Raw genomic sequence first — 57671 nt, 5'->3', positions numbered from 1 at the left:
TCGTCGATGTCCGCTACACCGCCAAGCCTGCCCGCAAGTCCGCCACGACCACCCGCGCCGAGGCGGCCGCCGATTCCCAGCGAACCGGAGCCGTGGCATGGATGCCGGATTCGACCACGTCCGAGGTGCGCTGAGATGCGCACATTGACCGAATCCGAACACGAGACCGGAATCGGGGTCACGCCCGAGACACCGACCGACACCGTGCTCGAGACCGGGATCAACGCCGGGGTCGACACCGGGATCCAGACCGGCGCGGTGCCCGCGGATCTAGCGGCCATCGACGCCCAGTTGGCGGGCATGGAGCCGATCAGCCTCGACGAGCTCAACGCTCAGGCTCGGCTGATGACGCGTGTGGACCGGAAGTACTTCGTGCCGCGGGAGCTGTTCCTGCAGCTGCTCACCGCCACCGAGGATGACTTCAAGGTCCTCGAGATCGCTGGGAAGCATCGTTTCGAGTACCGGACCGTGTACTTCGATACTCCCGAATTCCGGTTCTTCCGCGATCATGTGCAGGGCCGGCGCCAACGGTTCAAGGTCCGCACCCGCACGTATGTCGACTCCGGTACCAGCCACCTCGAAGTGAAGTCGAAGGGATACCGAGGGCAGACGGTCAAGCAGCGCATCGCCCACCCGTTCGATCGGCCCCTGGAGCTGACCGGAAGCGGACAGAACTTCGTCGATTCCGTCCTCGACACGAGGACCGAGGCCTCGGCCCGACCGCGGTACACCGCCGCGGATCTCACTCCGGTGCTCGAGACCGTCTACGATCGGGTGACACTCACTCACGATCACCAACGGCTGACCTGCGATCTCGATATCGAGGCCCGCAACGGCAGACGGTCCCATGGCGGGCCGCGCGATGTGCTCGTCGAGACGAAGAGCGCCGGCGGAGTGAGCATCTGGGACGATCTGCTCCAGCAGGCAGGCATCCGCGAACACAAGGTGAGCAAGTACTGCGTCGGTGCCTCGCTGCTCAACCCCGAGCTGCCGGCCAACCCGTGGAACAGGACGATCCGTCGCTACTTCCGGTGACGACGCCGTCCTGTCGCCTTACGCTCGCACGGGCTCGTTCTCCCGCCGGTCCTTCTTCCGCCCGCGGGCCAGGTCGATGATGCCGATGACTCCGGCGAAGACGATGACCAGGGCGATGAACCCGAAACCGGCGACGATGGCCGCGCCGTACCCGGCCAGCGGCTGGACGACGAAGAACACGGCGGTGACGATCGCGATGCCGATGGCCGTACCCACCCGCTGCCCGGTCTGCATCACGCCGCCGGAGCTGCCCGCGTAGTCGACGGGGACCTCGGCGAGCGTGAGCGTCTGATTCGGGCTGATCGCCATGCCCTGCCCGAGGCCGGTGATCCCGAGCGTGAGCAGCAGCCACCAGATGCTGACTCCCCAGGACTCGTGGGCCAGCACGAGGAGCGCCGAGGCGACGACCCCGGTGAGACCGATTCCGACCCCGAGGACGACCATCTTCCGTCCGAAGGTGAGCACGACACGGCCGGCGGCCTGTGCGGCGATGGCCGAGAGCAGCGCCGAAGGCAGACCGATGAGGCCGGCATGGAGGGCGGGGAACCCGAGACCGTTCTGCAGGTAGAGCGCCACGATGACCCAGATGCCGGGCATACCGACGAAATACATGGACGTCAGCGAGGCCCCATAGGCGAAGCTGCGTGTCCGGAACAGCTGCATGTCGACCATCGGTGATCCGCCTCGGCGGGCATACCGGTTCTCCCAGCGCACCCAGAAGACGACGATGAGCGCACCGACGGGCACGAGAGCGTAGATCCAGGCTCCTGCGCTGCGCTCGAGGAAGGGGAGCATGATGAGCAGAGTGCCGACGGCAAGCAGCACGAGGCCGACCGGGTCGAAGTCCGCGCGCTTGCGGGTGTGCGGTTCGGTCTCGGTGCCGGACCCGACCCACGCACTCTTCGGCAGCCAGAAGCGGCCGAGGATGATCGCGGCCAGAGCGATCGGGACGTTGATGAGGAACGCCGAACGCCAACCCCACTCCTCGCCGAGCACAGCGATGAGCCCACCGCCGAGGACGGGTCCGATGCCCACGGAGACGCCGACGATCGTGCCGAACATCCCGAAGGCGCGACCGCGCACCTTGCCGTGGAAGTACTGCTGGAGCATCCCCACACCCTGCGGGCTGAGCAGCCCGGAGCCCACGCCCATGACGACGCGGGCGATGTTGAGGATCAGCGGGTCGGGCGAGAGCCCGGCGATGAGGGATCCGAGCGCGAAGACGCTGACGCCGAGGACGAAGAGCCTGCCCCGGCCGAAGAGGTCACCGGCACGGCCCGCCGCGACGAGGAACACCCCGAAGGCCAGCGTGTAGCCGGAGAGCACCCATTGGATCGCCGAGTTCGAGGCGCCGATCGAGCGCTGCATATCGGGCAGGATGACGTTGACGATCGAGACGCTCAGCAGCGACATGAACATCGGGACGAGCATCACTGCAAGGATCTTGCGCTGCTCAGCTGTCATGACCGTCTCGGAAGTATTACCCATTCATATAGTTCTACGCCGCCCCACCGACAAGCACAATCGGTCTCCGTGGTGCGTTTGCTCACGCGCCACGGAGACCGATGTGTCCGACGGGGTCGGGCGGGCCTACTCCCCCTTGCCGATGGCTTCGGCGGCGCTCGGGTCAGACGAGCGGAGGAATTCCTCAATGCGCGCGGCTTCTTCGCCTTCGCCGATCGCACCGGCGGCACGGCCGAGCGCGTAGAGGGCGCGGAGGAATCCGCGGTTGACTTCGTGCGAGTACGGGATCGGGCCGGCGCCGCGCCATCCGGCGGCGCGCAGGGCGTCGAGTCCGCGGTGGTAACCGACGCGGGCGTAGGCATAGGCGTCGACGAGGCGACCCTCCTGGTGGGCTTCATCGGCGAGTTCGGCCCAGGCCAGGGAGGAGGCCGGCAGCGCTGCGGCGACGTCGATGGGTTCCTCACCGGCGTCGATGCGCTTCTTCGCGTCCACATCCGGGTGATCCTCAGGCAGGTAGGTCGGCTGCGGTCCGAGCTGGCTCGCGTCCAGGTTGCCGATGTGTGAGGGGTTTCCGATGGGCTGTGTCATGGCGTCTCCTTCTTCGTCAGGGTGTCATCGTCGGGGTTGTCAACGGCAATGCGCCGAGGCGGCTGTCCGCCCCAGCTGCACGTTCAGTCGGACTTCACTTCGGAGGGCAGAACCTTGTATGGGTTCGTGCTCAGGGCGCCGACGGCACCGGCATCGGCGAGAGTCTCGAGTTCCTTCTTGTCCTTGACTCCGGTCACCCATACGGCGAGGTCCGATTCGGTCCAGTCCGCCGCCGCGTCTGCTTTCACCGCCACTGCGGTGTAGCCGGCCGGGCCGAGGTCCTCGGGTGAGCTTCCGGAGTAGTCTCCGGTGAACATCGCATCGACACCGGCATCGGCGGCGGCACGGGCCACCTCGGCGTCATCGGTGCGCACAATCGTCGATTCCTCGAGCCCCGCCTCGGTGATGGTCTTCAAGGCCGGTTCGGCCACCTCGGCGGAATCGATGGCGGGCAGGAAGACGGTGTCGCCGCCGACCTCGCCGACGAGGTCATCCCAGGTGATGGTCTCGCCGGCCTGCGTGTCCTTGCGCGGAGGCGTGATCGAGGCATCACGGAATTCGTCGACGGTGATCTCGTCGAGGTCCTTCTTCAGGCCCATCTGCTCGGTCGCCGTCTCGGGGTTCGCGGCGACGATCGTCCCGTCGCCCAGCGCGGTCAGGGTCGGGGCGGGCAGGTAACCGAACTTCACGTTCTCGGTGAAGGCGATCTTCGAGTTCGCCGGGTACACCGCGGATCCGCCGTCGAGCGCGGCGACGGCCGGCGGGTTGAGGGAATCGACGGTGAGCTGGTCCTTCGAGCCGAAGACGTTGAAGAGGAACACGCCGAGAACGAGGAGGACGACGATTCCGCCGGCCCACAGGGGTGCGTAGAACTTCTTCGGCTCCGGCCGATCCGGCACGGGGGTGCGCTCATTGGATTCGGGATCGACGGCCGGCAGCGGGTCGGTGAGGCCACGGCCGTAGCGGTCCTTGTCGATTCCGCTGCGCTGCTTCCTGCTCGGCTTCTTCTTGCTCATCGGCTGCTGTCCTCCGTCGTGCCGGCCCCGGTGACCAGGCCCTTGAGGAATCCGGCACCCCAGCACAGGTGCATGGTCGGCAGGACGATGCCGAACCAGAACCGTTCCCTGCGGCCGCAGTCCTTCGCCGCCGAGGCGGTTGCCAGGATGCCGGCGATGTAGCCGAAGCTCGGCACGTGGATCAGGGAGGTGAAACGGCGGAGGAACTTCGGCCACTTCTTCGTCGTGCCGCTGAGCTGGAGCAGGGTTTCGATGACCGCCGCCCCCATGCCGAGCACGAGCACCGGCGGGGCGAAGTAGCGGATCGAGTTCTGCCCGCCGTAGCGGCGGATGAGTTCGGCCCGCCAGATTCCGGTCGCCCAGAACTGCTGAGCGATCTTCGACCAGGTTCCGCGCGGCCAGTAGGTCACCTGCATGTCCGGGTTGAACCAGATGCGGCCACCGGCGGTGCGGATGCGCAGGTTGAGTTCCCAGTCCTGGCCGCGTTTGATGCCCTCGTCGAAGCCTCCGAGGGTTTCGAAGACCTCACGTCGGTAGACGCCGAGGTACGCGGATTCGGCTTCCTGGGCTTCGTCGCCGGAATGGTACGCGGGCCCGCCGAGTCCGACCGGGGACATGTAGGCACGGGCCACGGCTTTCTGGAAGGCGGTCTTGCCGCGGGCAAGCATGAGTCCGCCGCAGTTCGCGGCTCTGGTCTCGCGCAGGGTGTCGATGGCCTGCTGTGTGTATTGGGGGTTGAGGCCGGAGTGCGCGTCAACGCGGATGATGACCTCGTGACGGGTCGCGGCGAAGGCGAGATTGAGCCCGATGGGCGTCGCGGCCCGCGGATTGTCGACCGTCTGGATGCGCGGATCGGCGGCGGCCATCTGCTCGATGATGGCGTTCGTGTCGTCGGTCGAGGGTCCGAGCGCGAGGACGACTTCCTTGTCCCCGTCGTAGTCCTGGGACAGGATCGTCGTGATCGCCTGCCGGATGTGCTCGGCCTCGTTGAGCACCGGCATGATGTAGGAGACGCCGGGCTTCTCAGGCAGCGGCGGCAGCCCGTCCGGGGTCAGGATCTCAAGTACTTTCGACACGCCTTCAATCTTCCCATATCCCCGCCCTTCCGGCCTTGAGGGGGCACACAGGCAGATCCCCTCGCCGAGGCGGCCCGATCACAGTCCGCGGGCGATGGTCACTACTCGCGATTGCCGATCACAGTCCGCGGGCGATGAGTTCCTTCATGATCTCGTTCGTGCCGCCGTAGATCTTCTGCACGCGCGAATCGGCGTAGAGGCGGGCGATCGGGTACTCGAGCATGTATCCGTACCCGCCGAAGATCTGCAGGCAGCGGTCGACGACGCGGTTCTGGGCGTCCGTGACCCAGTACTTTCCGGCCGAGGCCCGTTCGGTCGTCAGCGTTCCCTCGATGTGTTCGCTGGTGAGATGGTCAGCAAAGGTGCGCACGGACAGCGCTTCCGTCGCACATTCGGCGAGGACGAACTTCGTGTTCTGGAAGTCGAGGATGGACCGACCGAAGGCCTCGCGGTCCTTCGCGTAGGCGACCGCCTCGCGGACGGCGAACTCCGCGGTCGCCGCACCGCCGACGGCGATGGCCAGGCGCTCCTGCGGCAGCTGCTGCATGAGTTGGAGGAAGCCGCGACCCTCCGTCCCGCCGAGGACGTTCTCGGACGGGACTCGCATGTCCTCGAAGAACAGCTCGCGGGTGTCCTGCCCGTGCAGGCCGACCTTGTCGAGTACGCGGCCACGGGAGAACCCGGGCAGGTCGGCCACCTCGGCGACGATGAGCGAGAGCCCCTTCGCCCCGGGCTCATCGCTTGTGCGCGCCACGATGATGACGAGGTCGGCGTGGGTGCCGTTGGTGATGAACGTCTTCGCCCCGTTGATGACGTAGTCGTCGCCGTCGCGCACGGCCCGGGTCTTCACGCTCTGCAGGTCGGAGCCGGTGCCTGGTTCGGTCATCGCGATGGCCGAGACGAGCTCGCCCGTGGCCATGCGCGGCAGCCACCTCTGCTTCTGCTCCTCGGTGCCGAAGGCGTTGATGTAGTGGGCGTTGATCGTCGAGTGGACGCTGTTGCCCCACGCGGTGTCGCCGACGAATCCCTGCTCCTGGAGGAGGACGGCTTCATGAGCGAAGGTGCCGCCTCCGCCGCCGTACTCCTCGGGAATCGACACGCACAGCAGACCGGCGTCTCCGGCGCGGTTCCACAATTCGCGATCGACCTGCTTCTGCTCGGCGAAGCGGGCTTCGTTCGGCACGATCTCCTTTGCGATGAATCCGCGCGCCAGATCACGCAGATCGTCCGTTTCCTGGTTCTCCCACGCGCCGCGGTATCCGTCGAGAATCATTGCTTCGTCTCCTGTCTGTGGTGTGCCATCGTCTCTTCGAGTGGCCGTTGTGGCCGAGTGGTCGTGATTGCCGAGGGGCCGCTTTCGCTGGGGCAGCTGCGCTGCCGAGGTGCCGATATTGCCGAGGTGGCCTCATTGCCGGCGCTTGGGCGAATCCGAGCTGCCGGGGCCTCAGCCCAGTGCGACCGTCTCGATCGGCAGATCATGTTCGTCGGCGAACGCCATCCAATGCGCGGTGGACTCGGCGACGAAGGCCCGCTCGAGCTCCTCATGATCGGATCCGAGCAGCGATGCCAGGGCCTTCGCGAAATGCGGTTCGAGGCAGGCCACCGCGACATGTCCGTCGGCCGTGGCATACGTCCGATACACGGGCAGTCCCCCGCCGAGGATGGCCCCCGGTGAGCTCAATCCGTGCCGTGCCGGTCCGGCCGCCCATCCGGCCGCCTCGTCGAGGACGACGCGTTCGACGATTCCGCCGGCGTCCTGACCGGAGGCGCGTTTGGCTTCGAGCCGCCGCAGTCCGGCAAGCGCCCGCAGCGCGGCGTGCTCGCCGCCGAGGACATCGGCGACCGGCACGGTGGGCATGGTTCCGGGGACGAGGGTGGAATGCGCGGCCTGATAGGTGAGGTCGTGTCCGGGCACATCGGCGCGGTCGCCGGCGAACCCGACGATCTCAACGTGGACGAGCCCATGCTTGTCCACGAGCTGAGGCAGTCCGAGCGCGGCTGCGGCCCGTGGCCGCATGGAGGTGAGCAGGATGTCGGCGCCGGCCACGAGCGTCTCGAGTTCCTTGACTCCCGCCGCCTCCTTGAGATCGATGGTGCGGATCTCCTGCCCTGCGGTCAGTTGACCGTAGTACTCGGGGACCGTCTGATCGAGGGGGTCACCGCTCGGAGGCTCGACCTTGATGACGTCGGCACCGAGAGCGCTCAGCCGCGCGGCGGCAAGCGGCCCCGGCAGATTGATCGCGAGCGAGATCACCGTGATCCCGGTGAGTGGATCGTGGTCAGTCATCCAGAGCCCTTCAGTCGAATCCGTTCCGCGCTTTTGAATGAATGTATAGGATATTGAAAGAACGTTCAATACTTTTACGGCAGATCGAGGCTGGAAGAGGTCTGCGAGAATGGACGCCGACGACAGGGGTGAAGACATGAGGGTGCCGCCGCATCCGGGCAGCAGAGACGCCGACGCCGATTCCGAATTCCCCGATTCGGCGACCCCCGCAGCTGCGGCTCCCCCACAAGCGGCAGCGGCTCCCACGCAAGCCGACCCCGCGGCAGCGGACCTGACCAGCCGCGCCCGCATCCGCAATGCCGCTCTGCATCAGTTCGCGAGCTTCGGCTTCACCGGGACCCCCTTGCGCGCCATCGCCGCCGAGGCGGGTGTGGCGATCGGGCTGATCTCCCACCACTTCGGGTCCAAAGACGGGCTGCGTGAAGCAGTGGAGAGTTGGATCGTCGACCTGTTCGAGTCCGCGATCGCCGGCGCCGATGCCGCCGCGCACGATTCCGTGGCGGACGCGACCGTCCGTGATGCAGCGGTGGCGCGCATGCTGGAGCAGTATCCGCTGATCGTCAGCTATCTGCGTCGCGAGCTCCTCGAAGATCCCGAGTCCCGCACTCTCATCACTCGCCTCTCCCGGCTCTCACGTCAGAGCGTCGATTCCATGCGCTCGAGTGGGCTCGCCTCGACGGATCGCGATCGCGTCGAGCAGGTCGTCACCGTCATGGTCCGCCAGATGGGCCGCCTCTTCCTCCAGCCTTTCGTCGATCAGATCGTCGACTCGTTCCCCGCGGACGAACGCCCGCAGACGAAGCCGGAACTGACCATCGACGTCCACGTCCCCCACGACTGAGCAACTCGCGCCCCACCAGGACCTCCACGGCACGATCGCCCGGTGCGCCTTCCTGCGAAACCGAGCTGCCGCCTCGGCGAGGGTTGTGCCGTACCGCACATTCCCGTAGATTCATAACATAGGACATCAGACGTCCTATGTGTCAGTCGGGACTCGACGCTCTCACCGGTCCCCTACGAACTTCACGTGAGGAGGGAGCATGGACGCTCCGGGACTCGGCGGCCTCAACTGGGCCGTGATCATCATCTACCTCTTGGCCACCCTCGGCATCGGGGTCTGGTTCACCCGGCGAGCCAGCGGAGGAACAGAGGAGTTCTTCAAGGCCAGCGGACGGATCCCGGCATGGGCGGCAGGTTTCTCGATCTATGCGACGACGCTGTCGGCGATCACCTATATGTCCACGCCCGAGCAGGCCTTTCTCGCCGACTGGTCCTATGCGGCCGGCAATATCGCGATCTTCGCGATCGTCCCGCTGCTGGTGATCTTCTACATCCCCTTCTTCCGCAAGCTCGATGTCACCACCGCCTATGAGTATCTCGAGGAGCGCTTCGGTCCAAGCATCCGCGTGATCGGTTCGGTTCTCTTCGTCCTCTTCCACATCGGCCGCGTCGCCATCGTCATCTACCTGCCGACCTTGGCCATCAGCTCGGTCACCGACATCAACCCAGCGCTGGTCGCCGGAGCCGTCGGCGTGCTCTCGGTCGTCTACACCTTCCTCGGCGGCATCGAAGGCGTCATCTGGTCCGACGTCGTCCAAGGCATCATCCTCCTCGTCGGCGCTGCCGTCATCCTCGTCTTCGGCATCATGGCCCTCGACGGGGGCCTGGCCACCGTGGTCACTGACGCCGCCGCCAACGACAAGTTCATCTCCGCAGACAACTGGAAGTTCGGCGGGGCCGCCGCGGCGATCCCGATCGTCTTCCTCGGCTCAGTCTTCAACAACCTGCATCAGTACACGGCAAGCCAGGACGTCGTCCAGCGTTACCAGACCACGGATTCGCCGAAGTCGACAGCACGTTCGCTCATCGTCAACGGCTTCCTCGCCCTGCTGACGATCCCCCTGTTCTACGGGATCGGCACCGTTCTCTTCAGCTTCTACAAGCATTCGCAGGCCCTGCCCGAGGGGTTCAACACCTCGGCGCTCGTGCCGTACTTCGCGGTCACCGCGCTGCCGGCAGGAGTCTCCGGACTGCTCATCGCCGCGATCTTCGCCGCCGCACAGTCGACGATCTCCTCGAGCCTCAATTCGATCTCCGCATGCGTGACCGTGGACATCCGCGACCGCTTCTTCCCGCCCAAGACCGGCCAGGCCCGCACCGGCGTCGGCTTCTCCCGCGCCGTCATCGTCATCGTCGGCGTCCTGTCCGTGTCCGTCGCGCTCTACCTCTCGGCAACCGATCAGGCCCAGACCTGGGATCTCTTCCTGTCCATCACCGGGCTCTTCGGCGTCCCGCTCGCCGGCGTCTTCGCACTCGGCATCTTCACCAAACGCGCGAACACCTCCGGTGTGCTCGCCGGGCTCGTCGTCGGTGCAGGACTGGCCTGGTTCGTCCAGGAACGGGCCGGACTGACCCCGTTCGCGGTCTCCACGGTCGCCTTCATCGGCGCCATGATCTTCGGCTACCTCATCTCGCTGCTCACCGGCACCTTCGGCCCCCGCAGCGGCCACGATGTGCTGCCGCTGACGATCTACGCCAAGCGCGCCGCCTACACCCGCAGGGTCCCCACCAACCCCGCCGAGGCGGTCGCCGCCTCCGCGGCCACCGCGAACTCGGCCCCGTCGATCGGATCGCATCCGACCGATTCGAGGGCCGCCTCGACGGCAGTCAAAACGAACGACAAGCAAGGACACGACCATGACTGACTTCCACGGAATCATCCCCCCGCTGCTGACCCCGCGCACCGCGGGCGGCGACATCGACCGGGCGGGACTCGCCGCCCTCGTCGATCACCTCATCTCAGGCGGCGTGCACGGCATCTTCGTACTCGGATCCTCGGGCGAGGTCCCCTACCTCTCCAATGCCGAACGTGACCTCGTGCTCGAAACCGCACTCGAGGCCGCGGCCGGGCGGGTGCCCGTGCTCGTGGGCATCAGCGAACAGACGACGGTCCGTGTGCTCGAGGAAGCCGACCGACTGCTGGCCATCGGCGGGGACGCCGCCGTCGTGACGACTCCGTTCTACGCGCTGTCCGACGCGGCCGAAGTCGAGCGCCATCTGCGGTCAATCGCCGCCCATGTCAGCGTGCCGGTCTTCGCCTACGACGTGCCCGTGCGCACGCATATGAAGATGCCGCTCGACGTCCTCGTCCGTCTCGCCGAGGAAGGCGTCATCGCCGGAGTCAAGGACTCCTCCGGTGACGACGTGGGCTTCCGTCGCCTGCTGCTGGCAACGAAGCACCTGCCGGACTTTGCCGTGTTCACCGGACACGAGGTCGTCACCGACGGGGCCATGCTCGGCGGTGCGGCGGGAATCGTCCCCGGCCTCGGCAACGTCGACCCCGCCGGCTACGTGCGCATCTTCGACGCGGCGAAGTCCGGCGACTGGTCGACCGTGGTCGCCGAGCAGGATCGTGTGGCCCGACTCTTCGACATCACCGGCGCGGCGACCCCGGGGCGGGTGTCGGCCGGCGCAGCGGGTCTCGGCGGGTTCAAAACCGCGCTGCAGCTCATGGGCGTCATCTCCTCGAACACGATGGCCGAGCCGATGGAGTCGCTCAATGCCGCAGAGGCTGAGAAGGTCCGCATGCTCGTCAGCGCCGCAGGGCTGCTGTGACACTGCCCGCCACCGTCGCCGTCGACATCGGAGGCACGAAGATCCGTGCCGGCTCCGTCATCGGCGGCGTGCTCAGGCATGTGCGCGGCGTGCCGACGCCCGCAGCCGAGGGGGCGGCGGCGGTGCTCGACACCGTCTCCGAGGTGGTCGCCGCCGTCATCGCGGAAGCGCAGGCTTCCCGTGCGGCCGACTCGGCCGCCGGCAGCGGACTGGCCGATGCGGGCTCGGTCGGTGGCGATTCGGCCCGTGTGGCACGTTCTTCGGTCGACCTCGACTGGCGGACCGGCGTTGCCTCGGCCGGGGTGATCAACCCTGCGACCGGTGTTGTGGTCTCGGCGACGGAGTCGTTGGCCGGCTGGGCCGGCACCGAGCTGACCGCCGAGCTCGAATCCCGCACCGGACAGCCGGTGCGGGCCGTCAACGATGTCCACGCCCATGCCCTCGGTGAGGCTGCTGCCGGCGCCTCCCGCGGCATGAGCAGTTCGCTGCTCGTTGCGGCAGGGACCGGCATCGGCGGCGGGGCCATCATCAGCGGGAGTCTGCTCACCGGTCGGAATTCGGCAGCCGGACATATCGGGCATGTGCCATCTTCGGCCGCGGCCGGGCTGCTCTGCCCGTGCGGCGGGACCGGGCACCTCGAAGCGATCGCTTCGGGCCCGGCGATCCTCGCCACCTATCAGCGACTCCTGCGAGGCGACGACTCACCGGCCTCATCGGCCTCGGCGGCAGTTGCGGCCTCCGGATCTTCCTCCCCCGCTTCCGCATCTTCCTTCCGTGCTTCCACATCTTTGTCGTCTGCTTCCGGAACTTCCTCCCCTGCTTCCGCAACTCTGCCCCCTGCTTCCTCTCACGCCTCGGCCGTGAGGCCTTCACCGTCCGTCCCTGCCAGCACTCGCGAATTGGCGGCGGCCGCCTCGGCGGGAGATACACTTGCCGTGCGTGCCTTCGACACGGGCGCACGAGCCTTGGGCGCGGCGCTCGGCGGGATCGTCAATGTCCTCTCCCCCGAGGTCGTCGTCATCGGCGGCGGTCTGGCCGATATGGACGACACGTGGTGGGCACCCCTGTGCGAGGCCATGACCGTCGAACTCATCCCCGCCACCGCCGAGGTCGAGCTGCGGAAGGCAGAGTTGGGGCAGGATGCCGCCCTCATCGGTGCGGCCGGGCTGTGGGGTGCTGGACCGATGCCGCGGCACACCGAACGAGTCCCACGGAGCGACGAGAAGGAAGAGACTCACTGATGCTCTCGAAGATCGAGATCCTCGATGCGCTGCGCGGACGACTCATCGTGTCCGTGCAGGCCTATCCGGGTGAGCCGATGCGGAATCCGATCACGATGGCGCAGATCGCGGCCTCAGCGGTGGCCGGCGGTGCGGCGGCCGTACGCGTGCAGGGTCTCGGCGACATTCAGGCCTCCCGCTCAGCCGTCGAGGTGCCCGTCATCGGACTGTGGAAGGACGGCAGGGACGGGGTCGTCATCACCCCGACGTTCCAGCACGCCTATGCCGTGGCGCTGGCCGGTTCCCACATCGTCGCCATCGACGGAACCCGGCGGGAGCGGCCGGACGGGCTGAGCCTGGTCGAGACCGTCTCACGTCTCCACGAACAGACGAACGCCCTGGTCATGGCCGATTGCGGCAGTCTCGACGATGCTTGCGCCGCGGCTGAGGCCGGAGCCGACATCGTCGGCACCACCTTGGCAGGGTACTCGGGCGAGCGCGTACCGAGCGACGGCCCCGACCTCGAACTCATCAGCGAGATCCGTTCCGCCGAGCTGCCTGCGATGCTCGTCGCCGAAGGCCGGATCCACACCCCCGCCCATGCGGCGGCCGCGCATGAAGCCGGCGCCGATGCGGTCGTCGTGGGAACCGCGATCACTCACCCCACCACGATCACCTCATGGTTCGCCGAGGCGCTCGAAAGCTGAGCGGAAAGGGCTGAGCGTAGAAGGCTGAGCGGAGAATTCTGACCGGGGTCAGGGCTCTCACAGGCTCTGCCGAGCGGTCGAAGGCCGGCCCTGTTCAGAGATTCTGCCAGGCAGGCTTGCTCTCGTACGCGTGGCGATAGTAGTCGCCGAGCTGCAGCCGCGAGGCCGCGGCGTCGTCGAGCATCACCGTAACGTGCTGATGCATCTGCAGTACGGTCGCCGGCCACATCGCCGAGATCGGCCCCTCGACCATCTGATGCACGGCCTCGGCCTTGTTCCCGCCGGTGGCGATGAGCATGAGGTGCTTGGCCTCCATGATCGTCCCCATCCCCTGCGTCAGGCACAGCTTCGGCACCTGCTCGACATCGCCGTCGAAGAACCGCGCATTGTCGACCCGCGTCTGATTCGTCAGTGACTTCACCCGCGTCCGCGAAGCCAGTGAGGATCCGGGTTCGTTGAACGCGACGTGGCCGTCGGTGCCGATGCCCAGGATCTGCAGGTCGATTCCGCCAGCCTCGGCGATCATCCGTTCATAATCCGCCGAGGCGGCCGCCAAGTCATCTGCGGTTCCGTCGGGACCGTGGACTGCCCCCTCGGCGAAGTCGACGCGGGTTGCGATCTCCGTATCGATGACATTGCGGTAGCGCTCCGGGTGGTCAGCGGCGATGCCGACGTATTCGTCGAGCATGAACGCCTGGGCGTGGGCGAAGGACAGGCCCTCACTGTCGTGGCGCCGAGCCAGCTCATCGTAGATGCGCAGCGGACTCGATCCGGTCGCGAGCCCGAGGACCGGCGCGGTCTGCTCGCGCAGCAGACACTCGATCGCGTCCGCGGCCAGCCCGGCCAGCGTGTGCTCATCAGCGATGACAACTTCCATGAGGTCTCCTTCGGTTTCGGCATCCGCTGCGATGTCGTGAGTCTGCTTCGACGTCTTCGCCCGAGTACAGTTCTATGTCCTCAGTCAATCACTTCTTCTCGAGGGCGCGCATGATCGGCTCGTAGTGGGCAGTGATCGCGGCGCGGAAGGCCTCGGCGTCCCCGGATTCCGCCGCGGAAAGCATGAGTCCGTGCGCTTCCGCCGTCTGCTTCAGATCAGCGGCCACCGCAACGTTGAGCTTCGGCAGCACTGCGGTGTGGACGTCCCAGAACGCTGCGACGAGTTGGCCGACGAGCGAGTTGCTCAGCTGAGCGAGCAGCCCTGTGTGGAAGGCGCGATCCTGGTGCGGGAAAGTCTTGCCTGCGTCGGCCAGCGCGGTCATCTCATCGACCAGGGCCCGCAGATCCGGATTCGAAGTTCCCCGCATGGCGTTGACGATCTGCTCGGACATTCCATGGTCGAGGGCCTTGCGGACCTCGACGACATCGCGCAGCGCGTCGAGGTCGTCACCGGGGCTGAGCACTCCGCGGAAGACGAGGGCTTCGACCAGTGCCTCGAGGGTCATCTCGCCGACGTAGGTGCCGTGCCCGTGGCGGACGTCGACGATGTCGAGGGTGGAGAGTTTGCGGATGGCTTCGCGCACGTTCGATCGAGAGACACCGAGGCGGGAACACAGCTCGCCTTCGGTGGGCAGGAGGTCCCCGGGGCTCAGTCCGTCTGAGAGGATGAGATCCTTGATCCTGTCGGAGGTCGTCACCTTCCGATCGCCCGCTGTCGCCTCCGTCATGAGCACCTTCTGCCGTTGGTTCTTTGCCGAGCCTCCAGTATACGTCTGACATCAGATGTGTTGGCGGTCTGTTTCACATTCGATACGGGCGATCCCATTGTCGATCCGCCTCCGCCCGGCCGCGTCGGCAGACCGACTCATGGTGTCCTTGCCGCCCGGCCGCGCCGGCAGACCGACACCTGGTGTCCTTGCCGCCCGGCAGGTCGACACCTGGTGTCCTTGCCGCCCGGCAGGTCGACACCTGGTGTCCTTGCCGCCCGGCAGACCGACACCTGGTGCCCTTGCCGGCAGCCTTGCCGAGTCCGCTGCCTGCTCTGTCATCTGCGCATTGCCCTGTCATATACGTCGTGCCTTGTCATATACGTGGCCAGAGATGACAACTAGGGTGGTAGACATCAGCGGTCGCCGTGCGGCCGACAATCACGACGCAAGGAGCACTCATGACTGGAGCGGCGGTTTTCATCACCGTAGTCATCGTCATCGTCGTCATCGCCATTCTGCTGTTCGGGAAGCTGCGAACAAGCATGTTCTTCACGGTGAAGACGCAGGAGAACGTCGTCGTCGAGCGGTTCGGCAAGTTCAAGAAGGTCGCGAGGCCGGGACTGAACACGAAGGTGCCGTTCATCGAAACGACGAGCAAGCCGATCTCGCTGCGGGTCCAACAGCTCGAGGTCAACATCGAGTCGAAGACGAAGGACAACGTCTTCGTCACCGTTCCGGTCGCGGTCCAGTACGTCGTCGAAGAGGACAATGTCGCCGACGCCTACTACCGCCTGGCGAACTCCGAGGAGCAGATCCGCTCGTATGTCTTCGACACGGTCCGCTCGGCACTGTCGGGACTGACCCTGGACACCGCGTTCGAGTCGAAGGACGACATCGCTGAGAACGTCGAGCGCCGTCTGTCCGAGTCGATGAAGCGCTACGGCTTCAAGATCGTGAGCACTCTGGTCACGGACATCACCCCGGATCCGCGGGTGCGCGAATCGATGAACTCGATCAACGCCGCCCAGCGCGACAAGGTCGCAGCGCAGTCCCTGGCCGAGGCCGACAAGATCAAGCGCGTGACTCAGGCACAGGCCGAATCGGAGGCGATGCGTCTGCACGGTGAGGGTGTGGCCGCTCAGCGCAAGGCGATTGCCAACGGCATCGCCGAGCAGTACGCGCTGCTGCAGGAGGTCGGCATCGACCGCACCGCCGAGCAGCTGCTGATGATGACCCAGTACTTCGACACGATGCAGAACGTCGCACAGGAGGGCCGGTCGAACGTGCTGTTCATGCCTTCGAACCCGGGCGGCCTGGGTGAGATGGGCCAGGAGATCAGGACCGCCCTGTTCACCGCCAACGCCGCCCAGGACGGTTCGCACCTGCCGGCGCCGACCAACCGCAACGACTCGGACAATCGCTCACACCGCAGCTCCGAAGCAGACTCCGGGCGCAGCCACGATGGCGGCGCAGGAGGCAACTCCGGCGGCCATTCCGGGCAGGGTTCCGGACCGTCCACGGACCAGGGCTCGGCTCAGGGCCAGGGCTACGGTCCAGGCGCCGGGCAAGGCTACGGGCAGGATTCCGGACAGGGCTACGGTCAAGGTGGAGTTCCTCCGCAGCCGAACACACCCCCGAACTCACCGGTCCAGGCCGCCGCTCAGCAGTGGCTGAACCGCAAACGCGGTCAGAACCCTCAGCAGTAGAACCAAGCCGGCCCCACCTCGGCGCACGGTGCATTCCCACCAAGGAGATCAGTTCCTTCAGAATGGGCGGATGAAAACGCTTTTCATCCGCCCATTTCAGTCTCAGAAAACCCTTAACCGGCGCACCACTTTGTCCGACCACACGCCCAACAACAGATTTAAAAGCGTTCCGCACCCAGTCCAACATTCTGGCTTCCGGCGTTTTGACACCGCCAACGCGGCACGCGCCCGCCCCAGGTCGGGGAAACCTTCAAGACAAGGACTTGAGCGCAATCAGCGGCCCATTATTCGTAGACAGTGACATAGTCTCGATCGGCATCAAACGACAGGGCCGCGACCCACCGCCGCTGGTTTTCGTAGTCAACGACGCTCAAGTTCATTCCCATTCCAACGGCTGGAATTTCAAACAGGCCATTCTCGAATTCTCGGCTACCTGCGCCAAATGTATGGGCGATAGGACTTGGTCGCGAACTAATGCTTGAAATTGAACTAACGACCACAGCCGCCACATCAAAACGCGAAACTTTGAACTGGACGTAGCAATTGTCACCATAACGTACCGCCCAAGGAGCATTCACTTCAACAGACGCCGCTGGTTCTAGATCACCACGAAAGTTACGCCCCTCGGCAATTACGCCATGCACGTCATCTTCGAAAGTCGTTTGAATGGCCGCCATCACGGCGTTTTCGCCGAGGAAGAAGTCTTCATAAATTTTCGCGACAGCAGAGATGTTTGACGAGCCTTCGTTATGAGCATTCGCGAGGGCCTTCACTTGGTAGACTCCAAATTTCACTTCACCATCCGGAATAACAACTCCCGAATATTGTCTACTGACTCGCTCCAGAGACTTGCGATCAACTTCGTTCAATCGAATTCGCCAACGATTTCGCCAAGATCCCGCTCTTTCAATCGACTGCTGCGCAATGCCCAGTGTCCGCGGGACCAAAACAGGAAACGAATACTTGAACAGAAATAATTCAATTTGTCGAAGAAATTTTGGGCGATTACTCGACTCATGCGCAACCATAGCAAGAAGCAACGGCAAATCTGCCTTATTTTCGAAAGCACATTTTGCTAAATACCCAATATAATAATCGTCAATTTTGAGCTGACTCAACGAACCGGCACGCCCGCCACCAGTACCACGGCTCAGAGTTATAGCCTTGAACACAGCAAACAGAATGGCGACACATACAGCCGTCCAAAACCCTTGTACCAGCGATTTCGCCTCTGGGACAACACTGTCAAGATTCGGACGCCCCCAGTCCAGAGCCCCCACGACTACAGCCAAGGAGATGGATATTCCAAGCAAATAAACACCCTGGACAACAAACCCTGAATGTCTGGAGTATGCCGAAAACAGTGAAAGAAAATTCGTGGTTGCGATGTGGCCAAAGTAAAACACCCACAGCGCAAGGCTGACGTCAGTCTCTAGTTCGTGGGCCACTGCAACTAGGAATACGGCGGCAAGACCAAAAGGCACCAGGCGCCACACAAGAACTTTTAGAGGAGCTTCGACCACCCAATGCTTCGCTCTATCAGAGCTGTCGAAGTAGTTGTCTGGCCAGGACATCCTGGCTACCAGGAACACGACCTTGAGCGCTACTGCCGCACTGGCACCCACAACTACTGGCAGAATCACGGAACTCCCTTCATTCATGTTCCCGCAAACTAAGGAATCTACGCGAAATAGTGCGGGCTGGCGTCAGGCCCCTCTAAAAACCCGTCACCAACCCGCACAGGCAGAGTTGAACCACCAGACGTCAGCGGGTGGCCATGGCTTCGAGCGCGGACTTCTCGACCGCCTCGGCGACGGCCGGAGCGACACGGGAATCGAGCGCACCGGGCACGATGTAGCCGGGCTCGAGGTCATCGCCGACGAGATCGGCGATCGCACGAGCGGCGACGAGCTTCATATCGTCGGTGATCTCATTGGCATCGGCGTCGAGCGCACCGCGGAAGATTCCGGGGAACGCGAGGACGTTGTTGATCTGGTTCGGGAAGTCGCTGCGCCCAGTGGCCACAACGGTGGCGTACTTGGCAGCGACGTCGGGGGCCACCTCGGGGTTGGGGTTCGACAGGGCGAAGATGATCGCGTCGTCGGCCATGTTCTCCAGATGCGCCTCGTCGATGGTGCCGCCGGAGACGCCGATGAAGGCATCGGCACCGTCGAGGGCTTCGCCGATCCCGCCGGAGATTCCGCGCGGATTCGTCGACTTGGCGAGGAACTGCTTGGTCTCGGACAGGTCGGAGCGGCCGGAATCGACGACTCCCTTGGAATCGAGGACGACGATGTCTTTCACGCCTGCGTCGGCAAGGATCTTCACCACGGCCACACCGGCAGCACCGGCGCCGGAGACGACCACGCGGACGGACTCGAAGGACTTCTTCACCACGCGCAGAGCGTTCGTCAGAGCGGCGAGGACGACGACGGCGGTGCCGTGCTGGTCATCGTGCATGACGGGGATGTCGAGGGCTTCCTTGACCCTGTCCTCGATCTCGAAGCAGCGCGGGGCGGAGATGTCCTCGAGGTTGATCGCACCGAAGGTCGGGGCCATGCGGATGATGGTTTCGACGATCTCGTCGGTGTCGTTGGTGTCGAGCACGATCGGGATCGCGTTGAGGCCGGAGAAGCTCTTGAACAGGGCGCACTTGCCCTCCATCACCGGCAGCGAGGCGGCCGGACCGATGTCACCGAGCCCGAGCACGGCCGAACCGTCGGAGATGACCGCGACGAGGCGGCCCGTCCAGGTGTGGGTGCGCGCGAGCTGCGGCTCGTCCTTGATCGCGGTGCAGACCTTGGCCACGCCCGGCGTGTAGGCGATCGAGAGATCGCGCTGGGTCTGCAGCGGGCTGGTCAGCTCGGCGGACAGCTTGCCGCCTTCGTGCGCGGCGAAGATCTCCTGATCAGTGATGGGAGTCGGCGCGTTCTGGCCCGAAGCGGTGGAGTTTTCGGCGGTGGTCGTCATGATTGATCCTCGTGGTTGATTCGGCGACAGGGCGTATTCGTCGTTGCCGGCAGTGATCGTCTGACCGCGGGCAGTGCGGCGCAGCGTCGGCGGAACTCGGATGAGTTCAGATGAATCCGTGCGGACTCGCTTGAGCCACGGTGAGTTCGGATGAGCCGGAAGTGGGCTTGCCGAGGCGGTCGGACGAAGAACTGGTCACCAGTGAAGGATGGTGCGGTGACGTCGGCGCGTCCTGTGGTGCAGACCCTAGGTGAAGGGCGCCGCAGGTGCGCGCTGTGCGGATACGGCTCGCATGGGGGCGAGTGTCGACCTCATGGGTCGCATCCGGCAACCCGATCAGCATAACCGATGAGGTGACCCATTTCACCTGAAATCCCTCCCCTCACCGAGGTTGCCCTCCGTTTCGGTGGCATGTTCTCTAGACCTTTAGGCCGAGGTCCGGGGGCGATGGCGGCGGTGCCGAGCGGGCCGGGCGGACGGCTGGCAGAGACTGCGGCTGCGTCGATCACAGCTTCAATGTCATGTCAGTGCCGGATGCGAAAATGATCGGACAACGGAATCACTGGCCATTGGGAATCGAGAAACATTCGAACAATTTCTCACTTTTCTATTGTGAACAGTTGTTTGATCGTTTATCATAGTAATAACAGCTTTTCAATTCAGCTCCACTTCTCCGACAATGAGGTCTGAGGCAGGTGAAATCGCAATGAAGGGCACCACAGGCTCGGCTCCGTCGAGCACTGACGAGGCAGCGGCATCCGGCTCCTCGCCGCGTTATGCCATCCGGTTCGAATCGAACATGTCCCACTTCGCCGAGGCGGCCGTGGCCTCCGATCGCGCCCGTTTCGAAGTCCTCGAATCGGCTTCGGCAACGGTGCTCGAGCAGGTCCTTCTCAACTTGGAGTTCGCCGTGCCCGAAGGTTCGGAGCCGTTCCGATGCGCAACGATCGCCGGAACCTTGGAACGTCGCCGTCATGAGACGCAGACCGAAGGCGATGTGGCGGGTCGCCGTCAACGGGACGCTCTCAGGAAAACAGCCGCCTGCACCAAGGCTGAAGTCGAGCTCTATGACGCCGAGTTCGCCCGCTCCCAGCGGAAAGCTGCCGAGAAGGCCGCAGAGGAGGAGCTGCCCGACTTCCCCGAGTTCGACCCCAAGGCGTGGTTCGCGCAGTGGGTCTACGACAACGTGCTGTCGGAGGACCTCGTCGAGATCTCGACGGTCCTCGGTACGAACAGTGCGCGCACGTACCGTCAGCTGTCGGGTGCGATGACGATCTTCTACGGTCTTCCCCGATTCGCTGACCGCGTCCGCAAAGGCGAATTCACCCAAGCACACGTCGAGGTGGTCACCCAGCTGTGCGTGACGGTCTCCTTCGAATTCCTTCCCAAGCTCGACGAGTACCTCGCCACCAAGCGCGCGGACATCACCTGCGAGACCCTCCGCCGGGCCCTGGCGAAGATGATCAGCCTGCTCGTTCCTCCCGTCGCCATGACCGAGATTGCGGCGAAGCGACGCCGCGTCGACGTCGAGGGGTTCAAAGACGGCTCGGCCTGCCTCACCGTCAACGGCCCTTCGGCTGAGATCTTCGCCTGCTACAACCGCATCCAGGCCATGGCTCTGACCATCCACGGGAAGAACAGGTCAGCTCTCAATCTGCCCGTCGGCATGGCGATCAGCGATGAGCGGTCCATCGACCAGCTCCAGTACGACCTGTTCGTCCGCCCCGTACCTGAGCTGAGCGTCAAGGTCGTGTCCATCGACCCGGTCACCGGTTTTCAGGTGACCAAAGAGGCTTCTCTGCTCGACGCCGATGGCGAGATGATTCCCGGCATCGACACCGAGGACGGCCTCGCCGACTTCGCCAAGTCCGTAGCCGATGAGGCTGCGGACGACGATGCTTCCCCGTCCGACCGTGCCACCGGATCCGCGTTCCGCGCCGCCGCACCCACGCGAAACAGCAGCGGCAGCGGCGACAGCGACAGTGACAGTGACAGTGACAGCGTCGCCAGCCCCACCCGCGGCAGCAACGGCGACAGCGACAGCGTCAACGAGCTCGGCCCGGCCGAGTACTGGGTGAAGGTGCGCATGCCCACCAACCAACAGTGGCTGGCCAGTCAGGCCGCCACGGTCGCGACCGTACCGTTCCTCTCACTGACCGGAGACTCGGAGCTGCCCGGCACCTTCGCTGATGGCTCACCCATGCCCGCCGAGGTGGCACGCATGATCGCTGGACGGTCGAAGTCCATCCAACGGATCCTCACTGACCCCGCCACCGGCACCCCGCTCGATGCAAAGGCAACGAGCTACCAGGTTCCCAACGACCTGCGCAGGACGCTGGTCGAACAATGGACGGTCTGCACCGTCCCTGGTTGCTCGCGCCGGGCCGAGAAGGCGGAGATCGACCACGTCATCCCGTTCTTCCACCTCAATCCCAGCAAGGGAGGGCTCACTCGGTTCGGCAACCTTCATCCTCTGTGCAAGAAGCACCATGCGTTGAAGACCGCCGGTCGCTACGGCGTGACTATGCCCAAATCCGGAGAGGTCGACTACAAGTTCCGGCACGGAGTCTCGGCCAAGGTGACTGCTCCCGACCAGCCGATCAACATTGCCCAAGCTCTCGAACTCGAAGCCTTGGCACAGGTCCGCCTCAGGCGGTGGAGTCTGCCCAAGAGCATGGTTCCGCCCGCACCACAGGTGCTCGAACTCATGCCAGGAGAGTCGACGATTCGCCAGCGCGACGAGGCGAAGCGTCTCAAAGAGGAGCGAGAGGCACGGCAGCAACGTCTGACACGGGCCTACAAAAACGGTCAGGCTGCACGGCGGCGGCTGATGCTCGAACGTTGCCTCAACTGGGAGAGTGCTGTCTTCCAACCTTGCCTCCCCGCCGGTTCCGACCCTGCGGCGAGGAAGCAGCTGACCGGGAATGCCCGGTATGCCCGAATCATCAAATGCCGCCGTCTTTCAGGAATCGACGACGAGGATGTCGACTTCGACCCCAACAAACCCGATGACACCAACAAACCTAGTGCCCCCAACGGACCCAGTGATACCAACGGGTCCCATGAGCCCAGTGACCCCACCGCCGTCGCCTCACGGCCCAAGCGCACGACGAAATCCAAAGTCTCCGGGGCGAACGACCCGTGGGACCACCGCTATGTCCCCACGAAGGTCAACTGGGACCACGACCTCGAGGCCGATCCCCCACCGTTCTGACCGTGTCCGCTCGTCTGACTGTGCCCGCTCGTCTGGCCCTGTCCGCTCGTCTGGCCGTGTTTGCTCGCCTAACCCGGTCCATTCGCCTGGCCCGGCCCATTCGCCTAGCTGCGCACGCGCGGTCGGGGACGAAGCACCGCTGAAATATCTGGCGCATCTTCTTCGCGGAGGCACCACAAATTTGAGATTGGGCTAGAAGAACTCCCGCCAGCGGATATGTTGAGAAGTATCAGCATCCCCGAAAACGTTTCGATGTGTTGCCTTATGAAGCAGGAGTGAAGATGAGTGTGCTCTATCTGGTCCGACACGGACAGGCCTCGTTCGGTACCGACGACTACGATCGGCTGTCCGATCTCGGCAAGGAGCAGAGCCGCGTCACCGGCCGGTTCCTCGCGGCTCAAGGTGTAGCTCCCGACAGGCTCATCCACGGTGAGATGCTGCGGCAGCGGCAGACGGCCGAAGGGCTTCTCGAGGGACTGGGCATGACGATCGATACCCGTGTCGATGCCGGCTGGAATGAATACAGTGCGTGGGAGATCACCGGGGTTCTGCCCGAGACCGACCCGCGGGCGAAATACGACTCAAAAGTCTTTCAAGCTGAACTCGAACGCGGCTGTGCCCGCTGGGCCTCCGGTGAGCATGACGAGGACTATTCGGAGACTTACACTCAGTTCACCTCACGAGTCGATCGGGCCCTCGACGATGCTGTCGCCGCAATGGGTTCGGGCGAGTCGACGGTCGTCGTCTCCAGTGCCGGCGCCATCGCGTGGACGGCCGCTCGACTGCTCGGTGCCGGCTTCGACCAGTGGATGGCGTTCAACCGGGTGACCATCAACACCGGCATCACGAAGATCATCACCGGCCGCGGCGGCACCAGCCTCATCTCCTTCAACGACCACGGCCACCAGGCTCCGCAGGACGCAACCTACCGCTGAGGCTGAAGCACCGGGTGCCGAGGCGCTGGGGTGCCGAAGTACCGGGTGCTGAGGCGCTGGGGTGCCGGGTGCTGAGGCGCCGAAAAGTCAACACGGTCGTTGCGCAGCCGGCCGGCGGGGCGTCTATGCTTATGAGCTGATCCGGGGCCTTCAACTGTCGGCGAGACCTCTATTTCGCTTCGCTTTCTCCCGAACGACCGTGCCTCAGTCCTGTAGGGATTCCGATCACGACAGGCTCGGCCTGTCCGCAACATCCGGCCGATTCGACACCCTCCTCTTCCGACGGACTGTCGCACGAGGAACCGACATCGGCTGAACACACGCCCGTTTCGGGCAGAACGAGCTCGATTCGGTCGGCAGCCTCTTGGTCCCCCGCGATCGCGGCGACGATGGAGCGAATCTGCTCGTACCCGGTGAACATCAGGAAGGTCGGAGCTCGACCGTAGGATTTCATTCCCGCAATGTAGAAGTCCTTCTCCGGGTGGGAGAGCATTCGAGCACCGTGGGGTGGGACGGTCCCACAGCTGTGGAACTCCGGGTCGATGAGCGGGCCGAGCTCCTGTGGCGCTTCGACGACGGGGTCAAGGTCGAGTCGGATTTCTCGAAGGAACCCGAAGTCGGGCCGGAAGCCTGTGGCCGGGACGACCCGATCGGCATGGAGCTTCACGGGGCCTTCGTCCGTCGCGGCTATGATCGTGAGGCCGTCATCACTGCTGAGGTCCGCGGTCGTGACACCATCATCACCGCGGAGTTCCGTGATCGTCATCGACGTATGCACGTCGATCACTCCGGTCTCGACGAGGCGCCGCAGCCGTGAGCCGAGAGCTCCGCGAGCAGGCAGACCGTCCTTGTCCTCTCCGCCGTAGACACTGGCTGGGTCTGCGCCCCTGATCGCCCAGCTGATGCGAGTATCCGGTTCGCGTTCGCGAAGTTCGGCCAGGGCCAGCAGCGTATTTGCTGCCGAATGGCCTCCACCGACAACCACTGTATGTTTGCCGGCGAACCACGCACGGTCGCGGTTGAGCACGTCTGGCAGAGCTGAGGTGACGGCCCCTTCCCGGCGAGCCCGATCTTCACCGAAGGCAGGCAGACCGGCCCGCCCGATCGGGTTCGGTGTCTGCCAGGTACCGGAAGCATCGATGACCGCACGCGCGTAGTGTTCGGACACCGTCCCATCCGATTTCTCAGTGCGGATGAGGAAAGGCGTCTCATCTCAGTCCGGCGTTCGAGTCCGGTCTTTGCCGATTCGGCTCACGGCCGTGACTCGAGAGTCCAAATGGATGGTCTTGCGCAGCTCGGGAGTCTCGGCCAACGGTTTGAGATAGTCCGTGACCAGCTCTTCACCGGTAGGCAGATAGTCTCCGTCTGGTTCGCTCCAACCAGCGGCTTCCAGGAGACCGCGTGCCGCATGGTCGACGTTGTACTTCCACGGAGAGAACAGCCCGATGTGTCCCCACTCCGAGACAGCCGAAGCTGGAGCAGGGCCCGATTCGAACACCAGCGGCCGAAGACCTCGCGTGACCAAGTGCGCGGCGGCAGCCAGCCCGACAGGGCCGGCGCCGATGACGGCTACCGGCAGTTCATCGCGAGTGGTTTCAGGCATGAGGCGCCTCCTCGGCGTTTGATGTCGATGTGTTTCGGTGGCCATCCGAGACAGGGCCGGCAGGTTCGGACACGGGAGCAAGCACGGACTCAGGAGCGATCTCGGCCTCGGGAGCAAGCTCGGTCACGAGAGTCTCAACGCGAGAGCATATCTCGTCGCGGATTCTCCTGACTGCGTCGAGACTTTGCCCGGCGGGGTCGTCGAGCGCCCAGTCTTCGTACCTCGTGCCGGGGAAGACAGGGCAGGCATCCCCACACCCCATGGTGATGACCACATCGGACGCGCGAACGTCTTCAGCGGCAAGAAGCGCGGGTCGGTTGTCCGTGATGTCGATGCCGACTTCGGTCATCGCCGCAACTGCAGTGGAGTTGAGGCAATCTGCCGGTTCGCTGCCGGCGGACCGGATCTCAACGAGGTCACCGGCCGCGTGGTGGAGGAAACCTGCCGCCATCTGCGATCTGCCCGCGTTGTGCACACAGACGAACAGCACGCGTGGTTTCCTCGACGGTGTTGGACTCATGCTCAGATCGCTCGTCGTTCAGCGGTGGATGGAAAGAATCGCGGACGAGCCCAGAGCGCCACATAGACGAGACCGACGAGGATGGGCACCTCGATCAGCGGTCCGACCACGCCCGCCAGCGCTTGCCCGGAAGTCACGCCGTAGGTGCCGATCGCAACGGCGATGGCCAGTTCGAAGTTGTTGCCTGCCGCAGTGAACGCCAAGGTCGTTGTCTTCTCGTATCCGAGCCTCAGCACACGGCCGACGACCATCCCGATGGCGAAGACGCTGACGAAATAGACGAGCAGCGGCAAGGCGATGCGAGCAACGTTCTTCGGGTGAGTGGTGATCTCGTCACCCTGGAGCGCGAAGAGCACGACGATCGTGAAGAGCAGACCGTAGAGCGCCCACGGGCCGAGCTTGGGGAGGAAGCGCTCTTCATACCAGGACCGCCCCTTGACCTTCTCCCCGAACGTGCGGGTGAGGAATCCTGCAACGAGAGGGACGCCGAGGAAGACGAGGACGCTGAGAGTGATTGCCCAGAACGAGAACTCGCTGCTGGTCGTCGGCAGACCCAGAAGCTCGGGCAGCCACTGCAGGTAGAACCAACCGAGGAGTCCGAAGGCCAGCACCTGGAACACTGAGTTGATCGCCACAAGCACCGCGGCGGCTTCTCTGTCACCGCAGGCGAGATCGTTCCAGATGAAGACCATGGCGATGCATCGAGCAAGACCGACGATGATCAGCCCTGTGCGGTACTCGGGGAGGTCGGGCAGGAAAAGCCATGCGAGGACGAACATGAACGCGGGCGCGGCCAACCAGTTGATGATCAGCGAGGTGACCATGAGCCTCTTGTCGGCGAGCACGTGCCCTGTCTCGTCGAAGCGGACCTTAGCCAGGACCGGATACATCATGACGAGCAGGCCCACCGCGATCGGCAGAGACACATCAGCGATTCTAACGGAGTCCAGTGCGGCCCCGAGACCGGGAATGATCCTGCCGAGGAGGAGGCCGACACCCATGGCCACGAGGATCCAAACCGGCAGGAATCGATCAAGAGTCGAAAGCTTCGCAGCCACCGGCGAGGCTGTATGCGCGGTCGTCGTGGAGGTCATCGCTCTCCCTGGGAAAGAGTCGGTCGGGCGGCGGGACTCACCGCAGACACATTGAAGTTCATCGATACGATCGAAACACAACGCATCGACAACTGTCAATATGTAGGCATAATGGTGGTGTGAGCCTTGTACACCCCGACCCAGACATCGCTTCGGACACCTGCTGCCCGTCGCTGACCGTTGCGCCTCTGAGCCGCGACGACGCCCAGGACTTCGCCCGCACACTCAAAGCCGTGTCCGACCCGACCCGGCTCCAGCTGGTGTCCCTTGTCGCCGCGCACGACGATCAGGAGGCCTGCCTGTGCGACCTCATCGACCCTGTCGGTCTCGGTCAGCCCACGGTGTCCCACCACCTGAAGATCCTCGTCGACGCGGGAGTCCTGCGTCGCGAGAAGCGCGGAATCTGGTCGTACTACTCGCTGGAGGCGGAGACCCTGAGCAGATTGGCGTCATTCCTGTCCCCGAGTAGGACACCGCAACCAGACTGAGTTGCTGAAAGTCTCACCGGACCGAACGTCGACCGGGGCCGCCGACAACGGTCCCCGAGTGCACAGGGGCGGAGCCGATATCAGTTCGGCTCCGCCCCCGTTCTCATCTCAGGTTCGAGACTTCATCACATCGGGGTGGTCTTCCGTCGCCTCGAGACGAGGACAGCAGCGATTCCGCCCCCGATGAGAAGCACGCCGAGGAGGCCGAACGTCACAACCCCGGCAGCACCTGTCCGCGGCAGATGATCATTGCCATTGCCGTGACCGTTTGCGTTACTGTCACTCGCAGACCCATCGGCCGAGGTGGTGCCACCGTCCGATGCGCTCGACGCGTTACTGTCCGCGGCGGGATTCGTCGAGACATCTTCACGCCCCTCGGGATCGGTTGAGGCCTCCCCCGCCGGGTCAGTCGACGCTTTCCCCTCAGGATTGGTCGACGTGTCGGCGTCAGGATCGGCCGCAGTGTCCGCCGCTGGGTCAGTCGATGCCTTCGCATCCGGGTCAGTCGAGACATTCCCGTCCGGATCGGCCGCGGTATCAGCGTCAGGATCAGTCGATGCTTTCGCATCCGGATCGCTCGCGGTATCCGCGTCCGAACCAGCCTCCGGGTCGCTCGCGGCGTCGGCATCCGGGTCGGCCGCGGTGTCGGCATCCGGGTCGGCCGCGGTGTGCGCATCAGGGTCAGCCGCGGTGTCCGCATCAGGGTCAGCCGCGGTGTCAGCGTCAGACTCTTGCGATGCCTCATCGTCACCGTTCGGGTCGGTCGACGCTTCTGCATCTGGATCTGCGGAGGCATCGCCGTCCGGATCGGCATCGGCACCGGTGTTCTTCGTGTTGACGATGTCGGAGAACGTCACGTCCCGCTTCTCGCCACTGATCGTCACCGTCTGCGTCTCATCCGAGAGTGCATAGCCCTCGGGAGCGCTGGTCTCCTTGATGGTGTAGTCGCCCCAGGCCAGGTCCGACACTTCGAACTGTCCGGCAGCCTCGTCGGCGTCGAGGTCGCCGTTGTCGGTTACGACGAAGTCTTTGCCGTTCGGACCCGTGAGAGTGAACTCAGCTCCGGCAAGCGCTTTGCCGTCCTCATCGACCTTCTTCCAGCTCAGCACCCCGGGAATCTGCTCATTGATGATCTGGCAGGTGACGATCGCGTCCGTGCCGACAGTTTCGGTCAGCTGAAATCCATCCGCGATGTTCTTCGTGTCGACTTCACGTCCGTCTGCGGTGCAGAACGCGTTCGCACCGGACTGCTGTTGCAGCCGGTAGCCTTCCTGCTGCTTTTCGGTGGCCTGCACTCCGTCGGCAGGAGTCTTCAGCTTGAAGCTCACCGTACCGTCGGCGTTCGTGGTCTTCTCGGCTCCGTCCACCGCATCCGGAGACGAGATCGCCCAGCCTTCGCCGGGATGCTTCTTCGTCTCTCCGTGGTCGCCGACTGCGGGATCGATGAGCTTCGTGACATTGAGTGTGCCGCGGCAGCTCTTCGTGGCGATCTCGCGCAGCTGTTTGGTCAGTGCGGAGTAATCGGAGATCACGTAGTAGTCGTCGCCTGCTGTTTGGCCGGAGACCAACTTGATGTTGTCCTCATTGATCTCGCTGCCCACCCCGAGGCCGACGACCTTGGTTCCCTCGGATTTCAGCGCGTTCGCCGATTCGATGGCTTTGTCGATGTCGATCTGGTCGGTTCGCGTACCGCGGTCGGTGTTGCCCCTCTCGGATCCCGGCACACCGTAGGCCGTGGGTTTGCCGTCGGTGACGAACAGCACCAGATCATGGCTTGTTCCGTCGAGCTGTCCGAGCCCCCGGTCCCAGTTCGTGCCTCCCGCGTCCTGCGGGACTCGCCGGAGTGCATCGATCCGGTCGTTGAGCTCGCCGACGGAGTCAGAGGTTGCAACAGAAGTGCTGGCGATCGGGTCATTGGTGCCATCGGGTCCGAAGGTCGCGAAGGTGTTGACGGACACTCTGCTCGGAGTTCCGGCCAGGCCCTCGGTGACAGCCTTGGCCGCCGCCTTCGAATCATCGACATCACGATCGGACAGGGAATTCGACAGGTCGAGGACGACCCCGATGTCGAGACCGCACTTGTCTGCCAATGAGGGGTTCGGTTGTGGTTCGGGGGCTGCCTGCGCGGGCGAGACGGCCGCGCCGATGAATGCGAACGAAGCGAGAACGGACGACGCGAGGATCGCGGCTCCGTGCTTCGTGAGGGGATGTCGTTTCAGGGACAAGGAGTTGCTCCTTCGGAACGGTCCCGCCGCCTCGGCGTTCTGCGAACGACAGGCGAGGGGATGCACTGGCAATGGTGTGAGGCGGCCCTGCAGCCACGTGGTTCCGCAGGGCCGCCTCGGTGAGTCCGGGACTCGGAGGGGACCCGAATCGGCTGTTGTACAACCGCCGGCTCGGGCATGGAGCGGCCTTGGGTCTTGACCTCTCCATAGACTGAGACCCGTGAGCGGCCGCATTCGTTCGCGAGTCGAGAAAAGTTTTTTCTCCGCCGCACAGGTCCGAAACCTCGCCGCCACCCGCCGAGGCGCCAGTGTTTGGGAAGCCGAGAATTCCTGCTGTACAGTTTCAGCATTCCCCCGAAATACCCCGGAACTGTTCCCCGAATCACAGTCGAGGTCCCCGATATGAATACTCGAAAACGACGTCCGTACCGCTGCTTTGAGGCACCGGGCCGATGACCGAGGCGTTGTCGTCTCAGGCCGACGGTTCCCCGTCCTCAGCCGGGTTTGCGCACTCGAGCAGCACACTCACTGACGCCGAACTCTGTGCCCGCATCCGTCACCATCGGCCCGATTCCTCAGCAGGACGGGCGGCCTTCGGTGAGCTCTATGCCCGGCATCGACTGCCCGCACTGCACTTCGCACTGCGCCTCAACAGAGAACGCGGTCGAGCCGAGGATGCCGTCGCCGAAGCCTTTGCCAAGATCTGGCGCGCCTGGGGACGGGGTGCGGGTCCCGAAGAGTCGTTCAAGCCCTACCTCATGGCCGCTGTGCGGTCTGAGTCGTACCGGCGCTCAGCGACGACCCGTGCCACCACGACCGTTGAACCCGAGGTGCTGACGTTCCTCGCCGGCCCCGAACCGAGCGACCACGCCGCCGAGGTGGCTGAGCGAGACCAGCTCGGCCGTGCGTTCAGAGGGCTCCCCGATGCGTGGCAGAGCGCGCTCACACTGATCGACATCGACGGCGTACCGACCGCCGATGCCGCCGCATCGATGGACTTGTCCCCGAACTCCTTCAGCTCGCTTCTTCGGCGCGCCCGAGAGGGGCTTCGCGCCGCATACCTGCAGCAGCACGTCGAGCCGAGTCCACCGGAATGTGCGGAGTTCTCCGCCGAGCTCGCGCGCTTCGTGCGCCATCAGCTGAGCCCGAAACGCGCCGAGGCGGTCCAGGCTCATCTCAGTCAGTGCAGTCACTGCCGTCGACAGTCCTTCAGACTCCGCAGCCTCAACACGACGTTCCAGGCATGGATCACGCCTGCCGTACTCGCCGCTGCGCTCATCGAGATCGGACATTTCCCCGAAGGAGCACTGGTCCTGGTGGGAACGAGCGCGTTGAAGGCCGAATCCGGGGCTCAGGCGGGGGCGGGCGCTTCTGAGCCGCACTCGAGCGCACTCATCGGAGGTTCGAAGAGCGGCGTGGGCGCCGCAGGTGCGGGAAGCTCCGGGGGCGGCGGTGCGGGGATCGCAGCCGGAGTGTCGACACTCAAAGTCGCTCTCGCAAGCATCGCTGCCACCGCTGCCATCGCCGCCGGCACCGTCACTCTGGTGGATCTGCAGAACGATTCCGCCCCTCGTCCTGCCGCTGCGGCGGAAGCTTCTTCGACACCCGCGCCCGCACCACTACCGATTTCTCCTCCGACCTCTTCGCCGCAGGCAGCGGCGCCGGACGCACACGATGGGCATTCTCCGGACCCGCAGGAAGACGCTCAAACGCCGGTCCCTGAAGCGGAGAACCAGCCATCTGCACCGAGCGATGAGCCGGCAGGGACTCCGAGCGATAAACGTGCGGAGGCTCCGGACGATGAGCCGGCAGAGGCTCCGGGCGATCGGGATGAGCCGGCAGAGGAAGGCGAAGAGCAGAAGCCCACCGAGGAGGCGGATGAGTCCTCGCCCCCGCCGATCACCGATGCTGCCGACCCCGCACCGACCGAGGAACCGACGACTGCGGGTGATCCCGGACCGGACTCCACGGACTCAGACGCAGAGACCCCTGCCGGCTCGGATGGTTCCAGCGACTCGAACGAATCCACCGACGCAGGCACCCCGTCCGACTCGGACGATTCCGCCGACACAGGTTCTTCCGACGCCTCGGATACCGTGGGCGAAGACGGTGACGGGGGATCCCACTGCCACTACTTCGGCTGGTGGAAACACTGTCACTGAGCCTTCTCTGAGGAGCCCTACCCCCGCTGGTTCCGGTGAGCGTAAGCAACAGCCTCGGCCCGGCTGCGCACCCCGAGCTTCCGGCACAACGCCGACAGCCGGTTCTTCAGTGTTCCGGGCACGACTCCGAAGTCCCTGGCGATCTGTGCCACGGACTTCGGGGAGTCGATGGCGAAGAGCAGCGACATCTCGGCCGAGGTGAGGTCGGTCTGGAAGTCAGGCGGCACGGGCACCGTCTCGGGAAGTTCACGCAACCGTCTCTGCAGTTCGGCCGCCGTCACCTCCTCGGCACCGAGGGATCTGGCCAGGGCACACCATCTCGCACAATCGGCCGATTCTGCGATGAGCGACTCTCGGGCGGCCTTCGACAGTTGGGCGATAGCGAGCGCCGAAGAGGTGATCGTACAGTAGTCGAGCACGTGGCCGAAGGCCTCGAAGGCTTCGGCCGCGCGGCCTTCGTGGTGGAGCATCTCCACACGCAGAGCCATCGCACAGCTCTTGATTCTGGGTCCCTGATCCCCGTCCAGTATTTGCCCTGTGGCGGTCCACAGCCGGTCGTGCTGACCGAAGGCCAGAGCCTGGCGCGCCCTGACGATCGAGTATCCGGGACTCTGCGGGCCCATGTGATCGCTGAGATCCTGCAGACGCTTCGTCTCCCCCGCGGCCACCAACACGAGACCGACGATGTTGGCCATGCCTGAGAAGCGTGCATTGGAAACTTCCGCCTGCGGCGAGAACCCGATCTCCTCACTCTCCGCCAACAGCTTCACTGCAATCGAGGCGTGGTCCAGGTACACATAGCTCAGGCTGTGGACGAGGTCGGGGACCGGACCGAGATACTGGGTCGGCCGTGCCGCCTCGAGCGCGGGTATGCAACGCACGGCAGCGTCGACGTCGATCCGGTCGAGGCTGCGCATCATCTCGACGCAGAGGGCGGTGTGTTCGTCGGGAAGCGAATCCATCCCGAACCGACGAGCGTTGACCCGCGCCTGCGCGAGGCTGCGATCCATGTTCGCCCCGTGACCGTGGCCCATTCCGGCCAGAGCCGTGACCACCAGTCCGGAGAGCAGGGGGTGCGGTGAGTTCGGTGTGTAGATCTCGGCGAACCGGACGACCTGCTCGAGCACCCTCATCGCTTCGGGAAAACGCCCGACTGCGACCAGGTTCCGTCCGTGCTCGAGGTCGAGTTCGGCCTGCAGCATGAGCGTCGGCCCGGGTGCCTGCGCAGCGATCCGGCGCAGGCGCTGCCGCCCTCGGTCGATCACGTCCAAGGCCGTCTCGCTCTCGCGGGCGAGCCGATGCGAGCGCGCTTCGAGCATCGTCAGCACACTCACTTCGTCCGCGGTGAGCGCATCGGCAGGATCGGCGGACAGCCGACCGGCCATTTCGGGCAGCACGATGCTGTCGAAGTCGGTCGCGGCCAGCAGCTGGGCCATGTCATCGGTGCCGAGCCGCAGACGGGTCGAGTCGATGCGGCGTGCCGCGCTGCGGGCCAGGGTGAGGATGGGGTTGCCGGCCAGCACGTCTTCGGGGACGCCGAGGAGGGCCTCGATGGCGCCGGGTACGTCGACGAAGACGTTGATCGAACGCCGCGTCCACCCTCGTTCGAGGGCACGCCAGTCTCTGGTCTCGACGACGAGGTCGAGGATTTCGCCGAGTCCGGCCCGACTCTCCGAACGCTGCCGTCCGACCGCATCGGCCACGGCCGCGCTGAGGGCCTGTCGGGGGCTCTTCGCAGCCAGATCCGCATCGACTTCGGTGACTCGGCGCATGAGGGCGCGGATGACAGCGGGGACGGCGAACACCTCATCGGTGCCGGTGGACACGATGAGCAGGCCCTCTGCGGTCAGCAGTGACGTGAGGTCCGCGGGGGCAGCCGTCGTTTCCACCTCGGCGGAGGCGAAGGCCGAATGGACCAGGTCGATCATGCTCGTCGTGATCTGCGGGGCCCATGAGAACAGGGCGAGCAGATACAGGGCCCCGGATTCGCGCGACGGCCCGGCCGGGGTGGGTGTGAACTCGGGACCGAGCATGGCGAAGGTGCGGTCCGGGTCGGCGTCGGCTGCCGGGAGACCGGCATCGCTGCGGCCTCTGAGAATCGCACCGGCGATCCGGGTCCGACCACCGGTCGAGTGGCGCAGACGGTCGACTTCGGCGTCGGTCAGGGACTCGCCGAACTCGATGGCTGCAGCGAATTCCGCCGCCGAGGCGGCGCGGGGACCGAATTGCGCCTCGAACGCCGAGGGCCGCCTTGAGGCCGGCGCTTCCGGGTTCTCGGGTCGTTTCGCGGGTTCAGCTTTCACAGATGGGGATCTCTTCTCTCATCTCGGCCAGAGCCGAGGCATGCAGCCGGGGAGCTGCGGGGATGGGCAGGGGACGTGCGCACTCAGAGTATGACAGATTTTCCGGCTCTGCCGCCTCGGCGAACCTGATCATTCGCTCACAGCCACCGGTATTCGTACTCCGGTCGGCCCGGTGTTCCGTGGCGGGGCTGCTTGATCGCCTGCTTCGTCGCGACGAGATGTTCGAGGTAGCGGCGGACGGTCACGCGTGAGAGATCGAGCGCTTGTCCGACCTCGGTGGCCGAGACGGGAACCGCGGACTTGCGCACTTCGGCCGAGACCGTGTCGAGGGTTTCGGCGATCAGCCCCTTGGGCAGGCGTGTGGCCGAGACCGAACGCAGAGCCGACAGCGCATTGTCGACCGAGGCCTGAGTCGCCAATGACCCCGACCCCGTGAGCCCGCGGCGGAACTCCCGTGCGTTCTCCAGCTTCTCCCTGAACGCGGCGAAGCTGAAGGGTTTGATGAGGTACTGTGTGATGCCCGTTGCGATCGCCGAGCGGATCACCTGCAGATGCCGCACCGCGGTGATCGCGATGATGTCGACATCGCGGCCGCGGGAGTTCAACCGCCCGGCGATCTCGAGTCCGTGCGAGTCCGTGAGGTTCATGTCGAGCAGCACGATGTCGACGGCACGGCCCGCCTCGGCGAGGTCATCGAATGTCGTGAGCGCATCCCGGCCGCTCAAGCTGATGCCGGCGACGGCGAAACCGGGGATGCGGCGCACGAAGTCGGCGTGCGCCTCGGCGGTGGTGGGATCGTCCTCGACGATGAGGACCTGCAGCTGCGCTCCCGCCTCCACGGCGTCACTGTCCATCGTCGGCTCCTTCCCCATCGGCACCTGCCCCCAGTGGGAGTGTAACCGTGAAGATCGCACCGCCATCGGATTCGACATCGAGGTCCCCGCCGAGGCGGCGCACCGCCTGCCGCACCAGGACGAGTCCGAATCCGTGCTGCCCCACTCCCCCGCTGTGGGGTTTGCCCGAGGCGCCGAGGTGGAAGAGCGCGTCGATGTCCTCCGCGGCGACGCCGTCGCCGGAGTCGGCGATGGTGATGATGAGTTCCCCCTCGGCGGCGACGAAGTCGGCCCACACGTGCTTCTCCTCGGAGTCCGCGGCCGCGTCGAAGGCGTTGTCGAGGAGGTTGCCGGCGACGGTGACGAGGTCGCGGGCGTCGAGGCGCCCGGGCGGCAGTTCGCCGGTGGCGGTGACGGTGAGTTCGATGCCGCGTTCGTGAGCCTGGGCGGCCTTGCCGATCATCAGCGCGGTGATGAAGGGTTCGTCGAGCGCCCCGACGAAGGAGTCGGTGAGTCGTTGGGATTCCTGTTCGTCCTTGACCGCGAAGTCGAGTGCTTCCTGGGCGCGGCCGAGTTCGATGAGAGTCGAGACGGTGTGCAACCGGTTCGCGTGTTCGTGCGTCTGCGCCCGCAGCGCCTCGGACAGGGTCGTCATCGTCGCCAGCTCCCCGGTGAGCTCCTGGATGTCGGTGCGATCGCGCAGGGTCGCCACCGTGCCGCCGCGCCCGGCCCCGCGGCCGCTGCTTCCCCTGCGTCTGCTGTGCCCCCTGCGTCTGCCGCGACCGCGCGCAGCCTGGGAGGTGCCGCTGCTGCGCGGCTGGCTCGCCGTCTTCTGGCTGATGACGAGGACTCGGTCCTCGGTCAGGTGGATTTCGTCGACGGCGACTCGACCGCTCGACAGCAGGTCGCGCACGGATTCGGGCAGGGCCACCTCGGCGAGGGCGATGGGGGTGGACTCATCCGGCTCGGGCAGGCCGAGCAGGGCGGCGGCCTCGTCGTTGTAGAGGACGAGGCGACCGGAGTCATCGGCGAGGATGAGCCCCTCACGCAGCGAATGCAGGGCCGAATCGTAGAACGCGAAGAGCCGCCTGAGCTCCTCGGGACCGTAGCCGAGCGTCACGTCGCGCAGATAGCGGCTGAGCAGCCAGGAGCCGAGTCCGCCGAGAGCGATCGCGGCGAGCGCGACGATGATGATCTGCGGCAGCGACGCCGCCTGCGCCACGGACAGGGTCTCAAGGGTCACGCCGACGGCGACCATTGCGGTGACCTCGCCGTCGGCGTCCTCGATGGGCACGATCGCTCGCACCGAGGCGCCGAGCGTGCCCACGTACTCCTCGGTCTGGCTGTGACCGGCCCGGGCCCGGTCGGTGGATCCGAGGTAGTGCCTGCCCAGCTGAGCAGGGTCCGGGTGGGTGTAACGGGTGCCGTCGCGATCCATGATCGTGATGAAGTCGACCTCGGCGGTGTCGATCACGGTCAGTGCGTAGGGCTGCAGTTGTGCCGAAGGATCGTCGCCGGTCACCGCCGTGTTCACGAACGGGTCGTGTGCGAGGGTCTCGGCGATGCTGAGCACCCGTTCGGCGGTGGCCTGGCGGATATTGCCCATGGTCGTCACATAGCTGGTCACCGACAGGGCGGTGCAGACGAGGATGATGAGGACGAGTTGGACGAGGAAGAGCCGCCGGGCCAGAGGGCCGCCACGGGGGCGGAATCGATCCCGATTCCGCCCGACCGTCACTTCTTCTTGCCGCCGGAGATCAGGAGAGCCAGTCCGATCGCGGCCAGCCAGGTGTCCTTGGCCACGGGGATGCCGTCCTCGGAGGGGCGGATTCCGTCGTCCTCGGTCATCGAGTCGATGGAGAAATAGTTCGCGACCAGGCCGGCGGCGAAGGTCGTCAGCGCAGCACCGGCGATGCGGGTGGGCACGAAGGGAAGCAGCAGAGCGGATCCGACCGCGACCTCGCCGTAGCTGAGGAACTTCCCGAACTGGGACGCGGTGAGGTTCTCGACCATCGGCACACCGTTGGCGGCCATCTGCTGGAGGCCCGCGGCGGTTTCTTCATCCATGCCGAGCTTGCCGATGCCCGAGTTGAGGATGAAAGCGCCGGGAACCGCGCGCAGAAGTGCTGTGCTGAGTTTCATAACCTGCTCCTTCGTTGTGGGATTGTCGCTGAGCCCAGACTATCCGTGAGGGTCCGAAGGCGCCACAGCCTCAGCTCTGCGTACTGATGCGGATCCGTTCGATGAGATCGTCGAGGGCGTCGTCGAACTCGCGCTGGGCGTGGTCTTCCATGAGCAGGTTCTGCAGACGCTGCACAGTCGGGTGTTCGGCAAGATCCGTGGAATGGCTTTCGCCCTCCTCCCCCAGGACCTCGGGGGCCGTCGACGCGACCTGGAGCAGCAGGGCTCCGACGAGGAAGCTGGTGAAGGCTTTGTAGGCGGCCACGGCCTGCGCATCGGAGAAGCCGAAGCGCAACAGCGACGACAGGAAGTCCTCGACCCAGCGCACGCTGCGCAGAGGAGGACGGAGCCAGGGAGCCTCCGGCGGCTGCGTCGCGATGAGCGGGAAGATCCGCGGATGCGCGCAGGCCAGGTTGCGCGTGGCATTGGCGACCCGCTGCAGGTACTCCTCCCAGGACTGGGAGTCCTCTGTCATGAGTTCGTCATCGAAGAGTCCGTCGATGAGCTCATCGACCATCGCTTCGAGCAGGTCCGCACGCCCGGAAACGTGCCGATACAGCGCCATCGCCTCTACGTCCAAGGCAGTTCCGAGGCGACGCATCGTGAGTTCATCGAGACCGCAGGCGTCGACGAAGGCGATCGCCGACTCGACGACCTGGGCACGATCGAGTCGCTGCTGAACCACGTGCACCTTCCTTCCCCTGCTGGAGATGACGCAGACCGGACGGTTTGCACGACCAGTCTACTCGGATGAGAAGTCACGTCGAGAGAAGTTCTTTGAATCTGATTACACTGTAAACACTGCACGAGGCCCTAAGCTACCACCGCACCATTCAGACCCCGAACCCACCCATCCCGATCCACCGCAGAGATGACACTGTCGAGCACGCGGTCGACGTCGAGGTCAGCGAGGCGGTCGGCGACCATCGACATTGCGTGCCCGTAAATCTCTCTGCTAATTTGATTACAGCGTAAACACGGCTGGCCGACAAGCCGCCACGCGCCCGTTCGACCACTACAGAGGAGTAGAGATGCCGGATTCCGAAAAGCACTCCTTCATCGTGGTGGCCGATCGCCTCCCCGTGGATCGCAATGACGGGACATGGGAGTTCTCCCTCGGCGGTTTGAGTTCAGCCGTGGCGCCCGTCGTCCGCGACCACCGTGGCGCGTGGATCGGCTGGACCGGATCGCATGACGGCGATGGCACACCGTTCGATTTCGACGACATGCGGCTCATCCCGATTCCGCTGAGCGTCGACGAGCATCGTCGTTATCACGAGGGCTTCTGCAGCGCCACCCTCTGGCCTCTGCACCACGGCCTCTTCGTCGCTCCTCAGATCCATCGCTCGTGGTGGCGAGCGTATCGGGACGTCAATGCCCGATTCGCGCAGGCCGTCGTCGATGCCGCAGCTCCTGATGCCACGGTGTGGGTCCACGACTACCACCTGCAGCTCGTGCCCGAGATGATCCGCGCCCAGCGTCCCGACGTCCGCATCGGATTCTTCGACTACATTCCCTTCCCGCCCGTTGAGCAGCTGGCACAGTTGCCATGGCGGGACGAGATCCTCAACGGCATCCTCGGTGCCGATGTCATCGGCTTCCAACGCGAAGACGATGCCTTCAACTTCCGCCGTGGCCTGCATCGACTCCTGGGCACAGACCCCGAGCAGATGGATAAGCACATCGGCTCCTATCCGACGTCGATCGACGTCGACAAGATCCGGACTGCCGCGCAGTCCCCGTCGGTGCAGGCGGCCGCTCGGCGCATCCGCAAGGATCTCGGCGACCCCGATGTGCTCATGCTCGGCGTCGATCGGCTCGACTACTCGAAGGGGATCCTTCACCGGCTGCTCGCCTTCGAGGAGCTGCTCAATGACGGCCTCGTCGATCCGGCGACGACATGCCTCGTCCAAGTCGCCGTGCCCTCGAGAGAAGGCGTCCCCGCCTACCAGGAGCTGCGCGACGAGGTCGAACACACGGTGGGGCGCATCAACGGCCGGTTCTCCACCCTCGGCCGCAATGTCATCGACTACTCGCATCGCTCCTATTCGACCGATATCGCCGTGGCGCTGCACCTGGCCGCCGATGTGCTGCTCGTGACCTCACTGCGAGACGGAATGAACCTCGTCGCCAAGGAGTTCGTCACTGCCCGTCGCGGTCGGGCCGGTGCCCTCGTGCTGTCCGAGTTCGCCGGCGCCGCCGATGAGCTGGCCCAAGCCGTGATCGTCAACCCCTACGACCGGGCGGGACTCAAAGACGCGATCCGTCGGGCCGCCGAGATCGCCGCCGAGGGGAACCACACCCACATCGATGCGATGGCCGACATTGTCGCCGCACACGACGCGCGACTGGGCGAAGACCTTCCTCGCCGACCTGCCCGCCGCTGCCGCCTCGGTGCCGATGAAGCCCGACTGGTGAGCACCCGTTCAACGTCACCGCACACCTACGCAGACCCCCTCGATCCTCGCCTTCAAGGAGCCGCGAATGTACACACTGCTCAACAACCAGGAGTCCTCGAAGTACGACCTCTACCTTCCCGGTCAGCTCGTCGCCGCACTCCACTACAAGCTCGAGCGTGACGCCAACGAGGTCATGTTCATCTACTGCGAAGCCATCGAATCCACACAGGCCGATCGCCACCGCCGGGAACTCATGCGCAGGGCCGTCGAAGACGTCAAAGGCAGACGGCTCAAGCTCATCATCACCTGTCCGATCGCCCGCAAGACCCTCGAACAGGCGGACGCGCCTGCCCACGTCGAAAAGCCGCAGAAAGACACGCCGCACACCTGATCCTCCCCGCCTGCTCGCCGCCTCGGTGCTCGCGTCACTCCTTGCGTGAACACTATGAACGCAACCGAGACACCGGTCACATCCGCTGACAGAGTTGTCGCGTACATCACCACCGCGGCCAGCAGTCGCGTGCAATCACGCCCGCTGGCGGGTGCGGTTGCGAAGAAGCAGATGGAGGAATCATGGCAACGTCGCCACACCAGGAAAGCGGCTCCTTCGACAAGGAGATCGCCGCCGCTGCGAGCACCCCCGAATCGGGTGCACCGCAGCGGAAGAAGGACCGGACACACTGGCTCTACATCATGGTCATCGTCGCGGTCATCGCCGGCGCCGCCATCGGGCTCATCGCCCCCGAAGCCGGCATCGCGCTCAAGCCCTTGGGCACAGCATTCGTGGCACTCATCAAGATGATCATCGCCCCGGTCATCTTCTGCACCATCGTCCTCGGCGTCGGTTCGGTGGCGCGGGCGGCCACCGTCGGCAAGGTCGGCGGTCTGGCGCTCATCTACTTCCTCGTCATGGCGACTTTTGCTCTGGTCATCGGCCTCGTCGTCGGCAACCTCATCCACCCCGGTTCCGGTCTGCACATCACCCCCTATGAGGAGTCCTCGGGCGGCGGGGAGAACGCGACCGTCGAGTTCCTCATGAGCCTCATCCCCGGTGACATCCCGGTCCTGCCGACCCTCGTGCTCGCGCTCCTCGTCGGTTTCGCGCTGCAGTCGATGGGCAAGGCCGGCGAGCCGGTGCTCACCGGCATCAAGCACATCCAGGCCGTGGTCTTCAAACTCATGATGATGATCATGTGGGCCGCTCCCGTCGGTGCCTTCGGTGCGATCGCTGCGGTCGTCGGTGCCACCGGCTGGGCCGCGATCGGTGCGATGGCGACCCTCATGGGCGCCTTCTACCTCACCTGCGCCCTGTTCATCGTCATCGTCCTCGGCGGGCTGCTCAAGGTCGTCACCGGGCTCAACATCTTCCTGCTGCTCAAGTACCTGGCGCGAGAGTTCCTGCTCATCTTCTCCACCTCGTCGTCGGAGTCGGCTCTGCCGCGTCTGATCGCGAAGATGGAACATGCCGGTGTCTCGAAACCGGTCGTGGGCATCACGGTTCCCACCGGCTACTCGTTCAACCTCGACGGCACCGCGATCTACCTGACCATGGCCTCTCTGTTCGTGTCCTCGGCCATGGGTATGCCGATGTCGATCCCCGAGCAGATCTCGCTGCTCGTGTTCATGATCATCGCGTCGAAGGGTGCCGCCGGTGTCACCGGTGCGGGCCTGGCCACCCTGGCCGCCGGTCTGCAGTCACACCGTCCCGAGCTGCTCGAAGGTATGGGCGTCATCGTCGGCATCGACAAGTTCATGTCCGAGTGCCGCGCCCTGACGAACTTCACCGGCAACGCTGTCGCAACCCTGCTCATCGGCAAGTGGACGAACGAGATCGACCTCGATGTCGCCCGCGCCACGCTGTCCGGTCAGAACCCGTTCGATGAGCTCTCGCTCGAGCCCGATGCACATGGTCCGGCGGAGACGGCGAGCGCCCCCGCACCGGACGAGAAGCAGATGGTTCCCGCGGCCGGCTGACGACGCGAACCAGCACCGTCAAGGTGACCTGACACGGGTGCCGGCACTGCCCTGTCGTGGGAGGGTCGGCACCCGTGTTGTTCCTCTGCGCCGTCGCCGAGGCGGCCGACCAGCACCCGTGAGACCGGCAGGCGCAGGCGCGCGAAGACACATAGAGTTGCCGGGTGGCAGCAAAGACCTCGCCACGGTCGAGGAGGCATTGCAGTTCGGCACAGCCGGCCGCACCGGCCCCGTCGCTCTCCTCGGTGCGCTCGGGATGGTGCTGGCCATGGGAATGGGCAGGTTCATTTCACACCCGTGAATACAGAGGCCAGAGCGAGCGCTCCCACTGCAATTCCCACGGCGGCGACCACCGTCATGATGACGCTCGAAATCGTCCATCGCGGGGACGGCAGAACGTGAATGACGAGGGCCCCGACTGGCAGCAGCATGATGACTCCGGTGATGACTCCGGGCATCAGGCTCCACGTCAGTATGCTCAGAAGAACATGGCTTGCGCCATTGATGACGATCGCATGAGCGACGTACACCAGTGCCTCGGCACTCCAGCGCGGCCGAAAGGCGACAGCGGTGGCGGCGAGGATGAGAACAGTCGCCGTAACGATGACCAGAGCGACTTCAAATTGGACCTGATCTCCATGCAATGCGCGCCCCGGAAGCCCGGGGTGCGCAGCGACCCAGCCGGTCATATCGAACAGCCACTCTTCGATATTGTGCAGCACAACGGCGCCGGCTGTCGCAATCCAAAGGGTCGCCAGACGCCGATCACCTAATCCCGGAGACTTATTGCCACTCGTGGTCAGAGCTGGCATCTGATTCATGAAATCACCTTACGTCTGTATTGGTCAGTCATACGACTGTATAATGTCCGTATGACTGATACAAGAGATGGCAAACACAGATTGGCCGATGCCCTCACCCGAGTCGTCGCTCGAGAAGGGATCACGGGGGTCAGCGTGCGGGCGGTCGCCGCCGAGGCGGGGGTCAGTGGAGGAACGGTGCAGCATTACTTCCCGACTCGCGCCGAGATGATTCGCTACGCCATGGAATGGACATCAACGCAGGTGGAGAAACGCCTCGTCGATATTCCCCGGTGGGGTGAAGTCCGCGAGTGGACCGGAAGAATCTTGCTGGATCTGCTGCCGCTGAGCGCCGATCGACGACGGGAACACGCAGTCTGGCTCGCGTTCGTCGCCCACGCTGACACGGACCCGCTGCTCGCTGACCTGAAACGGCAGACGAGCATAAAACTGCATGAACTCTATTCAGGCGTCATCCGCGCACGGCGGGGCCTGCCCGTCCACACGGAGAAGAGCACCGCCGTCGTCGACCACGACTTCGACGCCGATGCGGTGCTCCTGCAGTCAGTGGTGGACGGACTTTCTCTCCATCTCGCAGATCTCGAGCTCGATGAGGCGGCAAGAGTCGGGCCTAAGCTTCTCGACCGCTATCTCGCCTTGGCTGTCGACAGCATCGACGGGCCCACTTACGGATCACCCGGCGGAGGCTGGGTCCACTCGGTCCGCAACAGCCCTGACCGGTAATGCCGGGTGCCTTCGCCTGCCGACATGAAGGTCTCCAATGGACGCGAGTGGAGCGTGATATCGGCGAGTCCCTCAATTCGGCTGGACACGCTGACAGTCAGAGAGTGCCGTCGCTCGTTCACCAGCTCGAGCAGCACAGCGGGATCGACGGGCATTTCACTGGGCACCCATCTCCCGAGTACTCGATGACGTCTGCAAGCAGCTCGCGTAACCGGGAATTGCCGCCTGAGCGAACAAAGCACCGCTCAAGCAGGTGCAGCAGATGCTGACGCCACGTGGCCAGGTTTCACATTCGCGGTGCGGCTCCCGAGGATGCAACGTCCACCGGATCACATTGATCGGTGGCGTGAGCATATCCGGATGGCAACCGGCAAGCAGCACATCGACCGGCCGATTGGAGTCGACGACCTCCCAGTGGTCGTCCAAGAGCAACGCCGGATTCGGTTCGTGCGCGTCGAGCAGGTTACGCAGACTTGGCCATGACAGACAAGAGCTGCTCATCGTCGAAGTCTCGTTCGGAATGCCTCGGCGCGAAGCCGCCCATGAGCAGTAGCTCATTCTGCTCGCCAATAGGTACATCAAGGGCGTCTGCGAGTAGCGAGGGCCATGTGGCACCGCCGACTGGCCGGCGATGGCACCTGAGATGCCATCCACTCCGCAGCAACTGCCCAGCAGAAAAGAACGACAGAGTCGACTTCACCTTGTATTTGGCGACGATCATCGACCTGTGATCGAGGCGGATCGGGGGCTGGTCGGCGATACGCTGCAGAGTGCATTGAACAACAGAGAAACCCTCGAAGGTGCGATTGACTGCTGTTGTCCGGCCAGCACTGCAATCGGCATTCAGGACGTGCTGCTCAGGTTACTGGTGGGACAAGGGGTGTCGCGGCGAGGCAGATTCCGGCGTGCTCGTGCCTTGTGGTGGGGTCGTCGACTCAGCCTTCCATAAGCATCGCGATGCGGCGCGCAGCCGTACGATCACGCAGCAGCACCTCGAACATGCCCCGCAGCGCGTCGCCGCTCTCGCCGGCCGTCTCGAGGGCATGCTGGACGCGTGTGACGGCCAGCGCGCGCCTGCCGGCCGGATGGCGCTCGCCCTGATAGCCATCGAGCCGGCTGAGGTCGGCATCGGCGTGAAGGGCGACGGCGAGTCGCTCGGCGAGTGCGATAGCGTCGGCGAGCCCGACGTTGAGGGCAGAGCCCCCAGCACTGAAGACATGCGCGGCATCACCGGCGAGGAAGACGCGTCCGGAACGGTAGTGCTCGGCCTGGCGACTGTTGGCTATGACGCTGCGTGCGGCGTGTGCGTCAAAGAACGGCAGTTCGGTGCCGAGAATCCGGCGGAGGCTGGCCCGCAGCGCGTCTGTGCTGAGTTCGTCGGTGGCTGCGGTGTCGCCTCGCGGTTCGTGCGTTCTGACGGTGTAGAGGCCCGCCGGGGCGGAGGGGTCGAAGGCGTGCACGGGCGCGATCGTGACCGAGCCGTGTGGGGTGAGGTTCGGCCGGAACAGTGACAACCATCCGACACCGCGGATGTCGATGCCGCGCCGGTCACGGACGACGGCTCCGGTCGCGATGGTGATGCGAGCGATCCGGGTAATGGATGAGTCCGTCACGCCTGGGAAGGCGATGCCGAGATGCTTCCGAACCCGACTGTGCGCACCGTCGCATCCGACGAGATAGCGAGTGCGCAGCTCGCTCTCGGACCCTGCTGCCGATACGCGCACCGTGACGTGGGTGTCATCCTGTTCGAACCCGATGAGTTCATGCCCGCGCAGTATGGTGACGCCGCGGGCGACTGCGCAGAGCTCGAGCTGCTCCTCGAGTCGGCGCTGCGGAACAGGGAGGATGTGCAGGGGACTGCGAAGCAAACCGAGGTTCAGGGTGAACGGGCCGTAGCCGAACCGCCGCGGCCGGACCACGCGCAGACGCGACCCGTTCAGCAAGCCGCGGCGACGCAGCTCCACCGCTGCTCGTCCCACGACGCCGTTCGCCTTCGGCATTTCGCTCGGGTGGGTCGAGGCCTCTATCACGAGCGGGCGAGAGCCCGCGGCGGCGAGCTCTGCGGCCAGTAGCAGACCGGTGGGTCCTGCGCCGGCCACGACCACGTCATGTAAGGATCTGTCAGTCTGGATTGACATAGTTGTCAGTCTGACTTGACATGGGTGTCGTGTCAAGACAAACTGACGGCATGGATGCGAATAAGATCGCCGCCGAGGTCGAGGCCACGGATCCCGCGACGGGGCTGCGGGCGGTCGCGGCCCTGCATCGGCTGGCCGAGCGCGTCGAGGCGACCTACGTCGCTGCGGCGCGCGGTGCCGGGTGGTCGTGGGAGCAGATCGGCGAAGCGCTCGGGGTCACCCGCCAGTCTGTCCACACCAAGCACGGGAAACAGGATCGACATGTTTGAGCAATTCGCCGCGCAGGCGCGCCAGGCGATGCACCGCGCGGTCGAGGAATCGGGTCGCCGAGGCGACCGGAAGGTCTCCACCGGCCACCTCCTCATCGGCATCCTGCATGACTCCGCGATCACGACGGAAGTCGGCGCAAGCCTGGAGGCAGCCCGGTGCGCGGCCGATGGGCTCGATCGCGAGGCGCTGACCGCGATCGGCGTCGATGCCGCGGCATTCGGCTTGTTGAAGTCGGCCGCAGGTGGCGCGCGCCCGCCGTTCACACCGGGCGCGAAGGCCGTCCTGAAGCGAACTCTCGCTCATGCGGCCACCGAGAAATCGCGCCGCATCGAGACGAGACACATGCTGCAGGCACTCCGCGAACGCCGTGCACCCGACCCGGCCGCCGAACTCCTCGCCGTCCTGCAGACTGCCGCCGAGCACGGAAGACCAGCGGACGGAAGTTAGCGGCGGTTCTGGTGTCCCGGACATCGCGTCCCCGGTCACCTTTTGAGCAACCCCAACATCCGTCATGATAGAAGGGGTCGCTGACCTGAGAGTCCCGGTATGATTCATGCCCCAGCCATCATGATCCGCTGGCATCTTCGATTCCGCTCGCGCCACGGAGACGGGGTCATCGAGTCACTGCGCCACGCGCACCACCCTCCTTTACTCAAAGTGGGACTCGTTATTATTACTTAGCACGAGGCAGTCGCCATATCACCAAAGGGTCGACTCCCGGTACGGACATTGCGGTCCTGGCTCAGCCAGGACCGTTCGAAAGCGAAGAGCCACGACGATCCGACCCCGTCAGACGCGATAAGGCCCCACCCGACCGCTTCCTCGGGCAGCCCAGCACTCACCACCAGCCGGCGCTGCTGCCCGCCCTCATCGAGGTCTCCCCGAGTCCTTCCGGCATCTCGTGCCGTTGGGGCACTGAACGGGATCTACTCTTTCTTCATAATGAACACCGTGACGGAGCTTCCCGCGATGTCGATGTTCAGTTCGCTGTCGTCGGTGTCCGTAGACGTGCTTGCCGTTGAAGTCTCGATCGATCCACTGAACGGCACATCAGTCGGCAACGGGTTCGCAGGCACCACCCGCGTAGCGCTCTTCACATCATTCGAGGCCCCATACACCTGCGTGGCCGAATCGACAGCGAACCCCGAAGGCATCGACAGTGTCACCGGATTCCCGCCGACTTTCCCGGCGTCATTCGCATTGATCACCGTCGTCACGAGGGTGTGGCCGTCGTTCTTGACCACGGTGTAAGCAGTCATGTTCCCGCCGCCCCTGACCGTGGATTTCGTGAATTGTCCGCCGAGGCTGGGCACGAGCAGCCGCAACCCGAGCGCGTTCGGACGCACTCGGAACTCATCCGACGCCTGCCCGTGGTCGGCAGGGTCGCAGACGAGCGACATCGGGGCTCCCCCGCTGCAGGCTCCGAGCATCGAGTGCATGGCCATGCGTTCGACACCGAGCGTCGCCGCATACATCGTGTAGTCGGCCGCCCACAGGGCCGAGGCGTTCGTCAGTGAGGTGTCGTTCGTACCCGGGCAGCTCGTCGGTCCGGTCTCTTCGAGCCACAGCGGCAGGCCTGCTGCGTCAGCCTTGTCCTTACCGATGCCGAGGTTCTTCTTCGCCGCCTTTTTCGCCAGGGGATCGATGAGGTTCTCCGCCTGCGGGCCGCGACCGGGCACCGTCGAAGAGTCGCATTCGTAGAGCTGATACCAGTGCTGGGAGATCGCGGCTTTCTTCTTCACGTCCGAATCCGCGAAAGCCTCCATCCATGCCCCGTCGTAGACGTCGGGGCCGATGATCGGCGCCTCGGGGACCTTCTTATGGATCGCCTTCGCATACGCCTCGAGCTGTTGGACGTATTTGTCCTTATTCCATCCTTTGCCGCGCACGGCCCCGTCGGGAACGTCCTTGACCGTGTATCCGTTCGGTTCGTTGCCGATCGCCAGACCCACCAGTGAATCGCCGAGGATGTCGACCGCGTGCGCGGCCATATCGGCCCCGCGGTCCGGGTCGTATGTTCCCAGCGGAAGACCTAGAGTAACGGTGGAACCGGTGCCATCGACGAGCTTCTTCAGCCGCTTGAGGTCATCGGGGGTGACGGTGACCTTTTCGTCGTGCTTCGGCTCCTCCCTCTTCGATGTCCAAAACGTCCTCCGGTCCAGGGCATTGCCACCGAACCGCAGCGCCGGAGACCCGAGCGACTTCAACTGCTCGTCGAGGTTGGAATTCGCCGGATCAAGTCGCGGGTCTGCGAGATCGGTGGCTTCGAAGGAGACCCCGATGTTGTCTGGGGTGAGACCGGGACCCAACCTGTCGACCGTCGCGGTGACCGTGGCAGCCTCACCAATAACGGTGTCGGCAAACGACTGCTCGAATTCCGTCGGGGTCGGACTCGGCTCCGGGGTCGCATCCGTGGCAGGCGATGAACCGTCCGAGCCAGAGCACCCAGCCACCAGGAGGGCGAGCGCGATGGCACCGCTTCTCACGCTCCCCCTGATTTTCACGGCTCTCACTCTGCCCTGTTCGGGAGGATTCGACAACTTGCACAGCGGCAGTCACCCCATCACCAGCCGTCGTCTGCCCGCCCGCACCGACGCGACCATGTCCGCATCGTCACCCGCCGAGGCGGCCGCCCCGAAGCCATGGCATCGTAGGGGCAGAGATCACGCCGCCTGATGAGAGGTACCACTGTGTCCGAGAGCACCGGCCATTCCACCCTCACACCCATCCGCGGCAATCTCGGGCTCGCAGTCGCGATGGGCATGGGCCGGTTCTTCTACACTCCGGCGCTGCCGCTCATGGTCGCAGCCCTCCATTGGAGTTCTGCACCCGGGGCGTGGATCGCCACACTCAACTACGTCGGCTACTTCATCGGCAACCTCGTCATCGCTCGCGGCTGGGTCGAACCCAACCGGTTCGTCTACCGTCTCAGCCTCATCGTCTCCACCGTCGGGTTGGCCGCGGTGGCGCTGACCCCGGATCTCCTCTGGCAGGGCAGCATCCGCACCATCGCCGGCATCGCCTCGGGGCTGATCTTCGTGTGCGTGACCCAACGCATTCCCGTCAACTCCCGCAGACCCCGCGACGGCGGCATCTCCTACGGCGGGGTCGGCTTCGGCATCCTCGTCTCCGGGGCGATCGTGCTCGCCGCCGGCAGCTTCGCCGACTGGCGGCAGCTGTGGCTCATCTGCGCGGGAGTCTCCGCCGTGTTCTCCATCATCGCCTGGACCTGGCCGATCCCAGCTCGGATTCCCGCCCCGAAAAAGCCCGAGCCCAAGACAGCTCCCGCAGCCGCGACCTCAGATGACTCCCTCGCCGACCCCACGCCCTTCGACGCCTCCCGCAACCGTGCGATGGCATTCCTGTCGGCCGGCTACTTCTTCCAAGGCGGCGGCTACATCATCATCGGCACCTACCTCGTCGTCCTTGCCGGTCCCGTCTTCGGCGCAACCGCAGCCGCCTCGACGTGGCTCATCGCCGGGATCGCTACGGCAGCCTCTCCTCTGACGTGGTCAGCAGTCGCCGCCCGCATCGGCACCGTCAGATCGCTGACCGTCTGCTACAGCCTCCAGGTCTTCGGCGCTCTGCTCGCCGTCTTCGGCTCCACCCCGATCGTCCTGTTCATCGCGGCCGCACTGTTCGGGTTCACCTTCATCGGGGTAGTCATGATGACGATCGGCACCGGCACACAGCTGGGAGTTGCGAATGCCTCGGCGAAGCTGACGACGTGGTACAGCCTAGGTCAGATTGCGGGCCCGGCCCTCGTCGCCGCAGCATTGAGCGAACATATCGTCGCCGCATTCATCGCCTCGGCGGTCGCTTTGGCCATCGCCATGGGCCTGACCCTGATCGGGGTCCTCGCCGGCAACGTCGAACGGTGACCCTCGCCGAGGCGGAGCAGCAAAGCCCCAGTCACTGGGGGCTTCGGCTCGTTCTCGCCGTCAGGGGCGCAGCGCCGACCGAGCTGCGGCGCTGACAGCCGATCTGTGCCCCGACTGGCGCGTATACGGTTCCCCGCTCAGCACCCTGAGCACGTCGAGCGTCGGATTCCATGCCGGAGGCAGACCGATCCCGTCTCGGCCGTCTCGCCAGCCGAGGTCGAACATCAGTTCACTGATCCGCTCCCGACGGGCATGAGCAGGTGTCTCACTGCCGATGACCGCGAGGCTGACCCAGCCGGCGTGCCGATCGGCGTCGGTCCTTCCCAGTGGTAACCGGTCAACGATATGGTGCAGCAGCCTCTGTGAGTCGCGGGCCAGCACCCGAGCTGATTTCGTCGGCGTCAGGTGCCCCTTGCGCACGGCCACCAGTCCCAGGGCTTTGGCCGTCGCGCGCAGGTTCGCCACCGGAGGAGTCAGATCCTCGCGATTCGCCTTGCCGATCCACCAGTCCGCAATGCCGGTTCTACGGGCGATCTGTTCGACCAGCGCGGGTTTGAGGTATCCGGCACCCGTCAGGGGCGCTCCGTCGCCGAGGATATCGAGCAGAATCCGGTACGGCGCAGTCAGCTCGGTTGCTTCGCTGTCACTGAGTTCCGTCGATCCGTGCGAAGCCGGCAGCGCCAGGACGGTGCGCAGGCTCTTGGATCCGTGTGTCTTCGCCTGTTCGATCAGGGACGCGAGTTCAGCAGGAACGGGAACGGGTTCAGCGACGGTGGCTGTGAGCAGCTCATTGGTCTCTGTGAGGTCGAAGACATCAGGATGCCAGCTCTCGGGCAGCCACATCAGTCCGTCTTCGACATCGTCGAAGACCTCAGGACGCAGATCGTCGCTGAAATCGCTGCGAACCCATTCGGCGAGCTCGAAGTAGCCGCCGACTCCCCCGCAGTCCTCAGGCGGGCAGGCCAACCGGCCCGCGGTGCAGACCGGAACCGGAGGGGGCTCATCATTGACTTCTTCGACCCGCAGGACATGCGTCCAGCTGTCACCGAAGTCGTAGTCGTACCACAGCCGGTCACCTGCTTCGGCGATGACCTGGTCGAGGCGGACGCCGTCTTCGAATGGTCCTTCTTCAGCCTCGCTGCGGTCGAATTCGGTGGCGAATGCCGCAGCAGCAGGACCCGTCCCGGTTCGGAAACTGTGCAGGTGGCTGTCGGTCCAGCCCATCACGGTTTGGAGAACGTCGTGCAGGCGATCCAGCGTGATGTCTCCAGCGATCTCGAATCTCCTCCACACCGGAGGCTTGGTGTGGAGGAGGTCCACACGGATGAGGAATCCCCGAACGTTCTCAGGTACCGGGCCGATTGCCGGCTCAGCTCGCACGTTTTCACCTTCTCCCCCATCGCGCAGCAGCTGCATGGCCACCTCCGGTGGAACACCGGGATACAGAGACTCCAACAGTCTCGCAAGATCCGGTGGTTCGAAATCTTCAGTCGGCATAGAACCTCCGCAACGGCGCCTCACTGTCGTCAGACTCTACAGCTCTTTCAGACTGTCTGGAGCCGGTGACGAGGCCCATCACGGTGAAGTGCTGCTCCACTGGCACTGGGTTTCGGTCTCTGCCCTGATCTTCATCAGATTATGATCCACCTCTCATTCCGTGCCGCAGATGCGTTAGCCTGCCGGTATGAGCGATGAACAGAAGATCTCTTTCCTTTCCGTCCCCGACCGCGATCAGGTTCCCGAGAGCGTCACCAAGCTCTGGGACAAATCGGAAGAGGCGATGGGCTTTGTGCCCAATGTCTTCCGCGCTCAAGCGCTCAACAGCGACCAGTTCCTCGCCTGGTGGAAGTACTTCAACCTGCTCGTCAACAAAGAGGGGTATCTGAGCAATGCCGAGCGCGAGATGATCGGTGTCGTCGTCAGCGGGATCAACGGCTGCACCTACTGCGCTGTCTCACATGGTGCCGCCCTGCGCGAGTTCTCGCAGGATCAGCCCACCTCGGAGCTCGTCGCGATCAATTGGCGCCAGGCGGATCTCAGCGAGCGTCAGCGAGCATTGGCCGAGTACGCCGAGGTGCTCACCGAGGCGCCGGCAAGCGTCGACGAGGATGACCTGCTGCCGCTGCGCGAGGCGGGTCTGAGCGATCACGAGATCATGGAGGCCGTGCAGGTCATCGGAATGTTCAACATGACGAACCGCGTCTCCAGCGCACTGGGTCTCGTCCCCAACGCGGAGTACCACTCACAGGCACGGACGTAAGAGTCCTCCGGACCGAGGCTAGGGTTTCCTCGTCCGTTCCGAGACATCCTGCGATGCCGCTGACGCGGCGTCGTCGGTCGGCTGTTCGGGTAGCTGTCTGATCGAGCGCATCTCACCGGCCCAGAATTCGCGATCCGCTTCCTCCTCGCCGAGTCGTCGCTGAGCAGGTCGGCCAGACCCAGAGCTCGGGTGAGGTCGAGCGTCGTCTGGATGAAGCGATGCGTGTGCTCATAGGAGACACCCGCATTGAGGAATCGTACGGCCTGGTCATAGATTCCGCGAGCGAATGTGTCCTCCAGCGGCCTGATCCGTTCCCTCAGGGCCAACTCGGACGCCCCGACTGTCCAGATCTGCAGAGCGGCCTTGAACGCCTCGGAGGCATAGAACTCGAGCACTCTCTCGACATGCGACCGTGGTCAGGATGTGGAGCGCGTGTCACGAAGCCCTGTTCGAGCAGCGTTGCCACAGCGGCTGACATCGATTGGGCGGTCACTCCGGCCCGCTGTCCGAGCTCCGAACTTAAGAGGCCGTCGGGATGGCACAGTCCGAGTTGGGCCAGGGCGGCTAATTTGAACTGATTGAGCGAGAAGTCCTTCAGTGTGCGTTCGAGTCGCTGCGAAAGGGCATTGCTGACCCTGCGCATGAGATACGGCAGTCGTTGGCCGAAATCGTCAGGCATCGCCCTCGACCCTCTCCTGGTCATGGTCGTCGGCGGCAGGTGAGGCCTCAGCGTATCAGCTGCCTTATATGTTGCCTGAATGATTTGTGCGCACCGTCCATCCGGAATCCGACTCCAGGTAACATAACCACGGCGGACGCTTTCGTCCGAATACATCGGATCATTGTCGATCGTAGCGTCTCGCATACACGATGAATCTTATTAACGGAATATTCCATCCGCTTAGGACGTTGGCCCGTCTAAGCCCGGAGGAGCCGGGGAAGCAGACGAAGAAGGAGGGGATCTTGATGATCACCACGAATGGATCGACCAGAAGCGACGCCCCGGTTGGTCGTTATCGGTGCCACCGGACGACAGGGCAACGCCGTCGTCTCGGCGCTGCTCGAGCGAGGACAGAGAGTGCGCGCGCTCGTCCGCGACCACACTGCGGAGCGCGCGCAATCGCTTGCCCGCGCCGGTGCCGAGCTCGTCACCGCCGACCTCAATGACTCGGACACGCTCATCGAAGCTCTGCGCGGTGCGCCCAGGGTCTTTGCGATGACGACTTTCACCGGCCCGGACGGGCCGGACGGAGAGGTCAGGCACGGACAGATCCTCACAGACGCGATGCGCAACGCCGGTGTCGACCAGGTGGTCTTCAGTTCGGTCGGCGGAGCCGAACGTGCCACAGGGGTCCCCCACTTCGAGAGCAAACGACGCGTCGAAGAATTCTTCGAAGCGTCGGGCCTGCGCACGACGTTCATCCGGCCCACGTTCTTCATGGACAACTTCACGACCTTCTCCCAACCCGTCATGGAGGAGGGCACCCTCGTCGTCCGCCTGCCGTTGCCCGAGGGGATACCTCTGCAGATGGTCTCGGTGCGCGACATCGGTCAAGTCGCCGCTGCTGCTCTCATCGATCCCAACAGCATCCCGGGTGGGGCGGTCGAGATCGCCGGAGACGAACTGACCGGCGAGCAGATCGCGTCCGCGTTCTCCACCGCGTGGGCCGTTCCTGCCCGCTACGAAGCCGTTCCGGTCGAGGCGCTCGGCGACGATGATCAGGAGAAGATGTTCACGTGGTTCACTCGGCTTCCGGCGTATCGTGCCGACTGGACGCTGACTCGGCAGCTCGTGCCCGATGTGCAGGATCTGCACACCTGGCTGAAAGGGCAGGAAGCGTGATCGCTTGCGATGCTGCCGACCGCAGTGCCGGTTCCTCTGCGGAGCGACGACCGCCGTCGCGCAGTGATGCGGTGGCCAACCAGGAACGTCTTCTGGCAGCGGCCGTCGCTGCGATGCTGAGAGAAGGACGCCAGGTGCCGATGGCGTCGATTGCTCGAGACGCGGGAGTGGGCGTCGGCACGCTCTATCGCAACTACCCGACCCGCGAGGCGCTCCTGGCGGCGCTGACCCAACGATCCTTCGAACTGGTTCACACCATCGTCGAGGACGTCCTCGCCTCCGCGGGTCCGGCAATCGCTGGGGTGGAGGAATTTCTCTTGCGCACCATCGCCCATCGCGACCAACTCGTCCTTCCGCTGCATGGAGGGCCGGAGGCAGTCAGCCACGAAGCGCAGGAGTTGCGAGCACAGATCTCCGCCGACATTGGCCGGATCCTCGAGCGCGGCCGCTGTGATCGCACCATCCGAGCCGACGTCACCAGCGATGACGTGATCTTCTTCGGGGCGCTGCTGGCGCAGCCGCTCTCGGACGATGAGTCTTGGATGGGAATGAATCTGATCCGCCAAGCCCGCGTCTTCCTCTCGGGATTGGCGCCGTCGGCTCCCGAATTGGACGATGCGGCCCTAAACCCGTCCTGCGGCACGAAGACCGACGATTTCACCCCGGGCGGATAGATGCGCAAGCCTTCGGCCTCGCACGCCTGGCAGGACTCACCGAGGGGCCTGCCATCCTCGCCGATCTGCGTGCCGTCACCACCTCCGACAGCAGAGGAGTCACCCTGCTCAACCATCGTCGTCAGAGCAGCGGCCGAACACCGCGGAGTCGAATCGGATGACGCCGCGACTTCGGAACTCTTCGGCTCCTGAGCCGCAACAGCTTCCGAGGACGGCGCCGGAGTTTGGTCTCTGTTCCCCGAGCTGTCCGGGTTCGACGGGGCTGGTCATGGGTCCTAGGTGGCACGCACCCGACCGCGCGTGTCACACTACATAGGCAATTGCCATTTCAATGATCGCTCGCTTTTCGAGTGGTCCGCCCGATGACGACAGCCTCCCCCGGGAGCGCGGAGGAACCGAAGGAGCGACCCCATGACAGAGACACCGGGGCTGACAGGCCATTGGGACATCGATCCCGCCCATTCTCGACTGGGCTTCTCCACCCGTCACGCGATGGTCTCGCGTGTGCGCGGAGCGTTCAACGACGTGACCGGTTCGGCCGACATCGCCGAGAACCTCTCGGACTCGACCGCCACGATCGTCATCAAAACCGCGAGCGTCGACACCCGCAGCACCGACCGCGACAACCACCTGCGTTCGGCGGACTTCTTCGACGTCGAGACCTACCCGGAGATCCGGTTCGTCTCCTCGGCCATCGACGAGGTGGACGAAGGCTCCTACATCGTCACCGGTGATCTGACGATCCGTGACATGACGAAGACCGTGTCGATCCCGCTTGAGCTCATCGGTGTCGACACCGACCCGTTCGGCAACCTGCGTGCCGGCCTCGAGGGCACCCGCCGCATCGATCGCAAGGACTGGGGCGTGACGTGGAATACGAAGCTCGATTCCGGTGGCGTGCTCGTCAGCGACAAGCTCACCTTGGAGTTCGAGCTCTCCCTCATCAAGAACGTCGACGGCGAGGACGAGGCTCCCGCAGAATCCGCGGAGGCCACCGCCCAGGACGAGGCTCCCGCCCCGGAACCGGAACCCGTCACCGAAGCGGCTCCCGCCGACGAGGACTTCCCTCCCCCGCCGCCGGTCCGGCCGGCCGAACAGCCCGCTGAGAAGCCGGCCGAGCCGAAGCCCGAGCCCTCGTCGTCCGGCAAGCCGCTCGGCAAGCTCTTCGGCCTCCGCTGAGCACACACTGTGACGCGGTCAGGACGAACACCGCCCCACTCACTCTGACCGCGTCGGACGGCACCTCCGTGCGCTGTGCCGCAGACCACGCAGGCCGTGAACACACAGTCTTGAAGGGGCCCCTCGCCCAGTCCGTATATCAGACATACCACTTAGCGGGGTGCAACCTCAGGGCATCGTGGACACTGATATGTAGGTTTCGGTCTCAAGAGGCAGAACAATATTTCCCGGATTCAACGCCCACATCTCCGGGCACGGAAGAGTACCACCGCGGTAGGGTTGTGGTTCGGGCGCGCCATTGTCGACTCACATGGCCAGACTGATATTCGAGGGCTGGCTACCTCATGACGATCAGTCGAAGCGGAGCTTGCGGTGGTCTAAAATCAGGCGTCACCGGGCCAGTTGACCAGGCTGCCCATAGTGCCGTTTCAGATCAGCTTCTGGATGCTGTCTCGAACCACTGCCCCTACCGCAGAGCACGATTATGGTGACTCACCTCGTCCGGGCCCCTGTCCCTCGGGATCAGCCAGATATAGCTGCAGTGGCGCGGCCACGGACCAAGCACCATCCAGCCAATTCTCTCGCTACAGCAGAGGCCGCTTTTACACGTCGCTTTCCGCGGGCATCGAAATTCGCCCAGACCCGGCACAACCGCTGATTCTCTTCAATCGCCCTGGTCCTGGTCGGCGTGTCCACCTTTTCGAACTGTCTCAACAGTCTGACACCCGGGCGAGAATAGGGGCGAGCATGAGACCACGCAGCGTCGATGAGCAGCCTCCTCGCATACGTGTTTCCGGCCTTCGTAATCGGCCCCTGCGGCCGAGACTGCGCGCTCGAATGCTCCGATGGGGTCAGCCCCAGATAGGATCCGATCGTCGACCCAGTGAACCTCGTCCAGTCCCCGATCGCTACGGCCAGCCCGAAGCCGGTAACAACTGAGATTCCGCGGAAACACATCAGAGCATCGATAATAGGAGCCTGCTGCTCGGCTTCGACGACGAGAGCTGTGAACCAATCGTGGTGGACCCCGGTCCGCTTCGCGTCTTTCGCATACCACAGACCGTGGCGGAGGATCATCGCGTTGATTCTTTGCCGGGCATGAGTCAGCTGACCACGGCGCGCTGCCGTGCCTGTGAGGCGTCCCGCAGGCCTTCCTGCTCGATCGGTGGGATCCGAACCTCGGTGTCCTCATCCAACGACCGCATCCGGGCCAGCCCCCAGGGCATCACGCTGATCAGTCTTGACTCGATCGCGTAGGCACGTAACACCTGAGTTGGGTCACTTGCATAGTTTCGGGTACCTCGGAAGTCTCTGATCAGGGATGATGGTGTCGTTTAGTGCCCGGTTAAGGCACTAATTCGGGTCGGTAGAATCGGGGCATGGCCTGGATCAGACGAGTTCGCACCAAATCCGGTGCCACTGCTGTCCAGATCGCTGAGTCAGTCGGTGGACGCCGACGCATCGTCCGCCACCTCGGCTCGGCCCGCGACGAATCCGAACTCGGCCTCCTCATCGCCCAAGCCGAAGCGCTCCTCGCTGATGACCGGCAGGGAACACTCGACCTGGGCCTGACCCCGACCGTGGCGAAGTCGCGCATGATTCCCGATCCGTCACCGGCGCTACTGGTCACAGAACAATCAGACCGAAAACGCCCGGACAGGATACCGCGCGCTAGGGTCATCAAGTCAGCAGCCAACGTGCTCTACGAGGCTTTAGCTGATGTGTACACCAGTCTCGGATTCGATGTCGTCGACGATGTTGTCTTCCGCGATCTCGTCATCGCTCGTATCGTCGAACCCACCAGCCTCCTCGACGCCGACCGAGTCTTAGCCGATCTCGGACGCACAACTGCCAGTCATTCCACGAGGAAGCGGACTCTGCGCAAAGCCCACACGAATGCGTTCCGCGATCTCATCGCTACCGCGTGTTTCACCCACGCAGCCACCAACGGGGATGTCTCTCTTGTCCTCTATGACACGACGACATTGTATTTCGAGGCAGAGAAGGAAGACGATCTGCGCAAGGTCGGGTACTCGAAAGAACGTCGTGTTGACCCACAGATCGTCGTCGGTCTCCTCGTCGACCGGACCGGGTTCCCACTCGAGATCGGCTGCTACGAGGGCAATAAGGCAGAAACAGCGACGATCATCCCGATCGTGAAGGCCTTCCAAACCCGCCACCAGTTATCGGACATGGTCGTCGTTGCTGATGCGGGAATGCTCTCAGCTGCGAACCTGCATGCCCTGGATGAAGCCGGGTTGAGATTCATCGTCGGTTCACGATTGACCAAAGCACCGAGTGATCTGGCAACGCACTTCGCTTGGAATGGTGATCACGCCGATGACGGGCAGATCGTCGATACTCTGACTCCGCGGGGGAAGAGACCGCTTGATCCCCACCGCACCGATCGCCGGAGCGAACCTGTATGGACTCCCGAACAGTTCCCCCACGCGTGGCGGGCTGTGTGGCAGTACCGGCGCAAGCGCGCCTTAAGCCTTGATCCACCGATGCGAGTAGCCGGATCAAGCCGCGCGTGAAATGGAAATGCCCCTCCTGAACTGGGAAAATGGTGATGTTCTAAGTCTCCATATCCCACACAGAAAGGGGCACCTCTCAGGTGC

48 protein-coding genes and 3 pseudogenes (1 of these 51 running past the window's edge) are annotated in these 57671 nt (G+C 64.6%); 24 read left to right on the top strand and 27 right to left on the bottom strand.

Annotated elements, in window-relative coordinates; genetic code table 11:
- On the top strand, positions 1-134 hold the 3' end of the coding sequence (locus ACPUD7_RS10135; protein WP_135542290.1) for a DUF4956 domain-containing protein. Its footprint begins 514 nt before the window's first position; the window shows 134 of its 648 coding nt (coding positions 515-648); its start codon lies off the left edge, out of view; it ends in the stop codon at positions 132-134.
- 1 nt (position 135) lies between these two features.
- Positions 136-1035 carry a polyphosphate polymerase domain-containing protein gene (locus tag ACPUD7_RS10130; protein ID WP_240690092.1) on the top strand — a complete coding sequence of 300 codons (900 nt, stop codon included), beginning with the start codon at positions 136-138 and terminating at the stop codon, positions 1033-1035.
- Between the two features lie 18 nt (positions 1036-1053).
- Here the strand turns inward: ACPUD7_RS10130 and ACPUD7_RS10125 are convergent, their stop codons facing one another.
- The 6 genes from ACPUD7_RS10125 to ACPUD7_RS10100 form a co-directional block, all read right to left on the bottom strand.
- The gene (locus ACPUD7_RS10125; RefSeq protein WP_240690094.1) at positions 1054-2523 is read right to left on the bottom strand and encodes an MFS transporter; all 1470 of its coding nucleotides are present in this window, start codon (positions 2521-2523) and stop codon (positions 1054-1056) included.
- Positions 2524-2625: 102 nt separating this feature from the next.
- Positions 2626-3087 carry a DUF3151 domain-containing protein gene (locus ACPUD7_RS10120; protein ID WP_135542293.1) on the bottom strand — a complete coding sequence of 154 codons (462 nt, stop codon included), beginning with the start codon at positions 3085-3087 and terminating at the stop codon, positions 2626-2628.
- Positions 3088-3170: 83 nt separating this feature from the next.
- Positions 3171-4103, bottom strand: coding sequence for a hypothetical protein (locus tag ACPUD7_RS10115; RefSeq protein ID WP_135542296.1), 933 nt, complete (start codon positions 4101-4103; stop codon positions 3171-3173).
- Positions 4100-5179, bottom strand: coding sequence for a glycosyltransferase family 2 protein (locus ACPUD7_RS10110; RefSeq protein ID WP_425119811.1), 1080 nt, complete (start codon positions 5177-5179; stop codon positions 4100-4102). Before ACPUD7_RS10110 ends, ACPUD7_RS10115 begins: the two co-directional genes overlap by 4 nt.
- Positions 5180-5297: 118 nt before the next feature.
- Entirely contained in the window at positions 5298-6452 is a 1155-nt protein-coding gene (locus tag ACPUD7_RS10105; protein ID WP_425119810.1) for an acyl-CoA dehydrogenase family protein, read from the bottom strand.
- Positions 6453-6623: 171 nt separating this feature from the next.
- On the bottom strand, positions 6624-7466 hold the full coding sequence (locus tag ACPUD7_RS10100; RefSeq protein ID WP_425119809.1) for a CoA transferase: 843 nt from the start codon (positions 7464-7466) through the stop codon (positions 6624-6626).
- Positions 7467-7575: 109 nt separating this feature from the next.
- On the opposite strand from ACPUD7_RS10100, the gene ACPUD7_RS10095 reads away from it, so the two are divergent.
- From ACPUD7_RS10095 to ACPUD7_RS10075, 5 genes are all read left to right on the top strand, one after another.
- Entirely contained in the window at positions 7576-8307 is a 732-nt protein-coding gene (locus ACPUD7_RS10095; RefSeq protein WP_425119808.1) for a TetR/AcrR family transcriptional regulator, read from the top strand.
- 199 nt (positions 8308-8506) lie between these two features.
- The gene (locus tag ACPUD7_RS10090; protein ID WP_425119807.1) at positions 8507-10171 is read left to right on the top strand and encodes a sodium:solute symporter; all 1665 of its coding nucleotides are present in this window, start codon (positions 8507-8509) and stop codon (positions 10169-10171) included.
- A complete protein-coding gene (locus ACPUD7_RS10085) occupies positions 10164-11081 on the top strand; it encodes a dihydrodipicolinate synthase family protein (RefSeq protein ID WP_425119806.1) in 918 nt (305 codons plus the stop codon). The genes ACPUD7_RS10090 and ACPUD7_RS10085 overlap by 8 nt, the downstream gene beginning before the upstream one ends.
- Positions 11078-12322 (top strand): ROK family protein, encoded by a 1245-nt coding sequence (locus ACPUD7_RS10080; RefSeq protein WP_425119805.1) that lies wholly within the window; start codon positions 11078-11080, stop codon positions 12320-12322. Before ACPUD7_RS10085 ends, ACPUD7_RS10080 begins: the two co-directional genes overlap by 4 nt.
- Positions 12322-13008, top strand: a complete 687-nt coding sequence (locus ACPUD7_RS10075; protein ID WP_425119804.1) for an N-acetylmannosamine-6-phosphate 2-epimerase — start codon at positions 12322-12324, stop codon at positions 13006-13008. Before ACPUD7_RS10080 ends, ACPUD7_RS10075 begins: the two co-directional genes overlap by 1 nt.
- Positions 13009-13102: 94 nt before the next feature.
- Here the strand turns inward: ACPUD7_RS10075 and nagB are convergent, their stop codons facing one another.
- Complete coding sequence (gene nagB / locus ACPUD7_RS10070; protein ID WP_135542312.1) at positions 13103-13885, bottom strand: glucosamine-6-phosphate deaminase; 783 nt, start codon at positions 13883-13885, stop codon at positions 13103-13105.
- An 88-nt stretch (positions 13886-13973) separates the two neighbouring features.
- Positions 13974-14672: a FadR/GntR family transcriptional regulator gene (locus ACPUD7_RS10065; protein ID WP_135542315.1), complete on the bottom strand. Its 699-nt coding sequence runs from the start codon at positions 14670-14672 to the stop codon at positions 13974-13976.
- Between the two features lie 440 nt (positions 14673-15112).
- On the opposite strand from ACPUD7_RS10065, the gene ACPUD7_RS10060 reads away from it, so the two are divergent.
- The gene (locus ACPUD7_RS10060) at positions 15113-16360 is read left to right on the top strand and encodes an SPFH domain-containing protein (protein ID WP_135542318.1); all 1248 of its coding nucleotides are present in this window, start codon (positions 15113-15115) and stop codon (positions 16358-16360) included.
- Positions 16361-16644: 284 nt separating this feature from the next.
- On the opposite strand, the gene ACPUD7_RS10055 is transcribed toward ACPUD7_RS10060, so the two are convergent.
- Both ACPUD7_RS10055 and ACPUD7_RS10050 read right to left on the bottom strand, forming a co-directional pair.
- Positions 16645-18003, bottom strand: coding sequence for a hypothetical protein (locus ACPUD7_RS10055; RefSeq protein WP_425119803.1), 1359 nt, complete (start codon positions 18001-18003; stop codon positions 16645-16647).
- Positions 18004-18124: 121 nt separating this feature from the next.
- Positions 18125-19330, bottom strand: a complete 1206-nt coding sequence (locus ACPUD7_RS10050; RefSeq protein ID WP_425119802.1) for an NAD(P)-dependent malic enzyme — start codon at positions 19328-19330, stop codon at positions 18125-18127.
- Between the two features lie 706 nt (positions 19331-20036).
- Between ACPUD7_RS10050 and ACPUD7_RS10045 the strand changes: the two genes are divergently transcribed.
- Positions 20037-22544: an HNH endonuclease signature motif containing protein gene (locus ACPUD7_RS10045; RefSeq protein WP_425119801.1), complete on the top strand. Its 2508-nt coding sequence runs from the start codon at positions 20037-20039 to the stop codon at positions 22542-22544.
- 281 nt (positions 22545-22825) lie between these two features.
- A complete protein-coding gene (locus tag ACPUD7_RS10040; protein ID WP_135542179.1) occupies positions 22826-23479 on the top strand; it encodes a histidine phosphatase family protein in 654 nt (217 codons plus the stop codon).
- A gap of 169 nt (positions 23480-23648) precedes the next feature.
- Here the strand turns inward: ACPUD7_RS10040 and ACPUD7_RS10035 are convergent.
- The 3 genes and pseudogenes from ACPUD7_RS10035 to arsB all read right to left on the bottom strand — a co-directional run bounded on the left by ACPUD7_RS10035 (position 23649) and on the right by arsB (position 26696).
- Positions 23649-25082: pseudogene (locus ACPUD7_RS10035) on the bottom strand (FAD-dependent oxidoreductase).
- A 115-nt stretch (positions 25083-25197) separates the two neighbouring features.
- A pseudogene (locus tag ACPUD7_RS10030) lies at positions 25198-25602 on the bottom strand (arsenate reductase ArsC); the annotation flags it as partial.
- Between the two features lie 2 nt (positions 25603-25604).
- Positions 25605-26696, bottom strand: a complete 1092-nt coding sequence (gene arsB / locus ACPUD7_RS10025) for an ACR3 family arsenite efflux transporter (RefSeq protein WP_425119800.1) — start codon at positions 26694-26696, stop codon at positions 25605-25607.
- A 119-nt stretch (positions 26697-26815) separates the two neighbouring features.
- Between arsB and ACPUD7_RS10020 the strand changes: the two genes are divergently transcribed.
- A complete protein-coding gene (locus tag ACPUD7_RS10020) occupies positions 26816-27184 on the top strand; it encodes an ArsR/SmtB family transcription factor (RefSeq protein ID WP_425119799.1) in 369 nt (122 codons plus the stop codon).
- A gap of 125 nt (positions 27185-27309) precedes the next feature.
- Here the strand turns inward: ACPUD7_RS10020 and ACPUD7_RS10015 are convergent, their stop codons facing one another.
- Positions 27310-29409, bottom strand: a complete 2100-nt coding sequence (locus ACPUD7_RS10015) for a SpaA isopeptide-forming pilin-related protein (RefSeq protein WP_425119798.1) — start codon at positions 29407-29409, stop codon at positions 27310-27312.
- A 452-nt stretch (positions 29410-29861) separates the two neighbouring features.
- Between ACPUD7_RS10015 and ACPUD7_RS10010 the strand changes: the two genes are divergently transcribed.
- The gene (locus ACPUD7_RS10010) at positions 29862-31571 is read left to right on the top strand and encodes a sigma-70 family RNA polymerase sigma factor (RefSeq protein ID WP_425119797.1); all 1710 of its coding nucleotides are present in this window, start codon (positions 29862-29864) and stop codon (positions 31569-31571) included.
- Between the two features lie 17 nt (positions 31572-31588).
- On the opposite strand, the gene ACPUD7_RS10005 is transcribed toward ACPUD7_RS10010, so the two are convergent.
- The 5 genes from ACPUD7_RS10005 to ACPUD7_RS09985 form a co-directional block, all read right to left on the bottom strand.
- Positions 31589-33874, bottom strand: a complete 2286-nt coding sequence (locus ACPUD7_RS10005; RefSeq protein ID WP_425119796.1) for a LuxR C-terminal-related transcriptional regulator — start codon at positions 33872-33874, stop codon at positions 31589-31591.
- A gap of 137 nt (positions 33875-34011) precedes the next feature.
- Positions 34012-34728: a response regulator gene (locus ACPUD7_RS10000; RefSeq protein ID WP_135542187.1), complete on the bottom strand. Its 717-nt coding sequence runs from the start codon at positions 34726-34728 to the stop codon at positions 34012-34014.
- Complete coding sequence (locus tag ACPUD7_RS09995) at positions 34718-36445, bottom strand: sensor histidine kinase (RefSeq protein ID WP_240690071.1); 1728 nt, start codon at positions 36443-36445, stop codon at positions 34718-34720. Before ACPUD7_RS09995 ends, ACPUD7_RS10000 begins: the two co-directional genes overlap by 11 nt.
- Positions 36442-36849, bottom strand: coding sequence for a hypothetical protein (locus ACPUD7_RS09990; RefSeq protein ID WP_135542189.1), 408 nt, complete (start codon positions 36847-36849; stop codon positions 36442-36444). The genes ACPUD7_RS09995 and ACPUD7_RS09990 overlap by 4 nt, the downstream gene beginning before the upstream one ends.
- Before the next feature lie 70 nt (positions 36850-36919).
- The gene (locus ACPUD7_RS09985; RefSeq protein ID WP_205683394.1) at positions 36920-37573 is read right to left on the bottom strand and encodes a TetR/AcrR family transcriptional regulator; all 654 of its coding nucleotides are present in this window, start codon (positions 37571-37573) and stop codon (positions 36920-36922) included.
- 346 nt (positions 37574-37919) lie between these two features.
- Here ACPUD7_RS09985 and ACPUD7_RS09980 point away from each other — a divergent pair, with 346 nt between their 5' ends.
- The 3 genes from ACPUD7_RS09980 to ACPUD7_RS09970 all read left to right on the top strand — a co-directional run bounded on the left by ACPUD7_RS09980 (position 37920) and on the right by ACPUD7_RS09970 (position 41261).
- Positions 37920-39467, top strand: a complete 1548-nt coding sequence (locus ACPUD7_RS09980; protein WP_425119795.1) for an alpha,alpha-trehalose-phosphate synthase (UDP-forming) — start codon at positions 37920-37922, stop codon at positions 39465-39467.
- The gene (locus ACPUD7_RS09975) at positions 39373-39678 is read left to right on the top strand and encodes a hypothetical protein (protein ID WP_135542193.1); all 306 of its coding nucleotides are present in this window, start codon (positions 39373-39375) and stop codon (positions 39676-39678) included. Before ACPUD7_RS09980 ends, ACPUD7_RS09975 begins: the two co-directional genes overlap by 95 nt.
- A gap of 182 nt (positions 39679-39860) precedes the next feature.
- Positions 39861-41261 carry a cation:dicarboxylate symporter family transporter gene (locus ACPUD7_RS09970; protein ID WP_425119794.1) on the top strand — a complete coding sequence of 467 codons (1401 nt, stop codon included), beginning with the start codon at positions 39861-39863 and terminating at the stop codon, positions 41259-41261.
- Between the two features lie 284 nt (positions 41262-41545).
- Here the strand turns inward: ACPUD7_RS09970 and ACPUD7_RS09965 are convergent, their stop codons facing one another.
- The gene (locus ACPUD7_RS09965; RefSeq protein WP_425119793.1) at positions 41546-42082 is read right to left on the bottom strand and encodes an HXXEE domain-containing protein; all 537 of its coding nucleotides are present in this window, start codon (positions 42080-42082) and stop codon (positions 41546-41548) included.
- Positions 42083-42133: 51 nt separating this feature from the next.
- On the opposite strand from ACPUD7_RS09965, the gene ACPUD7_RS09960 reads away from it, so the two are divergent.
- A complete protein-coding gene (locus ACPUD7_RS09960; RefSeq protein WP_135542197.1) occupies positions 42134-42805 on the top strand; it encodes a TetR/AcrR family transcriptional regulator in 672 nt (223 codons plus the stop codon).
- A 156-nt stretch (positions 42806-42961) separates the two neighbouring features.
- On the opposite strand, the gene ACPUD7_RS09955 is transcribed toward ACPUD7_RS09960, so the two are convergent.
- A complete protein-coding gene (locus ACPUD7_RS09955; protein WP_425119792.1) occupies positions 42962-43306 on the bottom strand; it encodes a hypothetical protein in 345 nt (114 codons plus the stop codon).
- Positions 43307-43740: 434 nt separating this feature from the next.
- A complete protein-coding gene (locus ACPUD7_RS09950; protein WP_135542202.1) occupies positions 43741-44943 on the bottom strand; it encodes an FAD-dependent monooxygenase in 1203 nt (400 codons plus the stop codon).
- A 50-nt stretch (positions 44944-44993) separates the two neighbouring features.
- Between ACPUD7_RS09950 and ACPUD7_RS09945 the strand changes: the two genes are divergently transcribed.
- Together ACPUD7_RS09945 and ACPUD7_RS09940 are read left to right on the top strand one after the other, a co-directional pair.
- Entirely contained in the window at positions 44994-45212 is a 219-nt protein-coding gene (locus ACPUD7_RS09945; RefSeq protein ID WP_135542204.1) for a helix-turn-helix domain-containing protein, read from the top strand.
- Positions 45205-45660: a Clp protease gene (locus tag ACPUD7_RS09940; protein WP_425119791.1), complete on the top strand. Its 456-nt coding sequence runs from the start codon at positions 45205-45207 to the stop codon at positions 45658-45660. Before ACPUD7_RS09945 ends, ACPUD7_RS09940 begins: the two co-directional genes overlap by 8 nt.
- 479 nt (positions 45661-46139) lie before the next feature.
- Here ACPUD7_RS09940 and ACPUD7_RS09935 read toward each other — a convergent pair whose 3' ends face one another.
- On the bottom strand, positions 46140-47717 hold the full coding sequence (locus ACPUD7_RS09935) for a hypothetical protein (protein ID WP_425119790.1): 1578 nt from the start codon (positions 47715-47717) through the stop codon (positions 46140-46142).
- A gap of 186 nt (positions 47718-47903) precedes the next feature.
- Here ACPUD7_RS09935 and ACPUD7_RS09930 point away from each other — a divergent pair, with 186 nt between their 5' ends.
- Positions 47904-49094, top strand: coding sequence for a YbfB/YjiJ family MFS transporter (locus tag ACPUD7_RS09930; protein WP_425119789.1), 1191 nt, complete (start codon positions 47904-47906; stop codon positions 49092-49094).
- Positions 49095-49154: 60 nt separating this feature from the next.
- Here the strand turns inward: ACPUD7_RS09930 and ACPUD7_RS09925 are convergent, their stop codons facing one another.
- Positions 49155-50591: a plasmid pRiA4b ORF-3 family protein gene (locus ACPUD7_RS09925; protein WP_425119788.1), complete on the bottom strand. Its 1437-nt coding sequence runs from the start codon at positions 50589-50591 to the stop codon at positions 49155-49157.
- Positions 50592-50778: 187 nt separating this feature from the next.
- Here ACPUD7_RS09925 and ACPUD7_RS09920 point away from each other — a divergent pair, with 187 nt between their 5' ends.
- Positions 50779-51354, top strand: a complete 576-nt coding sequence (locus ACPUD7_RS09920; protein ID WP_425119787.1) for a peroxidase-related enzyme — start codon at positions 50779-50781, stop codon at positions 51352-51354.
- 316 nt (positions 51355-51670) lie between these two features.
- Here the strand turns inward: ACPUD7_RS09920 and ACPUD7_RS09915 are convergent, their stop codons facing one another.
- Entirely contained in the window at positions 51671-51997 is a 327-nt protein-coding gene (locus ACPUD7_RS09915; protein WP_425119851.1) for a MarR family winged helix-turn-helix transcriptional regulator, read from the bottom strand.
- Positions 51998-52333: 336 nt separating this feature from the next.
- Here ACPUD7_RS09915 and ACPUD7_RS09910 point away from each other — a divergent pair, with 336 nt between their 5' ends.
- The 3 genes from ACPUD7_RS09910 (at position 52334) to ACPUD7_RS09900 (ending at position 55050) form a co-directional block, all read left to right on the top strand.
- Positions 52334-53197 carry an NmrA/HSCARG family protein gene (locus tag ACPUD7_RS09910; protein ID WP_425119786.1) on the top strand — a complete coding sequence of 288 codons (864 nt, stop codon included), beginning with the start codon at positions 52334-52336 and terminating at the stop codon, positions 53195-53197.
- 71 nt (positions 53198-53268) lie between these two features.
- Positions 53269-53871: a TetR/AcrR family transcriptional regulator gene (locus tag ACPUD7_RS09905; RefSeq protein ID WP_425119785.1), complete on the top strand. Its 603-nt coding sequence runs from the start codon at positions 53269-53271 to the stop codon at positions 53869-53871.
- 411 nt (positions 53872-54282) lie between these two features.
- Complete coding sequence (locus tag ACPUD7_RS09900; protein ID WP_425119784.1) at positions 54283-55050, top strand: YceI family protein; 768 nt, start codon at positions 54283-54285, stop codon at positions 55048-55050.
- 522 nt (positions 55051-55572) lie between these two features.
- On the opposite strand, the gene ACPUD7_RS09895 is transcribed toward ACPUD7_RS09900, so the two are convergent.
- Together ACPUD7_RS09895 and ACPUD7_RS09890 are read right to left on the bottom strand one after the other, a co-directional pair.
- Positions 55573-56007, bottom strand: coding sequence for a transposase (locus ACPUD7_RS09895; protein ID WP_425119850.1), 435 nt, complete (start codon positions 56005-56007; stop codon positions 55573-55575).
- Between the two features lie 146 nt (positions 56008-56153).
- Entirely contained in the window at positions 56154-56279 is a 126-nt protein-coding gene (locus ACPUD7_RS09890) for a hypothetical protein (RefSeq protein WP_425119783.1), read from the bottom strand.
- 150 nt (positions 56280-56429) lie between these two features.
- On the opposite strand from ACPUD7_RS09890, the pseudogene ACPUD7_RS09885 reads away from it, so the two are divergent.
- Positions 56430-57539, top strand: a pseudogene (locus tag ACPUD7_RS09885) (IS1634 family transposase); the annotation flags it as partial.
- Positions 57540-57671: the final 132 nt, after the last annotated feature.

This window comes from Brevibacterium sp. FAM 24630 (genome assembly GCF_049804075.1).
GTDB lineage: Bacteria > Actinomycetota > Actinomycetes > Actinomycetales > Brevibacteriaceae > Brevibacterium.
This window is presented reverse-complemented; position numbering and strand designations above follow the sequence as displayed.

What these genes read in the sequence shown, in the direction of transcription:
- ACPUD7_RS10130 (WP_240690092.1), top strand. Translation starts at nt 136, where the DNA reads ATGCGCACATTGACCGAATCCGAACACGAGACCGGAATCGGGGTCACG.
- ACPUD7_RS10125 (WP_240690094.1), bottom strand. Translation starts at nt 2,523, where the DNA reads ATGGGTAATACTTCCGAGACGGTCATGACAGCTGAGCAGCGCAAGATC.
- ACPUD7_RS10120 (WP_135542293.1), bottom strand. Translation starts at nt 3,087, where the DNA reads ATGACACAGCCCATCGGAAACCCCTCACACATCGGCAACCTGGACGCG.
- ACPUD7_RS10115 (WP_135542296.1), bottom strand. Translation starts at nt 4,103, where the DNA reads ATGAGCAAGAAGAAGCCGAGCAGGAAGCAGCGCAGCGGAATCGACAAG.
- ACPUD7_RS10105 (WP_425119810.1), bottom strand. Translation starts at nt 6,452, where the DNA reads ATGATTCTCGACGGATACCGCGGCGCGTGGGAGAACCAGGAAACGGAC.
- ACPUD7_RS10100 (WP_425119809.1), bottom strand. Translation starts at nt 7,466, where the DNA reads ATGACTGACCACGATCCACTCACCGGGATCACGGTGATCTCGCTCGCG.
- ACPUD7_RS10095 (WP_425119808.1), top strand. Translation starts at nt 7,576, where the DNA reads ATGGACGCCGACGACAGGGGTGAAGACATGAGGGTGCCGCCGCATCCG.
- ACPUD7_RS10090 (WP_425119807.1), top strand. Translation starts at nt 8,507, where the DNA reads ATGGACGCTCCGGGACTCGGCGGCCTCAACTGGGCCGTGATCATCATC.
- ACPUD7_RS10085 (WP_425119806.1), top strand. Translation starts at nt 10,164, where the DNA reads ATGACTGACTTCCACGGAATCATCCCCCCGCTGCTGACCCCGCGCACC.
- ACPUD7_RS10075 (WP_425119804.1), top strand. Translation starts at nt 12,322, where the DNA reads ATGCTCTCGAAGATCGAGATCCTCGATGCGCTGCGCGGACGACTCATC.
- nagB (WP_135542312.1), bottom strand. Translation starts at nt 13,885, where the DNA reads ATGGAAGTTGTCATCGCTGATGAGCACACGCTGGCCGGGCTGGCCGCG.
- ACPUD7_RS10065 (WP_135542315.1), bottom strand. Translation starts at nt 14,672, where the DNA reads ATGACGGAGGCGACAGCGGGCGATCGGAAGGTGACGACCTCCGACAGG.
- ACPUD7_RS10060 (WP_135542318.1), top strand. Translation starts at nt 15,113, where the DNA reads ATGACTGGAGCGGCGGTTTTCATCACCGTAGTCATCGTCATCGTCGTC.
- ACPUD7_RS10050 (WP_425119802.1), bottom strand. Translation starts at nt 19,330, where the DNA reads ATGACGACCACCGCCGAAAACTCCACCGCTTCGGGCCAGAACGCGCCG.
- ACPUD7_RS10045 (WP_425119801.1), top strand. Translation starts at nt 20,037, where the DNA reads ATGAAGGGCACCACAGGCTCGGCTCCGTCGAGCACTGACGAGGCAGCG.
- ACPUD7_RS10040 (WP_135542179.1), top strand. Translation starts at nt 22,826, where the DNA reads ATGAGTGTGCTCTATCTGGTCCGACACGGACAGGCCTCGTTCGGTACC.
- arsB (WP_425119800.1), bottom strand. Translation starts at nt 26,696, where the DNA reads ATGACCTCCACGACGACCGCGCATACAGCCTCGCCGGTGGCTGCGAAG.
- ACPUD7_RS10010 (WP_425119797.1), top strand. Translation starts at nt 29,862, where the DNA reads ATGACCGAGGCGTTGTCGTCTCAGGCCGACGGTTCCCCGTCCTCAGCC.
- ACPUD7_RS10000 (WP_135542187.1), bottom strand. Translation starts at nt 34,728, where the DNA reads ATGGACAGTGACGCCGTGGAGGCGGGAGCGCAGCTGCAGGTCCTCATC.
- ACPUD7_RS09990 (WP_135542189.1), bottom strand. Translation starts at nt 36,849, where the DNA reads ATGAAACTCAGCACAGCACTTCTGCGCGCGGTTCCCGGCGCTTTCATC.
- ACPUD7_RS09980 (WP_425119795.1), top strand. Translation starts at nt 37,920, where the DNA reads ATGCCGGATTCCGAAAAGCACTCCTTCATCGTGGTGGCCGATCGCCTC.
- ACPUD7_RS09975 (WP_135542193.1), top strand. Translation starts at nt 39,373, where the DNA reads ATGTACACACTGCTCAACAACCAGGAGTCCTCGAAGTACGACCTCTAC.
- ACPUD7_RS09970 (WP_425119794.1), top strand. Translation starts at nt 39,861, where the DNA reads ATGGCAACGTCGCCACACCAGGAAAGCGGCTCCTTCGACAAGGAGATC.
- ACPUD7_RS09965 (WP_425119793.1), bottom strand. Translation starts at nt 42,082, where the DNA reads ATGAATCAGATGCCAGCTCTGACCACGAGTGGCAATAAGTCTCCGGGA.
- ACPUD7_RS09960 (WP_135542197.1), top strand. Translation starts at nt 42,134, where the DNA reads ATGACTGATACAAGAGATGGCAAACACAGATTGGCCGATGCCCTCACC.
- ACPUD7_RS09955 (WP_425119792.1), bottom strand. Translation starts at nt 43,306, where the DNA reads ATGAGCAGCTCTTGTCTGTCATGGCCAAGTCTGCGTAACCTGCTCGAC.
- ACPUD7_RS09950 (WP_135542202.1), bottom strand. Translation starts at nt 44,943, where the DNA reads ATGTCAATCCAGACTGACAGATCCTTACATGACGTGGTCGTGGCCGGC.
- ACPUD7_RS09945 (WP_135542204.1), top strand. Translation starts at nt 44,994, where the DNA reads ATGGATGCGAATAAGATCGCCGCCGAGGTCGAGGCCACGGATCCCGCG.
- ACPUD7_RS09940 (WP_425119791.1), top strand. Translation starts at nt 45,205, where the DNA reads ATGTTTGAGCAATTCGCCGCGCAGGCGCGCCAGGCGATGCACCGCGCG.
- ACPUD7_RS09925 (WP_425119788.1), bottom strand. Translation starts at nt 50,591, where the DNA reads ATGCCGACTGAAGATTTCGAACCACCGGATCTTGCGAGACTGTTGGAG.
- ACPUD7_RS09920 (WP_425119787.1), top strand. Translation starts at nt 50,779, where the DNA reads ATGAGCGATGAACAGAAGATCTCTTTCCTTTCCGTCCCCGACCGCGAT.
- ACPUD7_RS09915 (WP_425119851.1), bottom strand. Translation starts at nt 51,997, where the DNA reads ATGCGCAGGGTCAGCAATGCCCTTTCGCAGCGACTCGAACGCACACTG.
- ACPUD7_RS09910 (WP_425119786.1), top strand. Translation starts at nt 52,334, where the DNA reads ATGGATCGACCAGAAGCGACGCCCCGGTTGGTCGTTATCGGTGCCACC.
- ACPUD7_RS09900 (WP_425119784.1), top strand. Translation starts at nt 54,283, where the DNA reads ATGACAGAGACACCGGGGCTGACAGGCCATTGGGACATCGATCCCGCC.
- ACPUD7_RS09895 (WP_425119850.1), bottom strand. Translation starts at nt 56,007, where the DNA reads ATGTGTTTCCGCGGAATCTCAGTTGTTACCGGCTTCGGGCTGGCCGTA.